Here is a 57,671-nt window from a genome sequence, read left to right on the forward strand (position 1 = left end):
TGCTGCCAATCTTGGCATCATGCTTTACAAAGCCATTGGTTGCAAACATCTCATCGGCCAGTTGCTCGGTCTTTGTTCCGGCGGCATCACCGTGCAGTATAATATCATCTACTTTGTTCTTTAAGCTGGTTGCAACAGGCTTAACGCGTAAAGATAGCTGATCTATCATGGTTCTGGAAATGTTGGTTAAGGTTTTATCAGCAGGCTTTACAGCTTTGAGCGCTTTAACCCCGTTATGGCTAAAGGCATTAACAGCGACCTTAATCAGCCTGACAGCTCCCTTATTGCTTTTTATCACGATGTAGCTAACCTTACCTGCTGCTTCGCTAAGTGATTTTGCCGCTACCTTCTCAACCGTGCGGAACCATTTACCGCCTACCGATACCCATCCCCAAACGGGTACCGCAGATGCGGCACTCAAAGCGGCATTTAACCTATCTCCTTCGATATAGTAAATTGCGCCATTGGCAAGATCTGCTGCTTCACCTACAACCGGGACAAGACCAACAATGTCAAGCGCAAAATGGCATTTTCCTTTAAGGGCATTCCATGTAGCTCTGGTTACAACCTTAAATTCGCTCCAGTCAGGGTGCGCCACCCTTAAATAAGATGCTTCAAGTTGAATTTCAAGGGCTGTATTAAGGCCCCATACCGGTGTAAAATTTGGGATCTCAAACTCTCCCAGGATATTGTCCACCTCTTCATTGTTAAAGGTGTAATAGTCCTCAACCTCTCCATAGGTTATGAACCGCCCGGTTTCGTCATGGAAAACCGTTTCACTGCGCATCGGTGTCATTTCTCCGGCAAAAGGATCATAGCTGTAATCGGGATCGTAAGGATTTGGCGGAATTATCGGAGGGATTGTCGGCGGTTGTGGATCGCAATCAGGTAATTGGTGTACCATGAGCTTAGCGCCCGTCGCGCCACTTTTTACCGCGCCTATTGTACCAATGGGCGGGTTGTTGCCGTTACAGGGATTGTAGTCTGATGGTGGTGTCGGGGTTGTTCCGCCTCCGCTACCACCTGAACCGCCACCGCCTGTTCCCGGGTCTATCGGTGGGTAACCATTGCCCGGAGGAAACGGAGGGATATATCCACCGCCACCGTTACCGCCGCCACCCGGATCGCCGGTTGTGCCACCTCCGGTATTTCCCGGATCGGTTGTGCCGCCACCAGTGCCGGGATTGGTAGTACCACCTCCGCCACCTGGAAAACCATAGCCGCTGTCATCGCCGTTATAGCCACCGTCGCCGCCGCCGCTACCGCAATAGGTTACATCGAAGTAAACAACAAAATAGCCGGCTCTTAACGAACCGTCCAAACGGCATCCCGGATCGCCCGGCCAGTGCCTGCCTGAAGAGCATGAATATGGGATGGCATACCAGTAGTCAATGGTATAACAGTCGTCAACATTTGCGTAAGAAATTTTGCCCTGGCCGTTACCTGCGCCCGAGGCCGAAGACGTTGGTAAATTAACCGGAACCGGATTGTTGCCTAAATTCAAAAAGGTAACGGCAATATTGCCGTCAAACTTTGACTGCTTCCCTGCCTTCCAGTCCGTGATCCATTTCTGCGAAGGTGTGTAGGTATTGATGAAAGCAACGGTCTTGTTGTTCAGCTTGTTTTTCTGGATGGTCAGGTTCTGAAAGGTTATTGCCCTCGGGCTGGACAGCTTTACAGGGAAAACATAGCTGGTGTAATTGTTCGTTTCAACAACATTGATACTATCGGTCTGGATATTAAAGCCAGCGTAGGTTTCCGGCATGTTGACGGACATCAGTTTGTCCTTGTTGGGCTTGTAGTCCTGAAAGGACGCGGCGAGCTTGCCCAGGCTTGCCACATCGACCTGTCTTTTAAAATCAGTCAGGTTAATGGTTTTCATCTGCGGCCCTTTTGAATAGGCCTGGTTCCGGCTGACCAGGTTCGGGTCAGAAAATTCATCACTCGTTTTAAAAAGATCTTTTTTGCAGGAAAGCACTGCAAGGGCAATAATTGCCAGGAGGGCTAAAAAGAAGCTGCCCCTTCTTAGCCCTAAAAGCGTAGTTTTAGTCATTGATGGTGTTGGTTTAACTTAGTTTTCTGTTAGTTTATTTTAGGTTAAAACTTTAAGTTATAAATTAACATAACGCCTTGCAAATAAATGTTTTGTGGTTTTTACCCAAAAAATTGTGGAATCTGCGAAATTTTAACAACTTGAGAGTTTTTTGACCTTTTTCAAACCCAAAAAATAAGTGAATATGAGCGTAATTAAGGCAGTTATGCTTTTTCAATAGAAAAAAAGCATAAGAACAGATGTTAGGTGCTCTGCTTAACCCCATCAAGTATCGCGGCTTCAAGTACATCTATATGGATGTCTTTTAAGGTAGTGAACTTGATGCAATAGCCGGTTACATTTGCCTTACCTATGGTTTTACCGTAAGTTTCTGGTAAGTACTTTTTATCTTCAAGGCCCATTATATAAACTGAAATCCCGGTTGTATTGCCGCTCATGCCAATTTGGTAAAAGGCTTTGGTTTTTCCGTTAGCATATTTTACGGTTTGAAGCCCGTAGCCTATCTGTGGATTAGAAACCGTTTTGCCCTGACCGTCTTTACCATCTAAAAACCAGAGTTTAGCTTTGGGCAATACATGCAATATGCGTTGATGCAAGGTTTCTATTTCGGCTCGTTTGGGTTCGGGCTGACTGTCTATATAAGCTTTGATCTGTTTTTTTATATTCAATTGCTTCTAATGGTCAAGTTTGTAAATAAATTCTTCTATTTCTGTTTGGCGTGCATTTGCAAAGCCTTTGTCTGAGCCAATCTTTACAAAACCGCATTTTTCCAGGACTTTTTGCGAGCCAAAATTGTCAAACGCGACCCGCCCAAATAGAGGTCTTGTGGTTTCAAGATCAAGAAATTTTTTAAGTGCGAGGGTCGCTATTCCCTGCCCCCAGAATTTCCTGTCCAGCCAATAAGTAATTTCCGTATCGCCCTCCATCACAAATTTTGCAATACTACCCACAATAGTATTGCCGAGCATAATGGTCTGGTTGTTTACAGTTGGGTCGCTCAATAATTTCGTGTATTTTGTTAAATATGCGGTTTTATCTGTCGGGTCTTTTGGCATAAACGCGGCTAAAAAACCTGCTTCTTTATCAAGCTGAAACTGAAACAAAGTGTCCAGGTCGGCAATTGCTGTTCTTCTCAGTTTTAGGTCAGATGTGTTGGTTATCATTATGTTTTGGTTACTGTTTTATTTTAAATATTCCGATACTAAAATTACAAAAAAATCAATGCGATTACTTTAGTCAGGGATTAACAATAAGTTAGAAAGCAAAAAAGCCAAAATAAGTTTTAACTTCTCCTATACCCTGTAAAAATCACACATAAACCGCTGAAATCATATCCATTAACATTCCAGATATTCCAATTACTACCATAAAGAAATTGAACCAATCCATCTTAAAAGCCAAATTCTCCAGATTGCGTAATAGCGCTACATAAACAAGGTATAAGGCTCATTTATTAGAAAACTTCTATTTTTAGTTTTCACCATGCGTATTTTGCATTGCACGCAATTTTAAAACACAAGAAAAGATTTAGCCATGTACTGCAAAAAAACATATAAACCATTGATTTTAATTCAATTAACATTCAAATAACTATAATTAAAACTATAAAGAAGTTGCGTATATTTGAGAGTTATAGGTAAGTTTAAGATGTACAGAACACTGACAGACAGAATGTCGACCGTCAGCTACAAAAAATGGTCAATGCCAGAAAACTAAAATTGAAACTAAAGAAAGAATGAAGAAGAACTATTTAATAACTATAATTATTGGTGTAATTGCTCTTGTAGCAATTTTAACCAACCCTAATCAAGACAGGCATAAAGAAGTTATTAAGATTAAACTAAGCTCTTATATGCAACAATCGATAAAGAAAAACCTGACTGAAACCGACGACAAATGGAAAAATGCAGGACAAGCACTTGGAATAATGTTAGGAGGAGCATTAGTTGACAGAATAATTGACAACCTTATTAGTACAGACAATTATGTTCTGTTTTCAACAACCAAAATAACTTGGGAAGGAAAAACAAAAGTTATTGGAATTGGCGCTTTTGGAAATGTATTCATAACAAATAAATTAGATGAAGCAATGAATGAAGGATTGCTTGAAAACAAATAAGAAAATAGATTTTCATTGAACTATTTTGCCAGCAATCTTATAAAAACCTACCTATAACAACAGGTTTAAGTTACGCCTCGGGCGAAGTACGAACACAAAAATTTGAAGCCATTTATTTAGATTAGTGTCGTGGGTAATTGGTTCAAATAATTAGGCTCAACTTAAACCTGCAAAACGTTAGCAGAAATTATATGAAAAGAACAGCAATAACAGCACTTTTATTGATTTCATTCAATACTATGCTATATGCTCAAAGCAAGATTAAAAAGTATTATAATTCTAATTTTGAAAATATAAGCGAAAAAGAATTTAATGATTTCTTATCAAAAGATAATTACCGTTATAACGGTTTTGAACTTGAAGACCAGGTTGCACATATATTATACCAACCTAAAACAAAAGGAAAACTATCTGTTGAAGAATTAGAAGAATTGAACAAGAGTTTAATAAAAAAAGGTACAGTTGATAATAACCTTACAATAATCATTTTTTATCCTGGAAAAGACAATTGCAATGGAATGGAAAGAATTTCTACATGGACTGTTTTTGACCATGATTATTTAAGAAAAATCAAGAAAGTAAATTCGACCAACAATTTCTGGATATATAAAAGTGATGAAAATTTAAAATATTATCATCCTAAAAAAGTTGACTGGAAAAAAGATGATGACCAAATAATAGAAAAATTATTTTTTAAAATGCATTATCCTTGTGCCAGTTCTGCGGTAATAGATAAAGATGGGAATTACATATTAAACTTAGGAGAATTTGGGAAGCAACAGATATGGGCAGATGTTAGAGAGCTCACAAAATAACTTCTACCAACAACAATTTCAGGTTCCGCCCAGGACAATGCAACTCTTCTTTTATAAATACATACGCAGCAAGCTTAAGCCAAGCCAGCATAGGTACTAAATTTGTACGGGGGCAATAAAAAAGAAATGGATTAACCCACCTTTATAATCTCCTTCCAGTCGGTAGTATAATTAGGGCTTAGGAAATCCCTGCGCAGGTTCCATTTAGGGTTATGCCCTTCAGAGCATAGGCGCAATGCCCCTGCCCCGTAATGGGTGTTCAACTTGTCCATAAGCGAGCTGATGCGGTTTAAACGGTCGCCATCATAGGCATTGAACAAACTAAATTGCACTTCTTCTTCGGGAATAAGTCCAAAAGCCGATACCTCTACTTTTTGGTAGCGATAGCCTTTAAGAAATATCTGCTCCAGACCCCATAAGGTATGTTTTACCAGTTCGGGCGTATTGTTGGCTGCTGTATGTACAGGAATGGTAATCTGTGGATAGACCTGTTTTTCCTTATCCGTAAAACGGTTGGTAAGCAAACGTACCGATAATACCGTGCAGCACAATTTTTCGCGACGGAGCTTCTGTGCCAACCGTGCCGTATAAGATGAGGTGGCTTCTTTCAGTTCTTCATAATCATCAGTTGTTCTGCCAAAGCCCCTGCTGGTGCTCAGTCCTTTCTTAGGGTCGCCTATCATTTTGATCGGTAAACAAGGTTGTCCCCATAGCTCGCGCCACAGGCGTACACCTACCACCGACATATTTTTCTGCACCCAGTTAATAGGTAACCCCCTGAAATCTTTTGCCGTATGTACCCCTATTTTTTTGAGCCGCTGGGCATGCTTGTAGCCTATGCCCCAAACCGCTTCAACAGGAAACGCTGAAAGTGCCTTTTCAATCTGTTCAGGCGTTTGCAACACCAGATGCCCCTGTGCTTTTTTGGCCAGTTTATTGGCTACCTTGGCCAGTACCTTGGTAGGCCCTACCCCTATGGATATGGGAATACCCGTGTTGTGGATCACGGTATTGCGCAAATGCTCTGCATACCTGTCGAGATGATCAAATCCTGTAAGACCTATAAAACATTCATCAATGCTGTAAACTTCCATATCGGGCGAAAACCTGGCAATATTGGTCATTACCCTTGCGCTTATATCTCCATAAAGTTCATAATGCGAACTGAAAACCGCTACCTTATGAGCCGTTAAAAAAGGTTTCCATTGAAAATAAGGAGCGGTCATAGGTATGCCGAGCTGCTTGGCCTCTTCGCTACGGGCAATTACGCAGCCATCGTTATTGCTCAAAACCACAATGGGCACATTCTTGTACTGTGGCCTGAAAAGCCGCTCGCAGCTTGCGTAAAAATTATTGCAATCAATTAATCCAACCATATCATCTGGTGGGCATGCAAACCCATGAAACGCTTCCAAAAATATCCAGCTGTCGGCCGCTTGTTTCAATACAATTTTCAAAGCTGTTACTCATGCAAAGGTAGTTCCGTCCGTTGCGCCTGCACAGCTTCCTGATCAGCCATTCGCCATCCAGGCAGCAAACAATAATGGATCCGTGCATTACGGGCAGAGATTTATCTACCACGGCAATGGCTCCTTTCAGGATATGGAAAAAGCTCATCAGGTCATTATCTACCTTAAAGTAAAAGGTATTGGTAGGATCGCCAACAATCATATTGGCAATATGCAACCTGCGCTGTATATAATCTTCTGCCGGACTTACAAAGCCTGATGTCCTGCCCGGATCATCTAAGGTATCCAGTACCTCGTTGCGCAAAGGGTCTATCGGTCTGATCATCACTAAAAAATCAAGCCTCAAATTTGCTAAAAATATTAGTAATTCAAAACAGTTTTTTGTGAAAAAGACTAAAATGTTAGGCTCCGTTTACATTTATTTTTTTAAGTTTTTATAATGCACATGCGGCACGTATGCGCCAGCATGGGAAAAACTGTATTTTTAGTATTTACCATCTAAATTTTGTATTGTACACAATAACAAAAACACAAGAAGAGATTTAGTCATGTGCCCCAAAACCAAATACAAACAATTGATATTCTTAACATTATCATTTCAGATATTCTAATTGCTACTATAAAGAAGTTCTGTATATTTGAGAGTTATGGCCAATAAGCAATGTGAAGTAACCACCAATAGTAAATCTACGGTTAGATGTGTAAAATTTATAACACAATTGGTTCGTTGACTATATTAAAGTCAGAATTAGAACGAAACAACATTTATGATTTTAAATCCCTGAAAGAAGCAATTGCTTTTCAGAAATCTTATCCTGCTTCTAGACAAAATCTAATTTTTCATCACGAAGACTTGATTAAGCAAGAAAAAGAGAACCTTGAGGTTGACTTGCCGATTTTAAAAACATCAATAGAAACAAAACGGGAACAATCACGTCAGTTATTTTTGAGTGAAATTGACAAGTTAAAATCTGAGCTTGAAATTTCAGAAAAGAGTATTCCAAAAAATATTTTTCAAACAGTAAAGAAAAGCTTAAAAAACTGGGACTATATTAGAAAAATTAAACATAAAGAGCTCTCTTTCGAAAGCGAAATAGAGTTTTCTGTTACCAATCTTCTTCAAGAATATCAAATTAAAAACAATCGTAATCAATTTATTAATTCAAAATTCAATGAAGCCGTAAAGAAAAGCGCATCTACCGAGCTGTTTCAACTTGAAAGAAAAAAAACAATTTTAGATGGGCTTAACAACTATATCTATGGTGCTTTAGGGGAGCAACAAGTGGTCAAGACACTCGAGAATCTAAGTGACGATTATTATCTAATTAATGATTTTGCAACATCGTTTTCTCCAGCAATTTATAATAGACAAGAAAACGACTACATAAAATCTGTACAGATTGACCATATACTTGTAGGTCCTTCAGGAATATTCATTATTGAAACAAAAAACTGGAGTGAGAAATCAATGGAAAGCTTAAACTTGCGCTCACCTGTTAAACAAATTAAAAGAACAAGTTTCGCATTATTTTACTTACTAAATAACACTAACAGTAATTATCAATTGCGCTTAGACAGTCATCATTGGGGAGACAAAAAAATATCAATCAGAAATTTAATTGTTTTGACCAATACAAGACCTAAAGAAGAATTTCAATATGTGAAAATCCTAACAATCAACGAACTTATTAATTACGTGAGTTATTTTAAACCAATATATTCGACTTCCGAGACAAAACAAATAGCTGAGACACTTTTATGGCTAAATAAGTAAGTAAAAGCTACCTTTAATTTGTGACTTTTTTGCACACTTATTTTTTTGCTTTTCTTTAGTTAAATTGAAGAAATTTTTAAAACCAGTTTATTATGAAAAGAATATTTTTACTTCTATTCGTGAGTGTTTCGCTTTTCACAGATGCTTCCGCTCAAAATGATAACACGCCTGAAAGGTTGGGCTATCTAGCAGGTTACGATCTTGGTAATTATGTGAAAAACACATTTGTAATTCCAAATGTACCCCCTAGAGCAACATTTCGTATGATTAGATTTAGCTCTAATCCAGAACCCGTTCTACAAACTGATGGAACCTATAAACAAATCCGAAAATTTATGATAGCTGATCCTGGAGATGTAACAACGATTATATATAACCAGGTGGTCGCTGCCTATGCTTACGAAAGTGGTCTTTATGATTACTATTATAATGCACTAATGGATGGATATTTTAACGCCATAAATGGTGATGAACAAATTTATTATCTATCAGCGATTACGGCATTCACACAAACTATACAAGGTATAAATCCTGTAAATGACCCACCGGGTGGTCCAGGTGTTATGCCAAACTAGTTATTATTTAAGTTCCTTGTTAAGGGCTTTTTTACCTTAGCACCATGTCAATGGATGAATTAGTAAGAATGGTTTAGAACAGCGCCGGCACCTGATATGCCAGTTTATCTCAACGCAGCTACAAAGGTTAGTAATTATCATTTTTTCTCAAACTCCCCCTCGCTGGCGCACGTATGCAAAACCATAGTGCTCAACAAAAAGTTGTAAAGCAACAAAGCCGAAGTTAGTTTTAACTTCGGCTTTGTACCGATCAGCAGGAGTACTTTGAAAATTTAAAACGTTTTTTATCTCTTATTGAACCCATAATTGAGGATTTGGAACGAAAAGGATTCATATTAAAAAGAGTATGAAAATTTTTCATTTTTTCATCAAAGGAGACCTTGACCAGATTATATTAGAACAAAAAAGTTGACAAATGTGAAAAATTGTAGTTTTAATTTTTAAATTATAGTAAGATGCTCCGTGGCTAAAATTTAAAAACTATTTAATGGTTACAAAAATTAATTTATTGTGGGGGATTTTACTACTGGCTGAGACTTACTATTCTGAATTTTCAATGCATTTAATTCTTCCTTAATCTCAATCAAGTAAAGAGTCAGCTCCTCAATTTTTTGAAGTAATTTTATATTCATTTCTCCCAATTCTAAGCCATTTCTTTTCATTTCATCGGCTGAAGCTATTTGCGGGAGGTGTTTGTTAGTTGAAATAAATGCTGCTACATCTGCAAGAGGAGTAAGTTTATAATCTTTTTGGAATACGAAATCTGCACCGGCAGCTATGCTTACTTTTACTTCTTGAGAGTGAATCTTACCAGCTACAGTAAGTTTTGAATCTGGTGTTGTTGTTCCTATACCTACGTTTCCATTCCCCGAATTATCAATTACAAATCTGACACTTCCATTTTGGGAGATAGAAAATCCTCCGTTATTCACATTTTTTATAAAAGGATTTATATCTATGTAGTTGCCCCCGGTAAATCCAGTACTAAGTCTAAATTGATTTAACCCTCCATCCGCTAGAAATATTTCCTGCTTGGCGCTTGGGGTTGTCGTTCCAATCCCCACATTCCCATTTGCATTAATAGTCATTTTCTTGGTGTCTGCGGTCCAAAAATTTAATACTGAACCATAATAATAATTATCGCTTGTTAAAATCTTGTGTCCACTCAATCCTAATTCAAACCCATTATTTTCAGCCCAATTAGCTTTCATATAAGCCCAATAAAGGTTTGAGCCGACGTTAGTTGATCTTATTTCTCCAGCTACATCAAGTGAGCTTTGGGGATTTGTTGTTCCTATACCAATATTCCCAATCTGTGGAAAAGGATATGTATTTTGTGCATATCCATAAACAGCAACCATTGTTGCCAGTGCAGTTGTAATAAGTTTTTTCATTGTGATACAAATTAAGTTTGTTATTCTTTCGTTGTTTTCAAGTTCTTCAATACGTTTATTCTGTTGGTTTAAAAAGTTATGTTGCTTTGCAATAAGTTTATCCAGCTCTATTGGCAATTTATTTCCAAATGCCCCGATATGTAATCAAGCAGAAATAACTGATTCAATATGCAAAAAAATGGTGTTTGAAAATAATGTTTTTCGAATCACTAAACCGAAAGAAGCTGTTCAACTTATCTATAACTTAGCAGCAAGTTAGAATGATTTAAAACAAAAAAAGGACGGTTGCCCGTCCCGAATTCTTAAAAGTACCCGGAAGCAGATTCGAACTGCCACGCCGTTGCCAGCGCCACCCCCTCAAGATGGTGCGTCTACCAATTTCGCCACCCGGGTATCTTAATGGTGCAAAGATATCATTTGATTTGAAAAAATTGGCTTGTTAAATTGTTTTTTCTATCAGTTTAGCTGTCATTTGAGGATAGTCCTTTAAATTCCTTAGGTAAATCTTGCTCTTCATCCTCTTAATATGCGCTTCAATCAATCTGGCTTGCTGGTAACCAAGATTTTCAATCGTATAGAAAACATCCCAATCGTTTGCTTTCGCCGTAAAACTATTCATAAAGTCCTTGTTCAAGTGCTGTTGCAATCGAAACGAAAATTCAGCACAACTCCCAATATAAAAACGGTCTAAGGTTTTTGAATATAGAATATAAACAGAGGCCATAATGAAAAATTAAAGAAAGCCGCGCCAGTGTCAACACCTCTCAAATAGTGTGTCCACCATCCCGATAGCTATCGGGATCGCCATCCGGGTATAATGCTGCAAATGTATAAATTAACGCTACAGCTCATAGCAAATTCCTGAATTATTTTAGGATTTTCCTTCCCTATTCATTGAGCAGATTAGCCCACAAGCATATTATAAAAACCATACAGCAACATCTATTAGCTGTGCTGTAGATGAAAGTACACATTAAGTTAGTTATGACGGATTTTAGACAGATTTAAAACGGACTTTAGTCGGACTTATGACAAATCTATCCGAGTAAAACCCGAATAACATCCCTATTAAATACAGCTTATTTGCTTTTTAATCAGTAAGTTGCTATCTTAATGTAGCTAAACACAAACATTATGGCGGTTATCAAAGACGGAATAAACGGCGGATTTACCGGAACAGTAGGTATAGTAAGCGGGTACTATCTGTATGGCAAATGGGTAATCAGAGCTAAGCGTACACCTTCTTTAAAGAACAAAATAGGCAGTGCCCGTCAAAATGCGTGCAGATCAAAATTTAGCCTTATGCAACAGTTTCTTAAGCCTATTGTGGGTTTTGTGCGGATAGGTTTTAATATGGAATCTAAGAAGCGGATGATGAGCGCCCACAACGTAGCCAAATCTTACAACATGTTAAATGCGCAACAGGCAAATGGCGAAATAGATTACGCTAAAGTATGTTTAACCTATGGAGTTTGCCGGGAGCAACGGGTGTGCGATTAAAGGTAGATGACGTGGGTGTACATTTTAGCTGGACAAACAATACAGCGGGCGACTATATGAGGGCGCATGATCAGGTGATGCTCATGGTTTATAATGTAGAAGATGGCATTGCCCACTATGAAACCAGTGGGGCCAAAAGATCAAGAGAACATGAAAGCATTAAGCTTTCTGAATCAGATCAGGGAAAAACTTTTCATGTTTGGATTGCTTTTATTGCCGAAGACAGACAGGCTATTGCCATGAGTACTTATTGTGGTAGTGTGTTTTTTTAAATCTGAATAGATTAGATTATTCTGATGATTAACGCTATATTTTGCTGTCAAAGAAAGGGTTTCGACAATCCCGATCGCTATCGGGACAGCCTGACACCGAATGCTTAAGCGAATTAATACATTTCGACAAGCTCAATGTGACAAGGATAGGTTCAATGTGACAGGGATAGGTTCAATGTAACAAGGACAAGCTTAACATTCAAAAGAAAGCCCATCATAGGCCAATCTAATGTTGGCAGGGAGTTCTTTTTCTATTGCCATATGCAAACCCATATTATGGCTGATGTGCGTAAGATAAGTCATTTCCGCCCCTATTTTTCGGGCCATGCTCACGGCCTCATCCAAGGTAAAATGAGAGATATGCGAATCTTTCTGCAAAGCATTTAGTACGACTATTTTAGAGCCTTTGATCTTCTCAATTTCTGCGTCTTCAATGGTTTTGGCATCGGTAATGTAAGTAAAGCCGCCTAACCTGAACCCCAGTACCGGGAGCTTGTAATGCATCACCTCTATGGGGATAACCTTATTTACACCCACATAAAAGGGGTCTTTATCTATGGTATGCAGGTTAATTTGTGGGATACCGGGATAAATCGTATCTGAAAAGATATAAGAGAATTCTCTTTTTAAAGCCTGTTGCACTCTTTGGGTAGCATAAACATCAATTACCTTTTTGCGCAGGTAGTTAAAAGGTCTGATATCGTCTAGCCCGGCTACATGATCTTTATGTTCATGCGTAAATAAAATCGCGTCCAGATCGTTAACTTTGGCTCTGAGCATCTGGTACCTAAAGTCTGGGCCGCTGTCAATAACCATACGTTTATCCTTAGTTTCAATCAGCGCAGATACTCTTAGCCTTTTGTCTAATTTATTTTCAGACCTGCATACCTCGCAATCGCATCCGATTACCGGAACGCCCTGTGATGTGCCTGTGCCTAAAAAAGTAACTTTCAAAATGCTATTCGTCTAAATGAACAATATAAAGGATTTAGCCAGATATTGCTTTTACTTGAAGTAAAAAACAATATTATAAAATAATGAGCAAATAAAAAACGGAAGCCTCAAAAGTGTTGGTTGTCAATCCCCAATAAATCAATCGTCACCCTCCAATCAAACGACCGTCACCCTGAATTCATTTCAGGGTCTCTCTGTAGAATACGACTAAATATTTTAGATTCTGAAACAAGTTCAGAATGACGGATATCAATACTCTTAAGGCTACCTCTTGCTTGTTTTAGCGTAGATCAACTACTTCAACGCCTTTGTATTTTTTGGTATCAAAGGTGAACATATCATTTGAGATGGGTTTGTTCAATTCAGAAGAGCTTACGTTATACGTGTAACGCACCCCGCTTTTCTCAAACATTTCTGCTTTTGCAATATCATTGCTTTTTTTAATGTACAATTTGATCTTAAAGATCTTGGCATCGTTCTTTTCCGGAGTTAGCTCAATGGTAGATAAATTACCCGATTTTGATTTGGTATCACCAGCATAGATGTACTTAAAGCCTTTTTCGTAAATGGTAAACAATTTAGAAGGGTTAATCGCATCGCTGCCTGGATCAACGTTAGATACCTGAACTTCATTAGATGATTTAATGTACGTCCACTGTGTCTTACCATCGCTCATGATCTGCTGATCGCCCAGATCTACCTTAAATTTATTGGTACCCGGTATGGCATACAGCACACCGTTTTTTACATCCATTACTTTACCATTTGCCGCATTCAATGTTAAAGAAAAATTAGCTTTTATTGATTTTAGTGAACGGTATTTCTGACTAACCTTGGTTAAAATGGCACTTGCTGCCGGATCTTTCTGTGCAAAAACATTTATACTTAAGCAACTGATAGCTATAAAAGTAAGAGCAGTTATTATTCTTTTCATGTTGTGTTTTTTCGTGTTAAAAATTACTTATTGTTAAGGTTATTCAAGAATTGTTCCAAAGCGTACAGATCGGGAATTAAAACTTCCCTTGCCTTACTTCCTTCAAAAGGGCCAACCACACCCGCAGCTTCTAACTGATCTATGATCCTGCCGGCACGGTTATAGCCTAATTTCATTTTACGTTGTATCAAAGAAGTTGAGCCTTGCTGGTGGTTCACAATGAGTTGCGCAGCTTCTTCAAACAACGGATCCCGATCATCAGGATCAAATTCTTTCATCGATCCTTCGCTACTTTCGTCTATGTATTCTGGTAACAAGTAGGCATCTGGGTAACCTCTCTGCTGACCTATAAATTCAGAAATACGGTCTACTTCAGGCGTGTCGACAAAAGCACATTGTAGCCTGATCAAGTCACTGCCACTGGCCAGCAGCATATCGCCTCTTCCTATTAACTGATCTGCACCACCTGTATCTAAAATGGTACGCGAATCAATCTTACTCAGCACTCTAAATGCTAACCTGGCAGGGAAATTGGCTTTAATTGTACCTGTAATTACGTTTACAGAAGGCCTTTGCGTAGCCAGTACCAAATGGATACCGATAGCACGTGCCAGCTGCGCTAAGCGTGCAATAGGGGTTTCAACCTCTTTGCCCGCGGTCATGATCAGATCGGCAAACTCATCTACCACCAAAACAATGTAAGGCAGAAAACGGTGTCCGTTATTAGGGTTGAGCTTGCGTTTAATAAATTTATCGTTGTACTCTCTTAAATTTCTTACCTGCGCATCTTTTAACAGATCATAACGCTGATCCATTTCTATACACAAAGAATTAAGCGTATTGATCACTTTCTTGGTATCGGTAATAATGGCGTCATCACCGCCCGGTAGTTTTGCCAAAAAGTGACGTTCTATTTTATTGAACAGGGTTAATTCTACCTTTTTAGGATCTACCAGTACAAATTTCAATTGCGAAGGGTGCTTTTTGTACAATAAAGAAACCAATATAGAGTTGATCCCTACCGATTTACCTTGCCCGGTTGCACCCGCTACCAGTAAATGGGGCATTTTAGCCAGATCGGCGATATATACCTCATTGCTAATGGTTTTACCTAAAGCGATAGGCAGATCCATGTTGTTCTGCTGAAATTTCTCTGTAGCCAGTACACTGCGCATGGCCACCATTTCGGGATGCGAATTGGGTACTTCTATACCAATGGTTCCCTTACCCGGCATAGGTGCTATGATACGGATACCCAAAGCTGCCAAACTTAATGCGATGTCATCTTCTAAATTTTTGATCTTAGAAATACGTACGCCCGGTGCGGGTATGATCTCATATAAAGTTACCGTAGGGCCAATGGTTGCCTTAATCTTATCAATTTCAATATTGTAATGGTTAAGGGTTTCTACAATCTTATTCTTATTGGCTTCCAGTTCGTCCGCATTTACAGATATCTTATTGGATCCGTAATTTTCTAACAAGTCTAAATGCGGGTATTTATAGTTGGATAAATCTAATGTAGGGTCATAATTTCCAAACTGTTCTACCAGTTCATTGGCTTTTACCTCTTCTTCTGTTTTTTCTACCGTAAACGCAGGTTCCGGATTAGGCTGTACCACTTCCATGTTCCCAACTTCTACCACCGGTTTAGAAGGAGCAGCTGGGGTTACATCTGGCGTTAAGATTACGTTAGCTGTCAAAGGTGCCGTCACTACAGGAGGTATATCTTCTGTTTCTTGTTTCTGATCAAAACGATTTGGTGTTAAAATAATGTTCTGATCTTGTTTTTGCTTATTTGCCGCATAACGATCGTTCAAGCTAAACTCAACAGGTTCAGACTTTTCTTCCTCAAATAAAGAAATATTTTCAGGTACTTCGGGTTCAAAACCAGGAGACAAAGGTTCTGGCTTAGGTGCTCTGTGCGGTAACTTAAAGTCTATGTTATAGGCAATAATGAGAATGGTAAGCCCTAAAAAAATCAGCAGGCCACCAACCCCTGCCTGCCCTATTTGAGCTGTAAGCAGCTGATTAGACCAGTAGCCAAACTCTCCTTCTAAAAAATGTGGGGTTTTGGCAAAAAAGGCATGTCCGAAACCAAAAGCCAGTGAAATAAACAGCAGGAAAAAAAAACTGTATCCTAATGTTTTTTCTACCGCGAAAATCTTTACTTTAAAAAGTAGTCTGTAGCCTATTACAAAAAAAACAAAAACAAATAAGAAAGAAGCTACTCCAAACCATTTATAAATAAATTGATGCGAGAGCAGAGCCCCTATTTTACCGAGCCAGTTTTGTACAACCGGATCATTGACACCACTGGTTTTTAATTCCTCCGCTGTTTTAAACAGATTACTCCACCCACCATTGGCATCAATTACATAGCTCTGATCTTCCTGCCAGGTAAATAAATAGGATGTAAAAGCAATTAAAAAGTATAAAGAAATAATGATAAAAAGCAGACCTATGATTTTTACAAACCTTCCATCGGCCAGATCAAAACGCGGTAGAATCTCTGCTCGTGTTTTATGTACCTTACCGGGTTTGCCTTTATCGCCATTTTTAGGTGATTCGGTATTTTGCTTAAAAGAATTGGCTCTAAATTGATTTCCTCTTAACGACATCGTAAAGATTAAAAATTAATAATCAACAAATATAAAAAAGATATGCTGGTTTGTTTATGCTGTTTTGCTAATTAACATGAGTTCATTTTAGAAACTGTTTAAATTTCAATCAAGCTTTTTACTTGCCGTTACCCTGACTTGGAGCAAAGCGGAAAGCTACGGAGTAAATTCATTTTACAAGTCTTTATTTATTTTCTTTAAGGTCTTGTAGCTACTTTGTGGTCAGGGTCTATGTTTACTTTCACGATAGCTCGGGCCTGTCCCCTCCGTTCTGCTAAAACCGGCATTGGCTGATGCGGATAGCAATAATTTGCTCATTTACCATCATCTTAGGCCTATATTTTATCACTACCTCACCTTAATTGGCTTACCTATTTTATACCAACAAATTAATAAAAAATGGATGAAAATAGTTTGTGTACCGCCTATTCAATGCGTTTGTTTTTTATTTTCACATTGATTTTGTTTTTAATATTCCTTTTTTATTTCGTTATTTTACTTTAGAACCAAAACCACGAACCAAGAAATGAGTACTTCTCCTCTGGAAAGCTTAATTGAAAACGGGCAAACCGAAGATATTATTGCGTTATTAAGCCAAACGCCAGAACTTGCAGTAAAAGAAACCTCTCATCATACCTCGCCCTTAATGCTGGCCTGCTATTACAAAAAAACGGATATAGCCTTAGTAATCGCAGAGTTTATGCCTAATTTAAGTTTGTTCGATGCCTGTGCCATTGGCAAGTTTGATGATGTTACGCTACTGGTATTTAAAAACCCTGAACTGATCAATGCTTATTCTGTAGATGGTTTTACCCCTCTGGGCCTGGCTTGCTATTTTGACCATGAAGAGATTGCAAAGTTCTTGTTGCTTAAAGGAGCAGAAGTAAACCTGGCCAGTAAAAATGGTTACCATGTTTTTCCCCTGCACTCGGCCGTAAACAACAACAATTATGGTTTAGCTACAGCCTTGTTAAATGCAGGTGCCTACCCCAATGTATGCCAGAAATTGGGCATTGCCCCTCTGCATTTTGCCGCGCAGCACGGTAATATTGAAATGATCATTGCCTTATTAGAAAAAGGGGCAGAAGTAACTTTACGTACCGACGATGGCAAGCTCCCTGCTGATCTGGCTGCCGAAAAAGGTTTTAAAGAGATTGCTGAGATTTTAAGGGATGATGATTAGTTGAGAGTCCGGAAGTCCGAAGTTAGGAGTCCAAAGACCGAAAAACGAACAACGAGTAACGAATAGCGAAAGACGAATAAACGACAAACGAACAACGACCAATCACCCCATACCCTGCACCCAATGGCCTTATTGGATTCCGCGGTAGCACATGGTAAAACTTTTGCACTACCCCATAAACCAGCACAAATAAGAAATCAATCAGCCCCAGAGCTAAGGCTTTGCGCAAAGGCAGGGCCTACTGATTTCGCCCTGAGAGTTTTGCCCCTGTGATGCAAGGAAGGCAATACAGCCTTGATTCTTTGGTACTTTCTCATCAAGGAGAAAGGACTAGCCCAACGGCAATGAGTGAAAAACATACTAATTATGAAGTTAGATGCTGAACAAATTTCAGCGTGACGTGTAAAGTCGGGAAGTTGGGAGTCAAAAGACCAAAGACCGAGGTCGGATGTCAGAAGTACGAAAGACGAACAGCGAGTAACGAATAGCGAAAGACGAAACCCCAACCTATTCCCAAATTTTTAACCTGATCCGTTTCATATAACGCCTAATATCTAACACAATGGCGGCCAGGATATAAAACAAAATAGGAAAACCAACTGCCAGAAACGAAGAGTAGATAAAAAAAAGACGCACTTTAGCCGTACTCATATTTAACTTTCCCGCTAAGTATTCAGATACGCCAAAACTCCTTTTCTCAAAAAAAGTAACGATACGTTGGAACATTTTAATGCTTTAGTATTTTAATTCCGATACCACAATTTAAGCATTTTTTTTCATTGCAGTAATTTTTTTTCAATTGCAGTATAGCTTGCGAGTGGTACGCGTTCTTAACGTTAACTTTCGCATTTGCGTATAATTTAACCACTGCATTTTTTTCGGCGCTTATGTTTTCGAGCAATTTTAAGGCCCGGGTCTGGTAATTCTGCAATTGCATGGCTTTGCCATAAGCAAACAAAAAAACACTTACGGTATTGATCAGCAAATTATGGATACTTTCTCGGCCCAATTGCAGTTCTGCCTTTGGAGTTGCTTTATTGAAATGATAATGCGTGTTCCAAAATGGATTTACGGGCAGATCTTCAAACAATCCGATCAGTTCGCCGTGATCTTTAGCGGCCAGTACCTTAGCAAACAAATGATTAGATTTAACCACCAGAGCAGCAAATTGCGCCAACCTCAAAGTTGGAAAATTTTGAGGGCGCATACGCATAAACTTCCATACAGAAGGCTCTATAGGATTTAATTGGTATTTCTGCTTTAAATAGGCATATTCCTTTTTTAAAGCGCTGGGATATTCTTCTTTAAACGGCTGCGCTAAAAATCCGGCTTGCCCAAACAAAAGGGCCTCAATCTGAAAAGGCTGATTTTTATGTTTGGCAAAAAGTTGTTGCGGCAAACTTTGTGCAAGCATCTCCATGGGCAGGGCGTTTATCTTAAAGCCAAAACTCTTGGCCAGAAACTGGTAAAAGGTCTCATCCCAGTTTCCTTTTAAGCTTTCCAGTTTATGAAATACTTCTCCTGATCTGGCAATTAAACGTTCAACTAAAGTTCTGGATAGAAAACCTTCTATCACAAAAGGATCAATATCACCTATCTGCGGCTGACAAGGGAAATCGTTCATGTTTTCCAGTAAAGCCGCGTACCTTAGCAATAAATCTGGTTCAATAAGTTGATGCAGTTCAAGCGTTGGGATCAGCGTACCATCTGTACGCTTTACGGGTTGATCATCAAAATAAACCACATGCAAGATTACATTGTCATATGCCTTATCTAAATGATGTTTATGTTCGTACCAATCTGAAGATCTGATGTGAATTTCTATATTGCCTGCCCAGGTGGTTTCGCCAACAATGAGCTTTGCGTTCATAAAATCGGGCCCGGCATTTTTATTGGGCAAACCACTTTGCAATACGCGCAAAGATTGTTCACAACAGGTTTGCAAGTTTTCGGCAGCATATAGCCTAAACTGCCATACAAAGTGCAAAAAATCTTCTGAGAGGTTCATGATTGAATTTAGCAAATTTTTCTCATTTCAAGAAGTTTGCTAAAAAACCAAATCAGTGGGTTGTTTTTAAAACTTCTCTTTTTTTATAGTTGACAATAAATACACCTAATATAATCAGCACCGTGGCAATCAGCAGATCAACCGTAATTTTTTCATCTAAGATCAGCCACCCCAAGAATATGGCGATAACTGTATTAAAGTAAGAAAGAATAGACACCTGTATAGCACTTACCCTCTTTAATGCGTAGTTGTAACAGAAATAACCTACTATAGAACCAAAAACACCTAAATAAGCAACCGCCACCATACTTGCCAGGCTCCATTGATGCGGTTCGATCTCTTTTGAAAAAACAAAAGCGAAAATCAATTGCACTATTGCCGAAAAAAGGAACTGATAGAACAGATCCAGATAAATATCCTGGCTTTTATGTGCATATTTTTTGGCATAAATGGTACCACAGGCCCAACCTAAAATAGCTAATGCAAGAAAAAATATGCCTATTTTATAGCTTGGCTCCAATAAGGCCGTAAAACCATCCCTAAAAATAAAAGTCACCCCGCTAAAACCTACGCCAACCCCTATGAAACCTTTTAAATTAGGTTTTTGCAAGCCTGCAAGAATGCTACCTAAAAACACCACAATTGGCGATAAGGCATTGAGCAGAGAAGTTAAACCGCTGGGTATGGTCTGTTCTGCTACCGTTGTAAGGCCATTGGCCATTACAATCATTAAACTGGACAGAATAACCTGTCGGCCTAAATGCCCCCATCCTATCCATTTCAACTTCCTTTTATACAATAAAATAGTAAGCAATATACCCGAAGCCATTAATTGGCGTAAACCTGCCACAAACCAGGGTGGTATGGTATGTACGGCTACACGTATGCCCAGATAGGTGGTACCCCACACTATGGCTACCGCAAAAAGCGCCGCAATCAGTTTCAGATCTTTAGCCTCGCTCATATCAGGTTTGCGCCTTTTAAGATCTGCTCCATTTCCTGCTGTAATTCTAAAGCCGCTGCACGGGCTTTCTCGGCAAAATCTTCACCATTACCTGCGTAGATAATGTTTCTGGCCGAATTTACCAATAAGCCGCAATGTTTGTTCAATCCGTATTGGCAAACAGCGCTTAAACTACCTCCTTGCGCCCCCACACCCGGAACCAATAAGAAATGATCCGGAGCCAGGCTGCGTATGTGTTTAAATTCATCGGCCTTGGTTGCACCAACCACGTACATCAATTGGTTAACATCAGCCCACTGTTGCGAACTCAAGATCACCTGCTCATACAGCTTTTTATCTCCAAGGTTTTTCACCTGAAAATCTTCACTGCCTTGGTTTGAAGTTAAAGCCAGTAAGATTACCCATTTATTTGGATGGTTTAAAAACGGAGAAACCGAATCTTTACCCATATAAGGCGCTACAGTAATAGAATCAAAGCTCATATCGGAACTTTCGCGATTAAAGAAAGCTTCTGCGTACATAGCCGATGTATTACCAATATCGCCCCTTTTTGCATCGGCAATGGTAAAAATATGCTCCGGAAAATGTTGCCAGGTTTTTACCAGCGTGTGCCATCCTTTTACGCCCCTACTTTCATAAAAAGCCGTGTTAGGTTTATAAGCAACACACAGATCATGCGTAGCGTCAATAATCTGCTTATTGAACTCAAATACCGGGTCTTCGTATTTCAATAAATGCTTGGGCAGTTTATCCATTACCGGATCAAGCCCTATACATAAAAACGATTTTTTTTGTTGTATCTGTTCAAAAAGCTGTGCTATGTTCATGTGTATCTGCTTTAAATTTTGTGCAAAGATGCCAATTTTACAGCGTTTTTTTGTATCTTTAATGTATCATTAAATTTAATTTTAAAATATTTTTTATTTTTTTCTTGCAGTTTTTGTTACAATTGCATAGAATTGTGCCATAATTCCTTAACGTTTATCTGAGTATCTACAGAAAAATCTTATCAAAACTGTTTCTTGAAATGTTTATAATTCATTTTTCGGTTGTATAATTTGATAAACCCTAAAAAAATTTCTCTACAAAATATAGATGTTTAATAAAACAGAACTATCAGAAAAACTTATCGCCGAGCTGCGTGAGTTAGCAAAGTTAAATGGTATTGAAAACGCGGGAGACTTGCGTAAAAATGAGCTCATAGAAGAGATCCTTAAAAAACAGGAATCTACCCCTGAACCAGCTCAAAACACCCCTGTTGCACCGGTTGCCACAGAAGATAAACCGGTTAAAAAAAGGGCAAGGATATCAAAAGATAACAAAGAAGCCAAAGAAGAGGCCGAACAAAAAACAGATATAAAAACCCAAAAGCCTACTCTTTTTGATGACGATCAGCTAAGCCATACCGAACCAGTTACCGAATTTGACCCGATTACACTTGCAATGGGCGAAAATCCTGAAAAACTGGAAAGCATAGCTGATAAACTAAATAAACCTAAAAGAGAGCGGATATCGGCTGATAAAAATATCATCAGGCAAAACAATGAAGAAATCATTATCCTTGATGAAAACGTGGTTAAAGAAAGTAAACCGCAGCATAGCGAAAAAAGAGAAGAAGCCAAACCTAACAAAGGCAATAACCCAAACCAGAATGGCAATGCCAGCAGCAATGCAGGTCATAAACATAACGAAAACAGTTATTCTAACCTAGATTTCGAGAATACCATTACCAATGAGGGGGTTTTAGAAATCATGCCCGATGGCTACGGTTTTCTTCGCTCGGCCGATTACAATTACCTATCTTCTCCAGATGATATTTATGTATCGCAATCACAGATCAAACTTTTTGGTTTAAAAACCGGTGATACGGTAAATGGCAGCATACGCCCGCCAAAAGAAGGTGAAAAATATTTTCCTCTGGTTAAAGTAATCAGCATTAACGGAAGAGTTCCTGCTGATGTTCGCGACCGCGTTCCTTTTGATTATCTTACTCCTCTTTTCCCTACAGAAAAGCTAAATCTATTTACTGATTTCACCAATTACTCAACACGTATCATGGACCTTTTTACCCCTATTGGTAAAGGACAGCGTGGTTTAATTGTTGCACAGCCCAAAACAGGTAAAACCAATTTACTGAAAGAGGTGGCTAACGCTATCGCAAAAAACCACCCTGAGGTTTACCTGATCATCCTTTTAATTGATGAACGACCTGAGGAGGTAACAGATATGGCCCGTAGTGTAAGAGCAGAAGTAATTTCTTCTACTTTTGATGAACCTGCAGAACGCCATGTAAAAATTGCCAATATTGTACTTGAAAAATCTAAACGCCTGGTTGAATGCGGACATGATGTAGTCATCTTGTTAGATTCAATTACCCGTTTGGCACGTGCTTATAATACAACCGCCCCGGCCTCTGGTAAGATCTTATCAGGCGGTGTTGATGCCAACGCGCTGCATAAACCTAAACGCTTTTTTGGTGCAGCCCGTAACATAGAAAAAGGTGGATCTTTAACCATACTCGCTACAGCTTTAACCGAAACCGGTTCTAAAATGGATGAGGTTATTTTTGAAGAGTTTAAAGGTACCGGTAATATGGAGCTCCAGCTGGACAGAAAACTTTCTAACAAACGCATATTCCCTGCTATTGATATCACGGCATCAAGTACACGTAGAGACGACCTGTTACTGGATAAGGAAACCCTGCAACGTACATGGGTACTGCGCAATCACCTGGCCGATATGAACAGCCAGGAAGCCATGGAACTTGTACAAGCTCAGATTAAAGGCACCAAAACCAACGAAGAGTTTTTAATGGGCATGAACGGTTAAAAATTTTATGACCGATGCACTTTTGTATCTCATAGAATTTAAAGCAAACAGCATAAATGAAAAAACATATTCCAAACGCCATCACCTGTGCAAACCTTTTTTCGGGATGCATAGGTGTGGTTTTTGCTTTTAATGGCGATTTTAAAACCGCCACTCTTTTTGTAATCCTATCAGGTATCTTTGATTTTTTTGACGGGTTAAGTGCCAGGGCATTAAACGTTAAAAGTATCATTGGCAAAGAACTGGATTCTTTGGCCGATATGGTAAGTTTTGGTTTTTTACCCGGCGTAATCATGTTCCAGCTGCTCAAACTCAGCGATGCGCCATATACCTATCTACCCTATCTGGGCTTTTTGATTACCGTATTTTCTGCCTTGCGTTTAGCTAAATTTAATATTGATGAAAGACAAACAGTAGATTTTATAGGTTTAAATACACCTATGAATACCTTATTCATCATATCGTTACCTTACGTAGCCGAGTTATTTCCGCAACTAATAGCCAACTGGCTTGTGTTAATCGCCATTACATTGATGTGCAGCTACCTGCTGGTAAGCGAAATCAGGATATTTTCTTTAAAATTTAATGGCTTAAGCTGGGCCGAAAATAAGATCAAGTTTATTTTCCTGATCCTATCAGCTGCTTTATTAATCACCTTGCGGTTTGCAGCTTTCCCGTTAATATTGATAATCTATATCGGTTTATCTTTTGTACACTTTAAGGGTAAAGCAATACAATAGAATTAAATACGCTGTTTTAACTGTTCTTTGGCCTTATCTACCTGATTAAACAATTGTTTCATCTCATCAAAAACCTGATTAGCCAAATTAGGTAAAGTATCAATTTCCTTTAATTCTTTAGCGTTACGCTCTATTAACTGCATGCAATCTCTAAGGTCTTCTCTGCCCACATAAAAAAAAGTAGGTTTAATTTTATGTGCAAAATTAGAAACAGCAGCCCAGTTCTGCGCATCAAGCGCACCCCTAAGTTCTGCCATATATTGTGGAATTTGCAGTTCTAATGTATCTAACATTTCTAACATGAAATCAGGGCTATCTCCTGAAAGTTCTTTCAGATAAGACAAATCCAGATCACTTTGACTTTTAGATAGATCGATCATACCGGTTTATTTCTTTTTTACTTCTAAGGAATCTGTAGATTGAGCTAATATAGTGCAAATGTTTGAATTTAAGACAGGATGCACAAAATTTTCTGCAATTTCATTCAGCGGCATCAGCACAAATTTACGCTTCTGCATTTCGGGATGTGGTATTTTAAGATCTATTTCGTTAATGATCTGATCCCCGTAAAATATAATGTCTATATCTATGCTGCGTTCGCCCCACTTCTCCTTTCTTACCCTTCCCAGTTCTTTTTCTATATTCAAGATCTGCTGTAATGTTTCAGCAGGTGATAATTTTGTGCCTACCAGCACTGCCTGATTATAAAAATCAGGCTGATCTTCCTTACCCCAGGCCTGCGTTTCGTAAATACCTGATATAGCTTTTACAGTACCTACACGTTCTTTAATGAGCTGTATGGCCTTATCTAAATTTTCTGCTTTGTTGCCTAAATTGGTTCCCAACAATAAATATACTTCGGTTGTAACTGCACGCATTCTTGTAGCTGTATATAAAAAAATATGTACCTTATAAAAAATTACTTTATCAGCCTGCTTAACTTAGCATAACACAAAGCATTTTATATCTTTACAAAATAAATATTTACAAAGCACATGAAAGAATTTTTCAAATATGTTTTCGCAACCGTAGTAGGGATTATCATCTCTTCGGTAGTTTTATTTGTGTTGTTTTTTGTTGTAATTGTAGGCTTTCTGGCCTCTTTAGGAACAGAAAAAGTAAAAACCGTAAAAGCCAATTCTGTACTGGTGCTTAATTTAGATCAACCTATTACAGAGCGAACCAAAGACAACAGCCTTTCGGGGCTTCCTTTTGTGGGCGATGGAGAACGCACCGTTGGCTTTGCCGATGTGATCAGAGCTTTGAAAAAAGCCAAAACCGATGACAATATTGACGCTGTTTATATTAATGTAAGCTCTCCTGATGCCGGCATGGCTTCTATGCTCGAAGTGAGAAACGCTATCATCGATTTTAAAAAAAGTGAAAAACCGGTTATCGCCTATAGCGAGATTTATACACAGGGCGCTTATTATTTGGCTTCGGTAGCCGATAAGGTGTATTTAAACCCACAGGGTTCTTTAGAATTTAAAGGCTTTAGCTCGCAGATTACTTTCATTAAAGGCACGTTAGAAAAATTAGGTATAGAAGCACAAATTATAAGAGTAGGTAATTACAAAAGTGCTGTTGAACCTCTTATTAACGATAAAATGAGCGATTACAACCGTCAACAGGTTACCGCTTATGTAAATGGTTTGTACCAGACTTATCTATCTGGCATAGCCGAAAGCAGAAAAATGAGTGTGGATAGCTTATTTGATATTGCCAATAATTACAAGATCAGGTTAGCGGATGATGCTTTAAAATATAAAATGGTAGATGCTTTGAAGTATAAAGATGAAGTTATAGCTGAATTAAAAAGCATAACGGGTAAAGGCAAAAAAGAAGATATTTCTACCATTTCAATTAATGATTACATCAGAAATCTAACTACTTCAAACATTACTTCTGATCAACGTATCGCCATCATATATGCCCATGGCGATATTGTAAGCGGAGAAGGGAATGCGGATCAGATTGGTTCAGAACGTATATCAAGGGCCATTAGAAAGGCCCGTTTAGACGATAAAGTAAAAGCCATTGTTCTGCGTGTAAATTCGGGGGGTGGCAGTGCTTTAGCTTCTGAAGTGATCTGGCGCGAGGTAGAGCTCAGCAAAAAAGTAAAACCGGTTATCGCATCATTTGGGGATGTTGCCGCATCTGGCGGATATTACATTGGTTGTGCTGCAGATAGCATTTTTGTGCAACCTAATACCTTAACCGGCTCTATTGGAGTTTTTGGTGTAATTCCTAACTTTCAAAATTTGTTGAACAATAAACTGGGAATTACTTTTGACGGTGTTAAGACCGGGCAATATGCCGACATCATGAGCACCAACAGACCAATGACCGCAGGCGAAAGGTTTATCATACAAAACGATGTTAACCATGTTTACGATACTTTTATTACCCGTGTAGCCAATGGCAGGAAGAAAACCAAAGCACAGGTTGACAGTATTGGCGGTGGCCATGTTTGGGTTGGAACCGATGCGGTAAGGATAGGTTTGGCCGATCGTTTAGCTGGTTTTAAAGAGGCTATTACCGCAGCCGCCAAAAAAGCTAAAATAAGTGATTATAGATTAGTTGAATATCCAGAAAAAACAGATCCATTAAAAGAGCTGATACAAAACGCTAAAGATAATGTAAGTGCTTATTACGCGAAAAAGGAATTTGGAGAAAACTATATCATTTACCAGCAAATGAAAAAAGCCGTACATATGAACGGTATTCAGGCTAAAATAGATTACGATATCAACATCAGATAGTTAAAAAACGATGAGTGTTTAAAAACATGACTGGAATAAAGGTTCAGTCATGTTTTTTCATTATTATTCAATTGATAACACATGGAAAACAAAGCCATAGCACGTACTCTACGGTTATTATCGCAATTAATGGAATTGCATGATGAAAATCCGTTTAAAGTTAAATCTGTAGCCAACGCTGCATTTAAAGTAGATAAACTGCCCTTTGCCATTGCCGGCAAAAGCGCAGCAGAAATTGAAAAGATTGATGGCATAGGTAAAAGTACGGCTGCCAAGATCATAGAACTATTAGAGGCGCAAACCATGCAGGAACTTGAAAACCTCTTGGCCCAAACCCCTGCTGGCATTGTTGAAATGTTAGGTATTAAAGGCATAGGCCCTAAAAAAATAAGCGTTATATGGCATGAGCTGGGCATAGAAAATATGGGCGAGCTTTATTATGCATGCAATGAGAACCGCCTTATAGAAGCCAAGGGCTTTGGTCTTAAAACCCAGGAAGAAATCAGGAAGATCATTGAGTTTAGAATGGCTGCCAACGGCAAATTCCTCTATGCGCAGGTTGAAAGCTATGCAGATCAGCTTTTTGAAAATATAGCTTTATGGCTAAAGGATATAGATCATGGTTCATTATTGGGTCTGGCAGGCGATTTTAGGCGCAAATGCGAAATTATTGAAAAACTTGAATTGATCATTGGCAGCGAGCATATCGAAACCATCTTTGATAACATAGCCAGTTTTGAAGCACTATCTTTTAATCCGGATCAAGACAAGTTTATTACCCAAACTGAAAGTGGCCTGCATATAGAACTAACCGTAGTTGAAAAACAGGATTTCTATCTGGAGTATTTTAAACTTACGGGAAATGAAAAACACGTTGCAGAAGTTTTAAAATTAGCTGGCGAAGCTAACTATACAAGCGAAACTGAAATCTACCAAAAAGCAGGCTTAGCCTTTGTAGAGCCCGAATTACGCGAAGGGCTTGATGAGGTTGAACTGGCTAAAGTTAACCAACTGCCTCAACTGATCAACTATGAGGATCTAAAAGGCAGTTTACACAACCACTCTACCTGGAGCGACGGTGTACACACCTTAGAAGAAATGGCTGTTTTCTGCAAAGAACAGCTTAACCTGCAATATTTAGGCATTTGCGATCACTCAAAATCGGCATTTTATGCCAACGGTTTAAATGAGCAACGGGTAATGGAACAACACCTACAAATTGATCAGCTTAACCAGAAATTAGCGCCATTTAAGATATTTAAAGGTATAGAAAGCGATATTTTATACGATGGTTCTTTAGATTACAGCGATGATATTTTAAAAACTTTTGATTTTGTAGTGGCATCTGTGCACAGTCAGTTAAAAATGGATGAACAAAAAGCTACACAACGATTGATCACCGCTATAGAAAATCCTTATACTACTATTTTAGGCCACCCTACCGGACGTTTATTGCTTAGCAGAAAAGGCTACGATGTAGATTTTAAAAAAGTTATAGATGCCTGTGCAGCAAATAATGTAGTGATAGAGATCAATGCCAATCCTTTACGCTTGGATTTAGACTGGCGTTGGCACCGTTATGCACTAGAAAAAGGCGTGCTGCTTTCTGTTAATCCAGATGCGCACCGTAAAGAAGGTTTCAATGACATGCATTTTGGTATTTATGTAGCCCGAAAAGGAGGCTTAACGGCTACAAAATGTTTAAATGCCTTTACACTTAAAGAAATCAGTGATTTCTTTCATAAAAAGCACCCTTAATCTATAAAATGTTTATCCTGCTTACCAAAATTTAAAATACCTTTGTTACATGATTAGTGAATTAGCCAATAAGGTTTTTAACCAGGCCATTACAGATTACCACCAATTTGACGAGATTGATCATCCTGTTGAAAACCCTTATACAAAAGACAGTTTAGAACACCTTTTTTATGCCAAAAACTGGATAGATACCGCACAGTGGCATATGGAAGATGTTGTGAGAAACCCTGATATAGAGCCCAGCGAAGGCCTGTACTGGAAAAGAAGGATTGATGCGCAAAATCAGTTGAGAACAGATATGGTAGAATATATAGACAGCTATTTTTTACATAAATACCAGCATATACAACCCTCACCCGATGCAACAGTAAATACAGAAAGTCCGGCCTGGGCATTAGACCGCTTATCTATATTGGCTTTAAAAATCTATCATATGCAGGAAGAAGTAAACAGACCTACCGCAGATGAAGCGCACAAAATTCAATGTCAATTAAAATTAGATGTGTTATTGGCACAGCGCACAGACCTATCTAATAGTATAAATGAGCTTTTAGCAGATATTGAAGCAGGAAAAAAATACATGAAGGTTTACAAGCAAATGAAAATGTACAATGACCCTACTTTAAACCCGGTGCTGTATAATAAAAATTCTTAAGTTTAACCGTATTGAACTAAACATGCCGACAAAAAAAATCATCGTTCTGCGTTTTTCGGCTATGGGCGATGTGGCCATGGTAGCTTCGGTATTGAAAGAACTGATTGAACAGAACGCGGATATCGAAATTGTGATGGTTAGCAGAAAAGCCTTTGCGCCTTTTTTCAGTACGATTGATCGCTTAAGTTTCCATACCATAGACCCTAAAGGTGAGCACAAAGGTTTTTGGGGTCTTTACAAGCTGTTTAAAGCGCTTAGACATTACCAACCTTATGCGGTAGCAGATTTACATGATAACATCAGAAGTCGTGTTATATCCGCTTTTTTCAGGTTATCGGGAACCATAATTAAACGGATAGATAAAGGCCGGGCAGAAAAGAAAGCTTTAACCCGGCAAAACCATAAACAATTGGTACAGTTAAAACCAACTGTAGAACGTTATGCCGATGTTTTTAGAGCATTGAATTTTAAGATCAGGCTAAGCCATCAATTACAAAACCGGCAAACACCTGTTCCTCCAAATGCCAAACATTGGTTTGATGTACCCGGCGTTAAGCGAATAGGTATTGCACCCTTTGCGCAACATATTTATAAGGTCTATCCTTTAACCCGGATGGAAGAAGTAATTGCAGCTTTAAGCAAACTTGGATATGAGATCTTTATTTTTGGAGGGGGAAAAAAAGAAGCAGAAACCGCTTTGCAATGGGAACATAAATTTGGGCGGGTGCACAATACCATCGGCTTATTTTCATTAACAGAAGAATTAAATCTGATTGCGCATTTAGATGTAATGCTGAGCATGGATTCTTCGGGTATGCACATGGCCTCGTTAATGGGTGTTCCTGTTGTGTCAATATGGGGCCCTACCCATCCTTATGCAGGCTTTTTAGGTTATGGGCAATCTATGGATGATTGTATTCAGATTGACCACCCAAACCGGCCAAATTCTATTTACGGAAACAAACCCTGTTTATGCGGTGTTGAAACATGTATGGATCTCATTGAACCAGAAGTTGTTATTCAGAAAATTAAAAGCAAATTAGAAAATGGCTAAACAACTTTTTATCATAAGACATGGCAAATCTGACTGGGGAAATCAGTACCTTAAGGATTTTGAGCGTCCGCTAAATGCAAGAGGGCATAAAAATGCACCTGAAATGGTACAAAGGCTGGTTTCTAAATCCATCATACCTCAATTGGTGGTTAGCAGCCCTGCTTTAAGAGCATTAACTACTGCTAAATATTTTGCCGCAGGTTGGAATATAGCTCCAGATCAATTGCGGACAAACTCTTCTGTTTACGAAGCTCATACAAAAACCTTATTAAAAATCATCAACGGATTTGACAATCAATATGACCGCATAGCCATATTTGGTCATAATCCGGGTTTTACAGATTTGCTTAATTATCTTACCGATATGCATATTGGCAATATTCCTACCTGTGGCGTGGCGGTTATTGAATTTCCTTTTGATGAGTGGGCATTGGTAAGCGGAGGAACAGGAAAACTCCTGCTATTTGATTATCCTAAAAATAATCAGGATTAGTATTTTCCCGAGTTTTGGAAAAACCTAAGTTCATAACCTTACAGTTAAAACTTAGATTCTTCGCTCCCTTTATATTTTTATAAAGTACACTCAGAAAACATTAACACTAAAACTTCAAGTGTTTAACGGTTAACCCGTTATTAATTAACTGCATTAAAGAGTCTATACCTATTCTCAGATGCGTTTCTACATAATTTGCCGTTACAGAAGTATCGCTTTCAGCAGTTTTTACACCTTCCGGTATCATGGGCTGGTCTGAAACCAAAAGCAAGGCACCTGTAGGAATTTTATTTGCAAATCCTGTAGTAAAAATAGTTGCTGTTTCCATATCTACAGCCATAGCGCGTAAGCTCTTTAAGTATTTTTTAAAGTCTTTATCGTGCTCCCACACTCTACGGTTGGTGGTGTAACATGTGCCTGTCCAGTAATCGCGAGAGTGGTCTCTGATGGTTGTTGAAATTGCTTTTTGCAAAGCGAAAGCTGGTAGAGCCGGAACCTCTGCTGGTAAATAATCGTTAGAAGTACCCTCGCCTCTTATGGCGGCAATCGGTAAGATCAGGTCTCCTATCTGGTTCTTTTTCTTTAATCCCCCGCATTTACCTAAAAACAATACTGCTTTTGGATGTATAGCGGTTAAAAGATCCATCATTGTTGCTGCCAACGGGCTTCCCATACCAAAATTGATAATGGTTATGCCATTAGCGGTAACGCTTTGCATAGGTTTGTCTAATCCGTAGATAGGTGCATTATCATGCCACTCAGAGAACAATGAAACGTATTTACTGAAATTGGTCAGCAAGATATAGCTACCAAATTCTTCGAGCGTTCTTCCTGTGTAACGGGGCAACCAGTTACGTACAATTTCCTCTTTAGATTTTAAACCTTTCTTTACCGGAGTTTCTACTTCATGTGTTGCTTTGTTGTCTTTGTTTTGTTTCTTTACGTCTTTTTCTTCGTTCATGTTTTTAATACTCCTTTCTTTTAAAGTTAATAAAATTGTTCAATACAAAAAATCCCGATCAAGGTCGGGATTTTCATTTATTTTATGCGGCTTTAAGCTTCTTGAAATCTGCTTTTTCAAATTTCTCTTTTGCATAAGCCAAGTTAATCTCCAGATCTTTAACATCGCCCTCTGATGGCACTTCAAACATGGCATCTAACATGATTGCCTCGCATATAGACCGCAAACCGCGGGCGCCAAGTTTATATTCCATCGCCTTATCTACAATAAAATCTAATACTTCTTCATCAAAGCTTAATTTCACGCCTTCGTAATCAAACAGTTTCACATACTGGCGTATCAATGAGTTTTTAGGTTCTGTAAGGATATTACGCAACGCCGTTTTATCCAAGGGGTTTAAGTGGGTTAACACCGGTACACGTCCGATCAGCTCAGGAATTAACCCAAAAGATTTCAGGTCCTGAGGGGTAATGTATTTGTACAGGTTTTTAAGATCCAGATCTTCATCGTCTTTTTTAACCTTATAACCTACGGCTGTTGTACGTAAACGGTTGGCAATTTTACGTTCTATACCATCAAAGGCGCCACCGCAGATAAATAAAATATTGTTGGTATTTACCGCGATCATTTTTTGATCGGGGTGCTTACGCCCCCCTTGTGGAGGTACATTTACAATGGTCCCTTCCAATATTTTAAGCAATGCCTGCTGCACACCTTCTCCACTTACATCTCTTGTAATAGAAGGATTATCTGATTTACGTGCAACTTTATCTACTTCATCTATGTAAACTATACCCCGCTCTGCCGATACTACATCATAATCTGCAGCTTGTAATAAACGGGTAAGAATACTTTCAACGTCCTCGCCAACATACCCGGCTTCTGTTAAAACCGTTGCATCTACAATACAGAATGGCACATGCAGAATTTTAGCTATGGTTTTAGCCAAAAGGGTTTTTCCCGTTCCGGTTTCACCCACCAGCATGATGTTGGATTTTTCTATCTCAATACCATCTTTATCTGCTTTTTGTCCCAACCTTTTAAAGTGATTGTAAACCGCAACCGAAAGCACTTTTTTTGCATCATCCTGCCCAATTACATATTGATCTAAATGAGCTTTGATTTCTGCGGGCTTTAACAACACCATTGGTGAGTCGTAACCTTTACCTTTTTTATTGCCTAACTCCTGCGCCAATAAAATACTGGCCTGACCTACGCATTTATCACATATAAAGGCATCTAAACCTTCTATCAGCATTAATGTCTCGTTCTTTGGGGTATTGCAAAAAGAGCAATGTGAATCTCTTCCCTGTCTGGCCATATAATTATTTTAATATATTAACGCTTTTATTCAGCATTCTTATTTGTTAGATCCTAAAACTTCATCTATCATGCCAAAAGTTTTGGCTTCTTCAGAAGTCATCCAGTAATCGCGGTCTGATGATTTCTCTACCCAGTCATAGCTTTGTCCGGAATGCTGAGCAATGATATCATACAATTCTTTTTTCAATTTCAGCATTTCACGTAGGTTAATTTCCATATCTGATGCTACGCCCTGCGCACCTCCAGATGGTTGGTGAATCATTACTCTTGAGTGCTGTAATGCCGCACGTTTACCTTTTGCACCTGCTACTAACAGCACCGCCCCCATTGAAGCGGCCATACCTGTACAGATGGTTGCCACATCAGGTGAAATATATTGCATCGTATCATAAATACCTAAGCCCGCATATACTGAACCACCGGGTGAATTGATATAAATCTGTATATCACGGTGCGCATCTACCGATTGCAGGAATAGCAATTGTGCCTGTATGATATTTGCATTCTGATCGTATACGGCATCTCCCAAGAAAATGATGCGATCCATCATTAAACGTGAGAAAACGTCCATCTGTGCAACATTTAACTGGCGTTCTTCTATGATATATGGGGTCATTGACTTAGGTGAATTATTGGTGGCACCAATAAACCTGTCAACGTTTAGTCCGTTAATGCGGTGATGCTTAACTGCATATTTTCTAAATTCGTCTTTGTTAATTTCCATGATTGTTCTCTTGGTTTAGCGTTTAGCGATAAGCGTTAGGTATATCTCAAAGCTAAATTATTTCAGTAAATATTTTCTAAGGTTCGTTAATTTTCGTGCCAATTTATCTAATTCTTCTATATAATGAATCAATACATTGTCAGAAATTATCTTTCTACGTTCTAACGCTACCAAAATATCTGTATTCTCAAACACTGATCGGTACGCTATGTTTAAGTAATGCGCAAATTCTCTGTTAGAATTTGAACCCGAACCTTCGGTTATATTATTGGATATGCTAAGAGCAGCCCCATTGAGCTGCTCTGCAAATCTATATTTTTTATTTTCTGACAAACGGTCAGCTATACCTAACAATTTGTCGGTTATTGCAATGGCTAATTGCCAAACTCAAGCAATTGGAAATTTAAATTGGCTCTTTATCAAAGATAGATAATCTGCCAATTTACAAATAGCACTTAATCTGTTAGGCAACGTTAATCGCCTAACGTCAACCATTTTACGCTAATTCTGTAAATTTGTTATAAGCAATTTCCTTTTCGTTTAAAGTAACCACAGATTTAATGTGATCAAAAACTTTAGAAGCTTTAACTTCTTCAAAAATTCTGTTCACATTCTCTTTTTCCTGTAAGAAATTGGTTGTGTATTGTGCCAACTGATCTTCAGGTAAAGCTTGTGGACTGTACATTCTAAACTGTGCATCCAAACGTTGTTTGGCAGTTTCAAAAACGTCTTTATATTCTATTTTAATATCGTTGTCTTTAACGATCTTGTTTTCGATCAAAGTCCATTTTAAGTTCTTAGCAAAGTCATTATAGCCTTCTGCTAATTCTGCATCAGATAATTTTTCGTTGGTAGCTTTTAACCATTTACGTAAAAACTCATCTGGTAACTGCATTTTTGTTTGCTCAGAATATTGTGTATAAATGTCGTTCTGCAATTTACGCTCAGCATCTTGTTTAAACATGGCCTCGATCTCTTCTTTGATCTTGGTCTTAAAGCCTTCTTCATCTGTTACTGCTCCGGCTCCAAACAATTTATCAAAAAACTCCTGGTTAAGGTCTGCTTCTTCTAAACGGTTAACATTTTTAACGGTAACTTTAAATTTAGATTTTACTGCTGCTGCCTGCTCATCGGTAATGTTTAATAATTTAGCAATTGCTGCTGTATCATTACCATAAGCTTTTTGTATATCCAACTCAATTACATCATCTTTTTTAGCACCGATTAAAGATTTTAAAATCTTTTTATCACTTACAAGGTCTGTACGAACAGAACCTGTACTTGTAATGCCTCCTTCTAATACAGAACCATCTTCTGCCAGTTCAGCTAAATCAGCATACAGCACATCTCCTTCTGCCGCTGCTTCAGGGTTGGTCATTTTACCATAGCTTTTGCGAATGTTTTTGATACGTTCTGCCAAAGTTTCTTCGTCTGCTGTAACGTTATATTGTGTAAATTTATCTTTTGAGGTAATATTGATATCTACCGCAGGCGCAAGCCCTATTTCGTAGGCAAATTCAAAAGTATCGTTACCATCCCAGTTAAAATCTTTTTCGTCTTCTACTTTTGGAAGCGGCTGGCCTAAAATCTCAACATTGTTATCTGTTAAATATTTACCGATGTTTTCATTTAACATGTTGTTGATCTCTTCAACAAGAATGCTTTTTCCGTACATTCTTTTAATGTGGCCTACCGGTACCATTCCTTTACGGAAACCTGGTAGGTTAGCTTTTTTTGCCTGCTCTTTTAAAGCTTTATCTACTCTTGGTGTGTAATCTTCAGGTGCGATAGCAATTTTTACTACTGCGTTTAAATCGTCAATTTTCTCCTGTGTGATGTTCATTTTATTCAATTAGAGTTGAGTATTGAGATATGAGATTTGAGGTGATAAAGTTAAGCCCAAACGCACATCGATATAAATTATTTAAAATGTCTTTTTAAAATAAAACCGTCCCGACATAAAATCGGGACGGTTTACCTTTTGTGCGGAAGAAGGGACTCGAACCCCCACGCCGTGAAGCGCCAGATCCTAAGTCTGGTGCGGCTACCAATTACGCCACTTCCGCAGTTAGGATTTATTTCGGATTGCAAAGATAGTGTTTTGCTTTAATTTCCAAAAATAAATTGAAATTATTTTCAAATATTTTAACCCTGGATTCTTTCTTTTTTGAGCTAAAATCTTCAAAGCGCTAATCCTTAACATCTTGCAAAAAATCAAAAAAGTACTGCACCGCTTTTACCAACCTGCTGCCATACCATGAAAACATCTCTCCATCTACCAACAACACTTTGGTTTGGGGTAATTGCGCTACAAGTTCATCAATATGTTGCTGTTTAAAAGGGTAAGGTTCTGAGGATAATAGAATCATTTTAGGAGCCATAATTTTAATATCTTCCATGCTTAACCCGGGATAACGCTGTTCTTCAACAATGTTTATAAGACCAATTTTAGTAAGTACATCATCAATGAAGGTATTTTTACCGGCAGCCATGTATGGTTTTTTCCATATCAGGTAAAGTGCGCTTAGAGAAATTGCATATTGAGCCGCTAAGCTTTGCAGATCGGCAAATCCGCTTTTAATAAGGTAGTTTAGATAAGAAGCCTCAGGCTGTCGGTTTACCAACTCTCCTATCTCGCTAATTGTAGTTAAGGCATCTTCAAGTGTACAGATATCACTCATCCATACCGGAAATTCCTGCATCAACCGCTCTATATCTTCTTTGGTATTTTCTTCTTTGTTGCCTATAATCAGGTCTGGTTTTAAAGCTCTAATTTCATTTATTTTAAGCTTTTTGGTCCCTCCTATTTTTGGTGTAGAAGCAAATTTTTCAATGGGATGGATACAAAACTTGGTAATCCCTACAACTTCATCATTCAATCCCAGATCAAATAAGAGTTCTGTTTGCGAAGGTACCAGCGAAACAATACGTTTAGGTGGATAATTAATGGTTATGGTATTGCCCAGCTGATCTGTAAAACTCTTTTGCATAATACAAAAATAGGTATTATGTAGCTTTTAGGTGCCCATTAATTACAACTCTTGTATTACTCGTTCTTAAACCAGTCTACAGCCTTCTGGATAACCATTTTCCAACCATCAACCTTTGGATTGTTCTGAAGGTTAAAAGAGTGGTCTGCATTTTCTATCTTTTCTAATTTTATTTCCCTTCCCTTAGATAAGAGAGTAGTATATGCGATAATTGCAGATTCAGGATATACATTTTTATCTGCCGTTCCCTGTATCAGTAAAATTTTGCCCTTAAAATCAGAAAGTTCATCAATTACCGAAGTCTTTAGCATACTTGACCATCTCAAATAGGTAAAGCCCCAAAATTTCTTTTCTGTGTTCAATGGATCGGCCAAGATAGCTTTCCATTTATTTTCTACATAACTTATCCGCTCTGCCGATGTTGGCATATTGTGCTCTTTGGTATTAAAAAATATACCCTCATCAGCAAATTTATAGAGGCTGTATAATTGCGAAGGCCCTTCTCCTGCCAAAATAGCTACATTTGAAATCTTATTATTCAGCATTTTTGCAACTCGTGCCGCAACCACCCCTCCTTCTGAATGCCCGGCAATAAGCACTTTATTTTTCAATATTTTTTGATGTTCAAGGGTATAATGAATAGCTGTTGCAATGTTGCTACTCCAGTTATCAAGTGAAAACTGCTGATCAAAAGCTGTTGATTCTCCTGTTTGCAAAAATTTTACGCCCGGTTTTTCTACAATCAGCACCCTGTATTTTTCCTGTGCCACATCAAACCAGGTCATGTGTCCGTAATCGGATCTAAACTGTCCATTTCTATTTTTAAAAAACAATGAATTCATTCCCGAGCCCTGAACAAAAACAATTAAGGGCAGTTCTTCTTTTGAAGAGGTTACCGAAAGATAAAACGTAATGGTATCATGCTCCTTTTTAAGCTCATATTTATCATAAGGCAGGTCTGGTAAAAATTTTACTTCTGCTTTTTGTCCAAAAGTAAAAAGCGATACAAATAGTAAAAATAGGGTTAAATTGATTTTCATTTAATCTTAAAACTTAATAGGCGAAACGTATTATTCATATTTGAGCATCTTAACCGGATCAGCTTTTACAGCTCTGATGCTTTGCATACTTACAATAGCGATAGCCAGTAAAACTGAAACCACATTTACACTCAAGAAAAGCATAAAAGGCATTTCGATACGGTAAACAAAGATCCTGAACCAATTATCCATATAGATATAAGCCAGTACATCGGCAATGATATTGGCTGCAAGAACAAGTTTTACCAGGTCTTTATTTAGCAATTTAAGTAAAGAACCTGTAGATGCACCTAATACTCTTCTTACGGCAATTTCTTTAAGCCTTATCTTTGCACTGTAAGCCGCAATGCTCAATAAACCGAACAGCGATACCAAAAGCGTTAAAGAACCGAATAAAAAGATCAGTCTGCCTGATATTTCATAGCTTAAATTCATTTTTGCCGCTACTTCATCTATAAAATTGATGTTTGGTTCATCTCCCGGTTCTATTTGTCGCCATGTTTTCTTGATATCTCCAATGGTTTCAGTTATGTTATGACCGTTTATTCTGATGAGGATATTCTGACGCCAGTGAAATTTAAAATCGCTGGCCATGTAAATAGTAGGATTAATTTTACTTTCGAAACCATATACCTGTATATCTTTTACTACGCCTATTACATTAAACTGCTTAAGTTCATCATTTACATAAATTCCAAGCTGCTGGTCCAGGCGAGAAGACAGGCCCAATTTATTAAAAAGCGTTTGGTTAATGATTACACTATTGAGGGTATCTGTACTCATTTTCTGAACGGAAAAATCTCTCCCTGCTACGATTTTTCCTTTTACAACTGATAAATAGTTAGGATCTGTGTATTTGGCATCCACTTTCTGTTTAATGCCCTTAAATTCAATATCATCTTCAAAACCCGAATCGTTGATCGGCATATCAACAGACCTTGAAACGTCTTCAACCCCCTTAATGGTTAACAATCTTTGCTTTATGCTTTCAAACTCATTGGGATTAAGGTTTCTATGTTTAAAGTCTGCAATCCCCAGATTTACCAAGAGTTTGGGCTCTATACCCAAATCCTTATTTTTCATGTACTGCAATTGGGCATAAACCACTAAAAAACTAATGGCCAGAGATGCGGCAATAGCAAACTGTGAAACGATCAATACTTTTCTGAAAGCACCAATTTTTCTGGATGTGCTAAGATTGCCTTTAAGCACTTTAACCGGTGCATAGCCTGATAAAATAAGTGCGGGATATAAACCAGCTATAATAATTACCCCTGCCAACAGCAATAAAGACTGCTGTAATACTCTTAAAGTATTGTAACCGTCAAAAAATTTAAGGTTATCATTAATCATAAGGTTTACAGATGGCATAAAGAGCTCTACCAGCATCAGTGCAATTAAAAATGCGCCTATACACTGAACGGCTGTTTCTAAAAGGAACTGTTTGGTAAGGTCTGCCCTGAAACATCCCAAGACCTTTTTAACACCCACTTCTTTGGCCCTGCTCTGGGCTAAAACCAGAGCCATATTGGTATAGTTTACACAAGAAATAAAAATCAAAAAGCCTGCTAAGGTTGCCAGTATATAAATGCTTTTTTGCTTTGGATTGTCTGAAGAATAATAAGAAGTTAAATTGATATCGGGTACGGGCTCTATAATTACTTTATAACTGGTAATGCCCTCTTCCTTTTTTAAGATTTCTTTCGCTTTTTCTACACTTGGATTAAACGAGGCGCTGCTATTTTTACTTGCCAATCTGGCACTTTCTATAAGATATTGGTTGTTTATCTTTTCGAATAACTGTTTAGGATCTGAATCTTTATTTAAAGTAAAGAGTACAGAGAATGAGGTGCTCAACAGCTGATCGCCGTATATTTTTTCATCTAGCTTTGTAATGACATCAAATTTAAAAACCGATGGCTGTTTCTGGTCATCCCATACTGCTTTAACCACCAAATTTTCATCTTTAAAGTTAAATCCTCCTTTTCTTACCAATGTTTTTCCTATGGGATCTTCATTGCCAAAATACTTTTTGGCGCAACTTAAACTAATGGCAATGGCATTAGGAAAAGCATTAAATGCGGTTATACTTCCTTTTACAGGTGTAAGGGGATAAACTTTCAGAAAATTACTATCTACTGTTACGGTCACTGATCTTTCGGCAGGTTTTGAAACATCTTCTGTTCCGTATAAATATCGTCTGCTTTCTAAATGGCCTACAGATACGTTTTCTACCTCATGAAACTGTTCATTAAGCATTTTAGCAAACAGTCTCTTAATTTTTGGCCCTTTGCTTTCAGCTCCATTCTGAATTTCTTCTCTGCCTACCCTGTAAGTACGGTATAGTTTTTTATTCCATTTATCATAACCCGTTTCTCTGTTTACGTAGGTTAAAATCATCATGAAGCCTGCCAGTCCTAATGATAAGCCAAATATATTTATAGCTGTATAAGCCTTATTTTTCCAGAGATTACGTAACGCTATTTTTAAATTTAATTTAAACATACTATAGATGGGTTTAATTAAGTATTGATTTATTTCAACAGGCTCAATGTAACATGAATTATGGCTGCTTCCTGTTATTCATATTTTAAGGCATTAACCGGATTATTAACTGCTGCTTTACGTGCTTGCATGCTGGTGGTTAATATGGCTACCAATACAGATGATAAGGTGGCGATGATAAAAGGCCATATAGGCATATCGATACGGTAAGCAAATCCTGTTAGCCATTGTCGCGTTAAGATATAAGCTACAGGCCAACTGATTATATTAGCGGTTATAACCAAAATAAGAAAGGAGCGGTTTAGCATATTGATAAGTTGCAAATCTGAAGCACCCAGTATTTTGCGGATGGCAATTTCTTTGGTACGCCTTTGTGCCATAAATGCAGATAACGCAAATAAACCCAGTAATGAAAGCGCAACTGATATGACGCTGAACAATAACATGATCTGCATAATACGCTCGCCACTTTGCAACTCTTTTTTAAATGCATCTTCAAGACTGGTGTATTGCATCGGAAAATTAGGATACAATTTGCTCCATTCTTTCTCTATAGCCTGTATTACAGCTTTATGCTGCGAAGTATTGAACTTAACCAAAAGGTTATTTGTGCTTGATGTGCCCCCTAACTGGGTTACTTTATAAACAGTTGGCAACACAGCTTTATCAAAGCTCTCGTTATTGTAATCTTTAATTACACCTACAATCTGAAAAGTATTCTCAGACTTATCTTCTCCGCTCTTATAAAATTTACCTACCACATCATTACCCATCAATTTTGCAGCAGTTTCATTTAAAACCGCAGTATTTACTGTGTCCTGTTTGTATTGGTATCCAAAAATTCTTCCTTTCAGAACTTCTACACCCAATGCAGGTAAGGTTTCCATACTTACCGTAACCGTATTTAAGTTGTATTCTTGGTTGTTATATTTTATCTGATGTGGTACATTAAAGGTATTACCCATAACCTGTGTAGTTGTGCCCACATATTCTACACCAGGTATGTGCTTGATCCTTTCAACAAAGTTATCTTCATAATTGGTTGCAATATTGATCAGTTTGCTGCGATCGAAACCTAAATCTTTATTGGCAATATATTTATTTTGAAGGTGTATAACTCCTATACCAATTATGAATGTAACTGCAATTACAAATTGCAGGATTACCAGCGCATTTCTTAATGCGATACCTTTAAAACTGGTTTCATAATTGCCTTTAAGTACTTTTACAGGATTAAAGCCAGAAATAATCCAGGCTGGATAAAAACCTGCCAAAAGCGTAATGAGCAAGAACAGTCCAAACAATTGGAGCAGCAAAGTACCTAAATGATTATTGTACCAGAAAGACAGATTGATATCAAACTGACTATTAAAAGATGGTAAAAGTATCTCTACAAGAACTACCGCAATAAGTGTGGCGGCGAAACTCTGTATAGCCGCTTCATTTAAAAACTGACGAACAAGCTGTTGCTTATAAACTCCTAATACTTTTTTAACCCCTACTTCTTTAGCTCTCTGAACAGATTGAGCTGTTGAAAGATTTACAAAGTTGATGATAGAAATGAGCAATAAAAACAGAGATACCGCGATAAGTGGTTTAATTTTTTCGAGCCAGGTAGAATTAACAGTAGGATTAATATGTACCTCTGTCATAGGAACCGCTTTTAGCCCAGGCTTGTAACCGTTTTTATAAAAATCTTCGAATTTAATTTCACGCTTTGCAAAATTAGCTTTCTTAAATGCGATATAAGTACTTAACAGTGTCTTGTTTAAATTAGTGGTATCTAGCTTTTGGCTTGCCAGTGCATAAACCTGACAGTAATTGGTAGATTGTGGCTGATCAGGATCTATTTCTCTCCTTCCTGTATGTGTCATCACATTAAAGGCAATTGTTTCAGGAGTTTCGGTGTCTTTTACAACTCCGGTAATCGTCATCGGTTTTGCTTCATCTCCTCTCCAAGCCAGCACACTGATCTGCTTACCTAAAACCTGATCTGTACCGAATAGTTTTTTAGCAAAACTTTGTTTTAAAACTGCTGTAAATGGCTTATTTAGTGCTGTTTTCTCATCTCCATATAAAAACTCATAAGGAAAAACTTTAAAGAACAACGAATCGGCATTTTTGATGTTGCTTACAAGAATAGGCTCTTTATTTTCTATTTTAATAGAATAAGAATTGCCCCAGCCGTTATCAATTTTTGTAACAGCCGAGAACTGGGGTATTTTTTCTTTGAGCAGATTACCTATCCTCGAATCGGTTATATGCTGCCATCTGGGTTTATTATCTGGCGTAAAGAAATCATGCCTTTCTCTTATCTGGTAAACCTGCTTAAGCTGTGGATCCCAAGTATCGTAACTTTTTTCATTATTGATAAAAAGAAGCAATAAAATAAATGCAGTTAAGCCTAAAGCCAAACCGCCGATATTAATGGCTGTATAGCTTTTATTTTTCCATAGATTGCGTAGGGCTATTTTCAGGTTTATCTTAAACATATGCTTGTTGGTTATTGGTTAACAGATAAATTATTTAATGTTTGCTTATCACGTCAATTATCCCATTTTCAAATCTTCTTTAATCACTCCGTCTTCAATAGTTATGATTCTGTTTCCATATCCCGCGTTCTTCTCAGAATGTGTAACCTGTACTATTGTTATACCGTCTTCTCTATTCAGTTTTTTAAAGAGTTCCATAATCTCTTCTGCTTGCACAGACTGCAAATTTCCCGTAGGTTCATCTGCCAGTATAATAGCCGGTTGTGCTGCCAAAGCTCTGGCTATACCTACTAATTGCTGTTGTCCGCCCGAAAGCTGATTAGGGAACAAATCTTTTTTAGCCACGATATTAAATCTATCTAAAAGGTCTGCTATACGGCTTTTACGTTCTCCGCTGCTCACGTTTTTATAAAGCAGTGGCGCTTCAATATTTTCATATACCGTCATCTCATCAATAAGATGATAAGCCTGAAAAACAAAGCCTATATGGTTACGGTATAATTCTATTTTTTTACGCTCGCCCAAATGGGTTACATCTTCTTCATTGAAGAAATAACTGCCATATGTGGGTTCTTCCAGCATGCCCATAATATTTAGCAAAGTAGATTTTCCTGCTCCGGATGGCCCCATAATGGATACAAACTCTCCTTTATTGATCTGGGTGGTAACGTGTCGCAAAACATAGTTTTTAACTCCCTTGTTAGCGTAATATTTTTCTATATTTTCAAGCTTTATCATCTTTATTATTCGTTTTTTGTGGTTTGTCTTTCGTTGGCCGTTTTTCGTTGATTGTTATTTACTTTTTATTTTCACGATCAGCTATTCATATTTAAGCGCATCAATGGCATTGGCCTTAGCTGCCCTTAATGATCGTATAGATACTGTAACCAAAGTAATGGTTAAAGAAATGCACATAGCAATAACAAAAGGCCATATACCCAAATTGATACGATAAGTAAAGCCATTGAGCCATTTCGAAACAAATACATAAGCCAGAGGCCAGGCCACCAGATTGGCTATGAAAACCATAAGCAGGAACGAGCCGTTTAGCATTTTAACCAGTTCAAATGTAGATGCTCCCAATACTCTCCTAATAGCTACTTCTTTGGTTCGTTGCGCAGCCACAAAAGAAATTAGCCCGAACAAGCCGATGAATGAAATAAAAATAATTACACCCGCAAACACTTTAAATAGCGTACCCATAATTTTTTCACTCTCATAGTAACTGTTGATCTCGTCATCCATAAATGAAGAACTGTACACATATTCAGGAAATACATTGTTCCATATCTTCTGGATATTGGCCATGCCTTGCATAATCTGTTTACTATCAAGCTTAACAGCCATGGTATAATAGCTGTTTTTATAGGTACTGATGGCTATTGGCGAAATACCATCGCGCAGGCTATTATTGTTAAAGTCTTTTACCACACCCACAATTTGCCCTGATCTGCCACCAATCTTCAGTTTTTTACCAATAGCTTCCTGCGGATTAGGTACATTTAACCGTTTCAATAAAGTTTGGTTCACCACATATTCTTTAATGGTATCACTTTTACTGAAGGCTCTTCCAGCCACAAAATCAAGCCCAAATGTTTTAAAGTAATTCTCATCACCAACTTTGGTGTTTATCTGAAAATCGGCATCTTTTGAACTGTTATATGAAAAATTGCTCTCGTTATTGTTAGATGATGAGGGCGCAGACATGCACAAAGTCAGGTTTTTCACTCCTGGTACCTGCATAATGCGTGATTTTAATACGTCAAATCTTATTCTGCTGATACTATCGTTAGGAATATCTACCAATGCAATAGCCGAAGGGTTAAAGCCTATGGGCCTTTCCCTGATGTATTTCATCTGGTTAATAATAAACAAGGTACCAATAATAAGCACTACAGTAATTGTAAACTGTACTACCACAAGTACCTTTCTCAGTCCTAAACCACCCGTATTGGCTTTTACCTTGTTTTTAATAGCTAAAGCCGGACTAAAACCCGACATCACTAATGCAGGATAAAAACCAGACAAACATGCTACTACAACTGTTAAGGCTACCATAAACAAAAAGATAGACGGATATTTAAAGATATTGAAAGACATATCGATGTTGAACAGATTCCGCATACCTGGCAAGGCAGCTTCTGTTAACACACAGGCAAATAACAAAGCGATAAGGGTTACAGCAAAAGTTTCTGTAAGGAATTGCACGATCAATTGTTTGCGCATACTTCCCATTACTTTTCTTACACCTATTTCTTTTGAACGACTGATCGATTGAGCCGTAGCCAGATTGATAAAGTTGATACAAGCTGTAAGCATGAGAAACGCTCCTATTACCATTAAGCCATATATTTCTTTCATAGGCATGATATTACCTGCAAAATTTCCATATTCAGGATCGTAATGGATCTGGCTTAAAGACTGAAAATGATGTCCCTCTTTACCCGGGCCCTTATCTGTATAATATTTATTTACAAATTGAGCCATTGGGGCACTAAGGCTACTGATATCTGTGTCTTTTTTCAACAAAACATAGCATTCTGAAGACGAAGAGCAAGAGCTCCATCTATCCATGTTTTTGTTTTTATAGTTTTTATAGGAAAGGATAATTCTTATAGGAAAAGAACTGCTTTTAGGCAGATCGTCAATTACACCAATTACCCTGTAGTTTTCGTTGTTCTGATAATTAAATGATTTGCCAACCGCGTTTTTCCAGTCACCAAAAAACCGGGTAGCTGTTTCTTTAGTTAGGATGGTTGTATTTGGATTTTTCAGTTCATCTGCTTGTCCGGCTAACCACTTGAAATCGAAGATATCAAAAAACTCAGGCTCTATGTAAAATGTACGTTCCTGTGTTTTTAATTTTTCATTGCCTTTAACATCATTAATTTTAACGATCCCGAAAGCTTGTTGTATGGCCGATACTTTTTCAAGCTGTGCTGAAAAATCATTACGCAAAGCAGGCGTTAAAGGTAAAGGTACACCTTGTGAAGCAAAGGTATTTCCATCGGCATAATTCCATGTAGAAACCACGCGATAAATCCGGTCTTCATTTTTGTAGCCTTTATCATAGCTCATCTGGTAATTGATAAACATAAAAATGAGGATACAACAGGCCATTCCTATAGAAAGGCCCAGAATATTAATGATGGTGTAGGTCTTATTTTTCCAAAGATTGCGTAAGGCTATTTTTAAGTTCAGTTTAAACATCTTTTTATGGGTTAACTGGGTTATTAGTTTGCTGGTCATTTTTCGTTCGCCTAGTTCGTTGGTTATCTTTCGAACTCTCGACTTTTAACTTTAGACTTTACATCTTTATCTATTCATATTTCAAGGCGTCTATAGGATTTGATTTGGCCACTTTTACCGACTGAATACTTACCGTAAGAATGGCAATGGTTAAGCTCAGCAAAATGGCTACTAAAAACGGTAAGGCTGATATGCCTACTTTAAATTCATAATTAGAAAGCCATCTGTTCACAATAATATAAGCCAGCGGAAAAGCGATAAGATTGGCAATGCCTACCAGCTTAATAAAATCTTTGTTAAGTAGGGTTAAAATATCAGTTGTGTTTGCGCCTAAAACCTTGCGTATGCTAATTTCTCTTTTACGTTGTTCTGCTATGAAAAAGGCTAAACCCAATAATCCCAAGCATGAAATAAATATGGCAAAGCCTCCAAACCAGTTTGCTAAAGTTCCGAGTTGCTTTTCATTTTGAAATTTTAATTGAAAGCCTTCATCTACAAAATGTCTGTCAACTGGAAAATCAGGATTAATGTTTTTTACAATTTTATCTACACGCGCAACTGAGTTGCCGATGCTAAGATCAGGGTTCAATCTTATAATAATCTGGTTAGCCTCATTAGGACGATAATACATTAGCATGGGCTTTACATGCTGGTATGGTGATTCCATTACAAAATCTTTCATTATGCCTGTAATAGTTAACCTCATTCCTCCCCAATTAATTATTGTTCCTAATGGATTTGCTAATTTCATTGCTTTAACAGCAGCTTCATTAACCATAATGCTTAAAGAATCCTGATTAGGTTTAAATACCCTACCGGCAAGCAATTGTGAACCTACGGTTTCAATAAAATCCAGCCCTACTGCCCTGTTATTGAAAAGCACTTTTTCATTAGGGTTTTTTCCAGGCCAGGAAACACCAAAGGTATTTCCTCCTTCATCATTAAGGCTAGTTCCAAAAGTGCTCACAGATGTTGCTGCTCCAGCGCTGATCAATCGCTCTTTCAAATTTTCGAACTTGCTTCGTTCTTTTAGAGTGCCCTGTACGGGAATTTCGATTAATCCCGTACGGTTAAAGCCAATTGGTTTATTTTTGATGTAATTGAGTTGCTGATAGATTACTATGGTACAAATAATGAGACATGCGGCAAAAGTAAACTGAAAAACTACCAGTATCTTTCTTACTGAGAGCGATGAGTTGCCTGCTATATTAAAGCCTTTAAGTACTTTAACCGGTTCAAAGGAAGATAAGTAAAAGGCCGGATAACTTCCTGCTATTAAACCTGTGCCCAAAATTAATCCAATAAGTGTAGCCCAAAATTTCCATTCTCCATAATTGATAACTAATTGCAGACCAAACAGGTTGTTAAAATAAGGCAAGCTGATTTCTATTAAAATAAAAGCTACTGCCATACCCATAAAGGCAAGCAGCAATGATTCTAACATGAACTGACTAATCAGCATTGTACGTGAAGAACCTATAGCTTTACGCACTCCTACTTCTTTACTTCTTTTTTCTGATCTTGCAGTAGAAAGGTTCATAAAGTTTACACAGGCTATCAACAGAATGCAAAATGCAAGTACAAAAAATAGTTTGATCTGGTCTATTTTTCCACCTACAGGTTTTCCGTTCTCAAACCTATCATACAAATGCCATTTTGTTAGGGGATGCAGTAAAGCCGTATTTATATTTTCTGGTTTTTCATCTATATGTTTAAAATAAATACTTTTAATTTTTGCATTTGCTTCACTAAAAAATGAATTGTCTTGCAGCTGTACTAAAGTAAGACAATGGTTATTTCCCCAATTATTATTTTTTGCCCAGGGATTTTGCTTTAAATACATATCCCAGGTAAGTAAATAATCAAAACGTATGCTGCTATTAAGAGGCACATCCGCTATAATACCTGTAACTTTAAGCACTTCTTCATTATTGAGTTTTACGCTTTTATTAACAGGGTCTTCATTGCCGAATAAGTTTTTAGCCAGGCTCTCTGTTAAGATAACTGCATTAACGCCTGCCAGAGCCTGATTTGGATCTCCTTTAAGAAAATGGTAATCCATGATTTTGAGAAACGCTTTATCTGCAAATACAGCCTGCTTCTTAAATTGTTGCTGCCCGTAACTAATCAACTGTTTTTCAGGGTAACTAGAATGTGAGGCAATTTTCACGCCCGCAATAGTCTCCTCTACTTCTTTTGCCATTACGCCTGGTGTCCATGCCCAGCTAAAAGTTTCTGAATTAGTTTTAAAATTGTTGTAAACCACATAAGTTTTATCGCTGTTAGGCGAATGTTTATCAAAACTCCATTCATAAGCCACATAAAGCAGCAACAGCGTACAGCTTGCCAAACCTATGGCCAAGCCACCCACATTAATCATGGTATAGCTTTTATTTTTCCAAAGATTACGTAAGGCTATTTTTAAGTTTAGTTTAAACATCTTTTACGGGTTAATTGGTTATTCTTAATTGTACCGGATAAAATATCGATCAACAGGATCGTATCTTAAATTCATTACTATTTATTATTCAGTACATCTTTTACAAATTCTACCCATTTGTATTTAGGTATAGATCCATCTATATAAAAATCGGGCTGTATGCCTATTTCATCTATCGGGAAATCAGGTATTCTTTTGCTTCTGCTTAACGCATAACCTAGTTCAAATTCTTTGCATGGTGAGGGTACAAAATACATGTTTGAGATATCGAGCACACCGTGGGTTGTGGTACCAAAAAGTTTTACTTTTTTACTTTGTTTGGCCGCCAACAAAAATTGCTCGTCTGTACTTCCATTATTTTTATTGATAATTATACCTACGTTTTTAGGGTATTCGTGTACAGTATCCAATCTTTCTTCTGAAACGGGATACTTATTTAACGACATAAAGGTTCCTAAGTGTTTTTCAAGTGTATCGTATGCTTTTTTCGCCCATTTCTTATCATCTTCATCAAAACCATATTCTGGTTTACTGATAAAATCGAGCATACGTTGGTTATTCAATTTTGTAGAATAATATTCTACACCTACTGTTCTTATGGGGTTGGTATAAATAAAAGGAATAATTTCTCCAAAACTCGAATCGCTACCACCTGTACCGTAACGGATATCCAGTATCAGATTTTCTGTTTTTAAGATGGTAGCTCTATGCAAGTTCAGCACACTGTCTATATCTTTTTTACTGCTTACGTTAAAAGATGGGATTCTGATATAGATGGTCTTATCATCCAGTTTCTCCATAAAAGGTTTTCTGGCCTCTATTATTCTCGAATAGGCTTTAATGTCCTTATCTTCTTCTAACTTGGGATATACTCTTTTTAAGGCTGTATTTCCCAGTTGCAATGTATTCTTGCCAAAGGGTTCAACCTTATCTGATTCTACCGCACTATGATCACGCATATAAAAAGTAGAGTAAAGCTTATTGTTCTTATGGGTAATTTTAAGTTTAATCTGATCTTTTTTCCATGTATCAGCACCTGATTCGATGATAAACCCGATATAATCATTCTTTACTTTCTTGATTCCTATTTTGTAAGGCTCAGTAACCCATATGCCTTCCAGGTCCTGTTCTTTTTTATTGGCTAAATATTTTTCAAATTCAGGGAGATTAACTTTCAACGTTTCCCAATTATCATAGTTTACCGAGTTGGTTGCAACTGCTGCCTGGTTGGTATTATTTGAATTTTGGTTTGTTAGCCTGATGGCAATGTGCCCTGAACGGAAGAACTCTAACCATTCATAAAGTATAGGTGCACATTCGTTCAGCGTTTTAGCTGTTTTGATCTTCTCTAAAATTCTTTTGTTATGATCTTCGTATGCCTGTTTGCCTTTAACACTTAAGGCATACTGAAACCCGGCATCATTCTCTTCAAATGTTTTCTTTACCCAGTTGAAATTTTCTTCACAGTTACAGCTTTGTGCATAACTGTTAAAAATTCCCAACCCCAGCATCATTAAGACAAGTACTAAAAATTTAAATTTCATTGGTTTCGTTTTATGGTAATATGTGTTATCTATTCGCTTCGTAGGTTATCTTTTAGCTTTGGACTTTCTTTAAACTTCCGTCTTCAGACTTCACATCTTTATCTATTCATATTTCAAGGCATCAACAGGTTTGGCTTTCACACTTTTTGAAGCTTGTATACTTACTGTAAGCAAAGACAGGCCAATGGTTATCAAAGCGCTCAGCACAAATGGCATTACCGGCATATCTACCCTGTAAGCAAAAGTTTCAAGCCATTTTTTGGTTAATAAATAAGCTAAGGGCCAGCCCAATAAATTGGCTGTAAGTACAATGACAAAGAATGAACTGTTTAACAGTTTTAAAATCTGTAAATCGGTAGCACCTAAAACTTTACGTACTGCAATTTCTTTATTGCGTGCGTTGGTTACATATTTAGCAAAAGCAAACAAACCCAATACAGCTATAAATATGGTAAGCATGGCTGCTACAAAAAATATGGCCTGTAGCTGTTCTTGTTTTTTAAACAGACGACCATACAATTCATCTAAAAATTGATAACGGAAATGATCTCCATCTAACTTGTTAATAGACGACCATTGTCTTTTTAAGCTTTCTAATACAGTAGACATCTGCTGTGCTTCAATCTTGATCAAAATTTCAAGTTTAGCATTACCGCAAGGATTGTTCAAACTATAAATAGTAGGTTCTACTGCATTTTCAAATCCTTCTGATTTAAAATCTTTGATTACGCCCACAATCTTATAATCTATACTGCAGCCTCTTATAGTTTTACCAATCGGATTTACCAAACCATATTTAGCAACGGCACTTTCGTTAAGAATAGCTGAGTTTACAGTATCTGATTTAAATGCCCTGTTAAAAAACCTGCCCTCCTTTAACGAAATACCTAAAGTTTCAAAGTAATCAAAATCAACATCCATGAAACCCAGTGTTTCTTTCTTACCTTCGGCTGTATAACCATTCTTGCCCAACTTTGAACCATCCGGAATGGCATTTGCAACAGTTACCGATTTTACACCCGGTATTTGCATGATTTTTTCGCGAACGGGTTCGAAAACCTTAGGATCTGTGAAAAATGCCATGTTTTTTACAGCTACTACTTGCTCGGCTTTAAATCCTACATCTTGCGTGCGCATGTATTTAAGCTGCGAATTGATAATGAACAGTCCTATAATAAAGATAACCGCTACTGCAAACTGGAATACCAATAAGCTGTTTTTAAGCCAGTAACTCTGTCTGCTGGTTTGAAAGTTACCTTTTAATACCAGAGCTGGTCTAAAGCCCGAGAGAACCAAAGCTGGATAGATACCGGCAATAAGAGTAATACCAATAATTATAGCGGGTAATTGCCAGAAAATAGCGGTATTGTTATGCCATATATTAAGATTGATCTCAAATAAGCTGTTAAATGCCGGCAGGATCAGCTCGGCCAATATAAGGGCCACCCCTCCGGCCACAATACATTGTATCAGTATTTCTGTAATGAACTGGAATACCAGCTGGTAACGGAAAACGCCCATTACTTTTTTTACACCTACTTCTTTAGCTCTTTTAGCTGCCTGTGCAATACTTAGGTTGGTAAAATTGATACAGGCTATAACCAGCATCAATAACCCTAATACCGATATGGCCAACACTACTTTATAGTTTGTATCTGTACCCGCAGTAGGTCTTAAATGCAAGTTTCTTAAAGGATCAAGAAAAACATTAACGCTATTGATCTCTTTCCAATCTAGTTCGCCAAAAGCCTTTGCCGTATTGGCACGATACATTTTTTCTATTTTTTTTGTCAGTAAAGCAACATCTGTCCCAGGTTTTACCTGTATATAAGTGAAATAATTGTTGTAACCATAATTTTCGCCTTTGCCCAGTTCTTTAACAACTGTGAGCACATCAAAATCTATATTAGAATGTGCATCCGTTTGGATAACATCACTTATTTTTCCGATGTGTCCTGCAGATTTGCTTCCGAACGAAACCATTTCAGGTTTATCATCTTTTTTACCAGGAAACAAAGTTTCCATATAAGGTTTACTGAGGTAAAAAATAAATTCATCGCCAGCCGGTTGCGTAAGACCACGTTCAGGTTTTATATTCAGGATCTTAGCTGCTTCATACTCTATAAAAATGTGTTTCTTTGCAAATACAGTATTGGCATCTTTATTTATCGCAAATTCAAAGAAATTATGCTTAATGGTTCCGGCCGCTTCAACTTCCGGAAAATTTGCTTTGATCTCTTTGCTTAACGACGGCGGAGTAAAATTTGTCTGGAAAGCAGATGATTTACGTCCAACTAAATAAATCTGATTATAATGAGGATTGTCCTTATCGAAGGTAGTTTCATAAGTAACATAGATCATCAGGATTAAGAAAGCCGCCATCGCAATGGCAAGGCCACCAATATTTATAGCGGTAATACTCTTATTTCTCCACAGATTACGTAATGCTATTTTTAAATTGAGTTTAAACATGATGTACTTATTAATGAGTTGTTTTTAATTCGTTATTTGTTGTTCGTTCCTCGTCTTACACTTTCAGCTTTAGCTATACATCTTTACCTATTCGTATTTCAAGGCATCTACTGGGTTTGATTTGGCCACTTTTACTGACTGTATGCTTACCGTAAGTATAGCCACGAGAATAGAAAGGCTGATGGCGATCAGGAAAGGAACAACCGATAAACTAACATGGTACTCAAAACCGATAAGCCACTTATTGATAATGATATAGGCCAGTGGAAAAGCTACCGCATTGGCAATAATTACCAGAACAATAAACTCCTTATTTAACAGAGTAAGGATGTTGCCTGTGCTTGCTCCCAATACTTTGCGAATGCTGATTTCCTTTTTACGTTGCGTAGCCATATACAGGGCTAAACCCAACAATCCTAAACAAGAGATAAATATGGCCAGTCCGCCAAACCAATTGGCTAAGGTTCCCAATAGTTTCTCATCGTTCAACTTGCTTTCAAATTTCTCACTCACAAACTTGATCTCGGCAGGATAAGCCGGATTAACCTCTTTAACAATAGCTTTTATTTTTTCTACCGAATTTGTGGCATTATTTTCAGGGTTAAGTCTTACAATAACGGTATTTACAGAGTTTGGATTTTGCAATACAAACAGCGGCATAGGTTTTTTATACGGACTGCCCATTACATAATCACTCAACACACCTACAATCTTAAATTTGTCATCGCCCCAGGATACCATTTGTCCAACCGGATTTTCCATGCCCATGGCTTTAACCAAGGCCTCATTTACCATAACACTTGCCGTATCTTTAAATTCTTTGGCAAAGTCTCTGCCTTGTAAAATACTCATACCTGTAGTTTTGGTAAAATCTAAATTGGTAAACCTGTAATTTATCAGCACAACATCCTTTTCATTTTTGCCAGGCCAGCTAAAACCGTAAGTATTGTTACCTGATCCGGTTAAAGAGGTACTGTATTCTGTAAAATCTGTTACCGCTCCTGATTTGATGAGCAGGTCTTTTAAAATCTGACGTTTGCTTTCGTTGACCAACTCTCCTTCTGCTCTTATTTCCAACAGATTTACGCTATTATAACCTATGGGCTTGTTCTTGATATAGGTTAACTGTTGGTAAATTACCACCGTACAGATAATTAAGCAGGCAGAGAAAGCGAACTGAAAAACCACTAAAAACTTACGTACAGAAAGTGATGCTCCACCACCTATTTTAAAGCCTTTAAGTACCTTAACCGGTTCAAAGGAAGATAAGTAAAATGCAGGATAGCTTCCTGAAACTATTCCTGTAATCAATGCCAAACCTATAAAAACTACCCAGAAATACGCATCGGTATAATCGATCTTAAGTGTAATACCCAGCAGGTTATTAAAATAAGGCAAACTGATTTCTATTAGTACAAAAGCTACCAATGTGCTAAAGAGTGCAATTAGAATAGACTCTAACATAAACTGGCTGATGAGATTGGTTCTGGTAGAGCCTATAGCCTTACGCACACCTACTTCTCTTGCTCTTTTCTCTGATTTGGCCGTAGATAAATTCATAAAATTGATACAGGCAATCAACAAGATGCTAAATGCCAAAATCAGGAATATCCTTAGATTATCAATTTTACCACCAACAGAAACACCGTTTTCAAACTTGCTGTACAGATGCCATTTTTCTAAAGGGAACATCATGGCTTCATTGTTTGTATCGGGGTTATTTGCCTTTATCATTCCTTTTAAATGACTATTAGCTGTATTGAAAAACTTATTATCTTTTAACTGGATAAACAGCATACAGAAATTATTACCCCATCCACTGTTTTTTGCCCACGGATTTATTTTTTCATACAGGGCCCATGAAGTAATCATGTCTCCATTGATTGAAGAGTTTTTAGGTAAATCCTCAATAACTGCTTCAACTTTAAGAGGTTCTTTGTTATCGTACTTGATCACTTTACCAATAGGATCTTCTGTATTGAAAAGAATTTTAGCAAGCGTTTCTGTAAGGATTACTCCATCTGGATTTTTTAATAATCCTGTTGGATTGCCTTTAAGAATTTTATAATCAAAAATCTTTAGAAAGTCTGGATCGGCAGAAATAACTTGTTTTTTAATATTGTTATTTTCATATGAAATCAACGTTTCTTCAGGATATGAAGCACGGGTAACCGCAGCTACGCCATTAACTTTTTCTCTTACCTCTTTTTCCATTACTCCTGAAACGGCCACAAAACTAAAAGTTTGTGTAGGCGTTTTTTGGTTGTTATAGACTACGTAGGTTTTATCATAATTGGTAAATTGTTTGTCATAGCTCCATTCATAAGCTACATAGAGCAGCAATATCATACAACTGGCTAAACCAATGGCCAAGCCGCCAATATTAATCAGTGAGAAACCTTTATTTTTCCAAAGGTTACGTAAAGCTATTTTTAAATTCAGTTTAAACATATGTGTGTTTGTTAATACTGTTAACCTATATCAATCAAAACTTAGATTGATTTTCATTATTCATATTTTAAAGCATCAACCGGATTAGCTTTGGCCGATCTAAATGCCTGAAAACTAATGGTAATCAATGCTAAAGACAAAGTTCCAGCTGCGGCAAGCGGTACAATCCACCAACTGATTTCTGTATGAAACTCAAACTGGTTTAACCATTTGTTCATGGCATAATAACTTAATGGCACCGCTATAACTACAGCAACCAAAATCATTTTCACAAATGAAACAGATAAAATTTGCATTAGGTTAGCTACTGATGCACCCAGTACTTTACGCACACCAAACTCTTTGGTACGTTGTTCTGCGCTATAAGCTACCAGCCCAAATAAACCTAAACAGGAAACGAAGATGGCCAGTCCGCCAAAAAGATTAGCTAAAATGCCCAAGGTTTTCTCGGCATTGTATTTTTCTGCATATACATTGTTGAGGAAATTGATCTCAACCGGATAGGCAGGGTTTAGGGATTTTGTAATCTGACTAATGGTATTGATATTATTAGCTACAGTATGTGCTTCATTTAAACGCATGGTAATCGTGCCCGCACGTTTTGTATTCAAGAAAACTACCATAGGGTTATTGGCTTTATAAGGCGAATCCCATACGTAATCATCAAAAACTCCTATAATATTAAGTTTATTGCCAAAAACGGTAACCGTTTTACCCAGAGGGTCTTTGTAACCAAAGGTTTTTACAGCCGAAGCACTTACCAGAACACCCAGCGAATCTGAAGCAAATTGTTCTGAAAAATCTCTGCCTTCTAACAGTTTAATGCCATTGGTTTTCAGAAAATCATAAGAAGTTGCTACCTGATTAAACATTACCCTATTTTCGGGCTGTGTCATTCCCTCCCATTTGATATCCAGAAAATTAGCCCCATGATGCGAAAGACTTACCGACGACTGAAACATAGAAGTAACCGCCCCAGATTTTAGCAGTTCATTTTTTAAGATATCATATTTGGTTTTAAGCTCTCCTTCTTGAGGCATTTCTACCAAAGCGTTAATATTAAAACCTACTGGCCTATTTTTTACATATTGTATTTGACGGTAAATAACTAACGTTGAGATGATCAGAATGATGGCAAAACAAAACTGACCTACTACCAAAACCTGTCTCAAATTAATATCAGCCCAACCACGTCCGTTAATTTTACGTTTCAGGTTCTGAATAGGATTAAAGGCCGATAAATAAAAAGCCGGATAGCTTCCTGCTATTAAACCGGTTATAAACACAATGCTTAAAACACCTACCCAGTTTAAAGCATTAAAATAATGCATGCTTAACTTAATGTTCAATAAGCTATTAAAAGTTGGCAAACTAACCTCTAACAATACAATTGCTATAATTACCGCAACAAAAGCCATCAGTATAGACTCGGTTAAGAATTGCATAATTAGTGAAGCTCGGTTTGCACCTATTGTTTTCTTAATTCCTACTTCTTTTGCCCTTTTTTCTGATTTGGCTGTTGCCATGTTCATAAAATTGATACAGGCAATTAACAAAATACCAAAAGCAAGCCCCATAAACAACCTAATTTGTTCAATAGCCCCACCAATACTTTTTCCGTTTTCAAATTTGCTGTATAAATGCAGCTTGCTTAAAGGAAATAAGGATTGTGATTGAAAGCTATCTTTGGTATTTTTTCTAATAACTTCTTTAATTTTTTGGTTAACCAGTTCAGCATCAGCACCTGGTTTTAATCTTACCAAGGTAACATAGCTATAGCTTTCCCAATTGAGCGTCTGTGCCATTGGATCTCGAGTACCCAGCAATGACCAGGGCATAAGGTAATCAAACTTATTTGAGCTGTTATCGGGTTGATCTTTAATTACTGCTGTAACATTTAAATCCAATTTATCCTGAAAACGAACAGTTTTATTCAGTACGTCTGTTGTGCCAAATAATATTTTAGCTGTACTTTCAGTAAGCACTACTGAGTTAATGCCCTTTAATGCAGTTTCAGGGTTACCTTGAATAAATGTATAATCATACATCTTAAAGATATCAGGTTCAGCAAATTTTGAATTACGTTTAAAGGAATTGGTTCCATTTGCTATTAGATTCTTCTTACCATAATCCATGCGGCTCATATACTCAATTTCAGGTATATCCTGTTTAATGGCCGGACCAAAGGCACTTACAGAACCTTCAAAAGTACCTGCTATTTTCCCGTCATCGCCGGGTATATTGGTCATTGTGGTATAAACATCTATTGAATTTTTGGCCTGCTTGTCAAAATTCCACTCATAGCTTACATATAGCAGCAACATTAAGCAGGCTGCCAAACCTATGGCCAAGCCGATAATGTTAATGAAAGAAGCAGTTTTGTTCTTCCATAGGTTACGCAAAGCGATTTTGAGGTTTAGTTTGAACATATTTAAGCAAATAAGAGTTTGTGTGTTTGGTTTATTGTGTGCTTAAAAAATTATATCAATTCTTCTGTTTTGCCTTTATTTAGTTTTTCAGAAATTACATGCCCATCTTTCAGGTTAATGATCCT

General features: G+C 37.6%; 45 protein-coding genes, 2 tRNA genes and 2 pseudogenes (1 of these 49 running past the window's edge). 14 read left to right on the plus strand and 35 right to left on the minus strand.

Annotated features, from left to right (window positions below; all coding sequences use genetic code 11):
* From ACLHG9_RS00005 to ACLHG9_RS00015, 3 genes and pseudogenes are all read right to left on the minus strand, one after another.
* Nucleotides 1-1,765: pseudogene (locus ACLHG9_RS00005) on the minus strand (hypothetical protein); the annotation flags it as partial.
* Between the two features lie 530 nt (nt 1,766-2,295).
* A complete protein-coding gene (locus ACLHG9_RS00010; RefSeq protein WP_410219562.1) occupies nt 2,296-2,721 on the minus strand; it encodes a hypothetical protein in 426 nt (141 codons plus the stop codon).
* Between the two features lie 6 nt (nt 2,722-2,727).
* A complete protein-coding gene (locus ACLHG9_RS00015) occupies nt 2,728-3,216 on the minus strand; it encodes a GNAT family N-acetyltransferase (RefSeq protein ID WP_410219563.1) in 489 nt (162 codons plus the stop codon).
* A 572-nt stretch (nt 3,217-3,788) separates the two neighbouring features.
* On the opposite strand from ACLHG9_RS00015, the gene ACLHG9_RS00020 reads away from it, so the two are divergent.
* Together ACLHG9_RS00020 and ACLHG9_RS00025 are read left to right on the plus strand one after the other, a co-directional pair.
* On the plus strand, nt 3,789-4,172 hold the full coding sequence (locus ACLHG9_RS00020; protein ID WP_410219564.1) for a DUF4359 domain-containing protein: 384 nt from the start codon (nt 3,789-3,791) through the stop codon (nt 4,170-4,172).
* 191 nt (nt 4,173-4,363) lie between these two features.
* Complete coding sequence (locus ACLHG9_RS00025; RefSeq protein ID WP_410219565.1) at nt 4,364-4,987, plus strand: hypothetical protein; 624 nt, start codon at nt 4,364-4,366, stop codon at nt 4,985-4,987.
* A gap of 131 nt (nt 4,988-5,118) precedes the next feature.
* Here the strand turns inward: ACLHG9_RS00025 and ACLHG9_RS00030 are convergent, their stop codons facing one another.
* Both ACLHG9_RS00030 and ACLHG9_RS00035 read right to left on the minus strand, forming a co-directional pair.
* Nucleotides 5,119-6,363 (minus strand): Y-family DNA polymerase, encoded by a 1,245-nt coding sequence (locus tag ACLHG9_RS00030; protein WP_410219566.1) that lies wholly within the window; start codon nt 6,361-6,363, stop codon nt 5,119-5,121.
* 1 nt (nt 6,364) lies between these two features.
* Entirely contained in the window at nt 6,365-6,781 is a 417-nt protein-coding gene (locus ACLHG9_RS00035) for a LexA family protein (protein WP_410219567.1), read from the minus strand.
* A 402-nt stretch (nt 6,782-7,183) separates the two neighbouring features.
* Between ACLHG9_RS00035 and ACLHG9_RS00040 the strand changes: the two genes are divergently transcribed.
* Nucleotides 7,184-8,230 (plus strand): nuclease-related domain-containing protein, encoded by a 1,047-nt coding sequence (locus tag ACLHG9_RS00040; protein ID WP_410219568.1) that lies wholly within the window; start codon nt 7,184-7,186, stop codon nt 8,228-8,230.
* 92 nt (nt 8,231-8,322) lie between these two features.
* The gene (locus ACLHG9_RS00045; RefSeq protein WP_410219569.1) at nt 8,323-8,805 is read left to right on the plus strand and encodes a hypothetical protein; all 483 of its coding nucleotides are present in this window, start codon (nt 8,323-8,325) and stop codon (nt 8,803-8,805) included.
* 500 nt (nt 8,806-9,305) lie between these two features.
* Here the strand turns inward: ACLHG9_RS00045 and ACLHG9_RS00050 are convergent, their stop codons facing one another.
* From ACLHG9_RS00050 to ACLHG9_RS00060, 3 genes are all read right to left on the minus strand, one after another.
* Nucleotides 9,306-10,316 carry a hypothetical protein gene (locus ACLHG9_RS00050; protein WP_410219570.1) on the minus strand — a complete coding sequence of 337 codons (1,011 nt, stop codon included), beginning with the start codon at nt 10,314-10,316 and terminating at the stop codon, nt 9,306-9,308.
* Between the two features lie 192 nt (nt 10,317-10,508).
* Nucleotides 10,509-10,592, minus strand: a tRNA-Leu gene (locus tag ACLHG9_RS00055).
* 46 nt (nt 10,593-10,638) lie between these two features.
* Nucleotides 10,639-10,923 (minus strand): GIY-YIG nuclease family protein, encoded by a 285-nt coding sequence (locus ACLHG9_RS00060; RefSeq protein ID WP_410219571.1) that lies wholly within the window; start codon nt 10,921-10,923, stop codon nt 10,639-10,641.
* 410 nt (nt 10,924-11,333) lie between these two features.
* On the opposite strand from ACLHG9_RS00060, the gene ACLHG9_RS00065 reads away from it, so the two are divergent.
* Both ACLHG9_RS00065 and ACLHG9_RS00070 read left to right on the plus strand, forming a co-directional pair.
* Nucleotides 11,334-11,699 (plus strand): DUF6266 family protein, encoded by a 366-nt coding sequence (locus ACLHG9_RS00065; protein ID WP_410219572.1) that lies wholly within the window; start codon nt 11,334-11,336, stop codon nt 11,697-11,699.
* The gene (locus tag ACLHG9_RS00070; RefSeq protein ID WP_410219573.1) at nt 11,654-11,971 is read left to right on the plus strand and encodes a DUF6266 family protein; all 318 of its coding nucleotides are present in this window, start codon (nt 11,654-11,656) and stop codon (nt 11,969-11,971) included. The genes ACLHG9_RS00065 and ACLHG9_RS00070 overlap by 46 nt, the downstream gene beginning before the upstream one ends.
* A gap of 192 nt (nt 11,972-12,163) precedes the next feature.
* On the opposite strand, the gene ACLHG9_RS00075 is transcribed toward ACLHG9_RS00070, so the two are convergent.
* The 3 genes from ACLHG9_RS00075 to ACLHG9_RS00085 all read right to left on the minus strand — a co-directional run bounded on the left by ACLHG9_RS00075 (nt 12,164) and on the right by ACLHG9_RS00085 (nt 16,480).
* On the minus strand, nt 12,164-12,925 hold the full coding sequence (locus tag ACLHG9_RS00075; protein ID WP_410219574.1) for an MBL fold metallo-hydrolase: 762 nt from the start codon (nt 12,923-12,925) through the stop codon (nt 12,164-12,166).
* 280 nt (nt 12,926-13,205) lie between these two features.
* Nucleotides 13,206-13,859 (minus strand): LolA family protein, encoded by a 654-nt coding sequence (locus ACLHG9_RS00080; RefSeq protein ID WP_410219575.1) that lies wholly within the window; start codon nt 13,857-13,859, stop codon nt 13,206-13,208.
* Nucleotides 13,860-13,882: 23 nt separating this feature from the next.
* Entirely contained in the window at nt 13,883-16,480 is a 2,598-nt protein-coding gene (locus ACLHG9_RS00085; protein WP_410219576.1) for a DNA translocase FtsK 4TM domain-containing protein, read from the minus strand.
* Nucleotides 16,481-17,006: 526 nt separating this feature from the next.
* On the opposite strand from ACLHG9_RS00085, the gene ACLHG9_RS00090 reads away from it, so the two are divergent.
* A complete protein-coding gene (locus ACLHG9_RS00090) occupies nt 17,007-17,663 on the plus strand; it encodes an ankyrin repeat domain-containing protein (protein WP_410219577.1) in 657 nt (218 codons plus the stop codon).
* A 507-nt stretch (nt 17,664-18,170) separates the two neighbouring features.
* Here ACLHG9_RS00090 and ACLHG9_RS00095 read toward each other — a convergent pair.
* Genes ACLHG9_RS00095 through pyrF form a run of 4 tightly spaced genes read right to left on the minus strand, consistent with a single transcriptional unit; the run spans nt 18,171 to nt 21,462 of the window.
* Nucleotides 18,171-18,389, minus strand: a complete 219-nt coding sequence (locus ACLHG9_RS00095; RefSeq protein ID WP_410219578.1) for a PspC domain-containing protein — start codon at nt 18,387-18,389, stop codon at nt 18,171-18,173.
* Between the two features lies 1 nt (nt 18,390).
* On the minus strand, nt 18,391-19,671 hold the full coding sequence (locus ACLHG9_RS00100; RefSeq protein ID WP_410219579.1) for a DUF2851 family protein: 1,281 nt from the start codon (nt 19,669-19,671) through the stop codon (nt 18,391-18,393).
* A gap of 52 nt (nt 19,672-19,723) precedes the next feature.
* A complete protein-coding gene (locus tag ACLHG9_RS00105) occupies nt 19,724-20,635 on the minus strand; it encodes a DMT family transporter (protein ID WP_410219580.1) in 912 nt (303 codons plus the stop codon).
* Nucleotides 20,632-21,462, minus strand: a complete 831-nt coding sequence (gene pyrF, locus ACLHG9_RS00110) for an orotidine-5'-phosphate decarboxylase (RefSeq protein ID WP_410219581.1) — start codon at nt 21,460-21,462, stop codon at nt 20,632-20,634. The genes ACLHG9_RS00105 and pyrF overlap by 4 nt, the downstream gene beginning before the upstream one ends.
* 268 nt (nt 21,463-21,730) lie before the next feature.
* Between pyrF and rho the strand changes: the two genes are divergently transcribed.
* Nucleotides 21,731-23,464, plus strand: a complete 1,734-nt coding sequence (gene rho, locus ACLHG9_RS00115; protein WP_410219582.1) for a transcription termination factor Rho — start codon at nt 21,731-21,733, stop codon at nt 23,462-23,464.
* A 56-nt stretch (nt 23,465-23,520) separates the two neighbouring features.
* A complete protein-coding gene (locus tag ACLHG9_RS00120; protein ID WP_410219583.1) occupies nt 23,521-24,204 on the plus strand; it encodes a CDP-alcohol phosphatidyltransferase family protein in 684 nt (227 codons plus the stop codon).
* A 2-nt stretch (nt 24,205-24,206) separates the two neighbouring features.
* Here the strand turns inward: ACLHG9_RS00120 and ACLHG9_RS00125 are convergent, their stop codons facing one another.
* Nucleotides 24,207-24,584, minus strand: a complete 378-nt coding sequence (locus tag ACLHG9_RS00125; RefSeq protein ID WP_410219584.1) for an Hpt domain-containing protein — start codon at nt 24,582-24,584, stop codon at nt 24,207-24,209.
* 6 nt (nt 24,585-24,590) lie between these two features.
* The gene (gene folK, locus ACLHG9_RS00130; RefSeq protein ID WP_410219585.1) at nt 24,591-25,082 is read right to left on the minus strand and encodes a 2-amino-4-hydroxy-6-hydroxymethyldihydropteridine diphosphokinase; all 492 of its coding nucleotides are present in this window, start codon (nt 25,080-25,082) and stop codon (nt 24,591-24,593) included.
* Nucleotides 25,083-25,199: 117 nt separating this feature from the next.
* Here folK and sppA point away from each other — a divergent pair, with 117 nt between their 5' ends.
* From sppA to ACLHG9_RS00155, 5 genes are all read left to right on the plus strand, one after another.
* Entirely contained in the window at nt 25,200-26,966 is a 1,767-nt protein-coding gene (gene sppA, locus ACLHG9_RS00135; protein ID WP_410219586.1) for a signal peptide peptidase SppA, read from the plus strand.
* An 81-nt stretch (nt 26,967-27,047) separates the two neighbouring features.
* Nucleotides 27,048-28,724: a helix-hairpin-helix domain-containing protein gene (locus tag ACLHG9_RS00140; RefSeq protein WP_410219587.1), complete on the plus strand. Its 1,677-nt coding sequence runs from the start codon at nt 27,048-27,050 to the stop codon at nt 28,722-28,724.
* Between the two features lie 49 nt (nt 28,725-28,773).
* Complete coding sequence (locus ACLHG9_RS00145; RefSeq protein WP_410219588.1) at nt 28,774-29,379, plus strand: DUF4254 domain-containing protein; 606 nt, start codon at nt 28,774-28,776, stop codon at nt 29,377-29,379.
* Nucleotides 29,380-29,401: 22 nt separating this feature from the next.
* Nucleotides 29,402-30,433, plus strand: a complete 1,032-nt coding sequence (locus tag ACLHG9_RS00150) for a glycosyltransferase family 9 protein (protein ID WP_410219589.1) — start codon at nt 29,402-29,404, stop codon at nt 30,431-30,433.
* Nucleotides 30,426-30,926 (plus strand): SixA phosphatase family protein, encoded by a 501-nt coding sequence (locus tag ACLHG9_RS00155; protein WP_410219590.1) that lies wholly within the window; start codon nt 30,426-30,428, stop codon nt 30,924-30,926. The genes ACLHG9_RS00150 and ACLHG9_RS00155 overlap by 8 nt, the downstream gene beginning before the upstream one ends.
* A 106-nt stretch (nt 30,927-31,032) precedes the next feature.
* Here ACLHG9_RS00155 and ACLHG9_RS00160 read toward each other — a convergent pair whose 3' ends face one another.
* The 18 genes and pseudogenes from ACLHG9_RS00160 to ACLHG9_RS00245 all read right to left on the minus strand — a co-directional run.
* Nucleotides 31,033-31,887 carry an AMP nucleosidase gene (locus ACLHG9_RS00160; protein ID WP_410219591.1) on the minus strand — a complete coding sequence of 285 codons (855 nt, stop codon included), beginning with the start codon at nt 31,885-31,887 and terminating at the stop codon, nt 31,033-31,035.
* 82 nt (nt 31,888-31,969) lie between these two features.
* Nucleotides 31,970-33,208: an ATP-dependent Clp protease ATP-binding subunit ClpX gene (gene clpX, locus ACLHG9_RS00165; RefSeq protein WP_410219592.1), complete on the minus strand. Its 1,239-nt coding sequence runs from the start codon at nt 33,206-33,208 to the stop codon at nt 31,970-31,972.
* A gap of 39 nt (nt 33,209-33,247) precedes the next feature.
* Nucleotides 33,248-33,934 carry an ATP-dependent Clp endopeptidase proteolytic subunit ClpP gene (gene clpP / locus ACLHG9_RS00170; RefSeq protein WP_410219593.1) on the minus strand — a complete coding sequence of 229 codons (687 nt, stop codon included), beginning with the start codon at nt 33,932-33,934 and terminating at the stop codon, nt 33,248-33,250.
* 57 nt (nt 33,935-33,991) lie between these two features.
* Nucleotides 33,992-34,309: pseudogene (locus ACLHG9_RS00175) on the minus strand (four helix bundle protein); the annotation flags it as partial.
* A gap of 121 nt (nt 34,310-34,430) precedes the next feature.
* Nucleotides 34,431-35,777, minus strand: a complete 1,347-nt coding sequence (gene tig / locus ACLHG9_RS00180) for a trigger factor (protein WP_410219594.1) — start codon at nt 35,775-35,777, stop codon at nt 34,431-34,433.
* A 141-nt stretch (nt 35,778-35,918) separates the two neighbouring features.
* A tRNA-Leu gene (locus tag ACLHG9_RS00185) sits at nt 35,919-36,000 on the minus strand.
* 123 nt (nt 36,001-36,123) lie between these two features.
* The gene (locus tag ACLHG9_RS00190; protein ID WP_410219595.1) at nt 36,124-36,924 is read right to left on the minus strand and encodes an ABC transporter substrate-binding protein; all 801 of its coding nucleotides are present in this window, start codon (nt 36,922-36,924) and stop codon (nt 36,124-36,126) included.
* A 56-nt stretch (nt 36,925-36,980) separates the two neighbouring features.
* Nucleotides 36,981-37,964, minus strand: a complete 984-nt coding sequence (locus ACLHG9_RS00195; RefSeq protein WP_410219596.1) for an alpha/beta hydrolase family protein — start codon at nt 37,962-37,964, stop codon at nt 36,981-36,983.
* Between the two features lie 30 nt (nt 37,965-37,994).
* Nucleotides 37,995-40,469: an ABC transporter permease gene (locus tag ACLHG9_RS00200; protein ID WP_410219597.1), complete on the minus strand. Its 2,475-nt coding sequence runs from the start codon at nt 40,467-40,469 to the stop codon at nt 37,995-37,997.
* A 74-nt stretch (nt 40,470-40,543) separates the two neighbouring features.
* Nucleotides 40,544-42,961 carry an FtsX-like permease family protein gene (locus tag ACLHG9_RS00205; protein WP_410219598.1) on the minus strand — a complete coding sequence of 806 codons (2,418 nt, stop codon included), beginning with the start codon at nt 42,959-42,961 and terminating at the stop codon, nt 40,544-40,546.
* 57 nt (nt 42,962-43,018) lie between these two features.
* Nucleotides 43,019-43,699 carry an ABC transporter ATP-binding protein gene (locus ACLHG9_RS00210; RefSeq protein WP_410219599.1) on the minus strand — a complete coding sequence of 227 codons (681 nt, stop codon included), beginning with the start codon at nt 43,697-43,699 and terminating at the stop codon, nt 43,019-43,021.
* Nucleotides 43,700-43,780: 81 nt separating this feature from the next.
* Complete coding sequence (locus tag ACLHG9_RS00215; RefSeq protein WP_410219600.1) at nt 43,781-46,171, minus strand: ABC transporter permease; 2,391 nt, start codon at nt 46,169-46,171, stop codon at nt 43,781-43,783.
* Nucleotides 46,172-46,280: 109 nt separating this feature from the next.
* Nucleotides 46,281-48,650, minus strand: coding sequence for an FtsX-like permease family protein (locus ACLHG9_RS00220; protein WP_410219601.1), 2,370 nt, complete (start codon nt 48,648-48,650; stop codon nt 46,281-46,283).
* A 77-nt stretch (nt 48,651-48,727) separates the two neighbouring features.
* Nucleotides 48,728-50,194 (minus strand): S41 family peptidase, encoded by a 1,467-nt coding sequence (locus ACLHG9_RS00225; RefSeq protein WP_410219602.1) that lies wholly within the window; start codon nt 50,192-50,194, stop codon nt 48,728-48,730.
* A 102-nt stretch (nt 50,195-50,296) separates the two neighbouring features.
* Nucleotides 50,297-52,666 carry an FtsX-like permease family protein gene (locus tag ACLHG9_RS00230; protein WP_410219603.1) on the minus strand — a complete coding sequence of 790 codons (2,370 nt, stop codon included), beginning with the start codon at nt 52,664-52,666 and terminating at the stop codon, nt 50,297-50,299.
* Between the two features lie 87 nt (nt 52,667-52,753).
* On the minus strand, nt 52,754-55,117 hold the full coding sequence (locus ACLHG9_RS00235) for an ABC transporter permease (RefSeq protein WP_410219604.1): 2,364 nt from the start codon (nt 55,115-55,117) through the stop codon (nt 52,754-52,756).
* A gap of 56 nt (nt 55,118-55,173) precedes the next feature.
* On the minus strand, nt 55,174-57,546 hold the full coding sequence (locus tag ACLHG9_RS00240; protein ID WP_410219605.1) for an ABC transporter permease: 2,373 nt from the start codon (nt 57,544-57,546) through the stop codon (nt 55,174-55,176).
* A gap of 50 nt (nt 57,547-57,596) precedes the next feature.
* On the minus strand, nt 57,597-57,671 hold the 3' portion of the coding sequence (locus tag ACLHG9_RS00245; protein WP_410219606.1) for an ABC transporter ATP-binding protein. The gene runs 624 nt beyond the window's last position; 75 of the gene's 699 nt are visible here — the last part of the coding sequence; the start codon falls outside the window, past its right edge; its stop codon occupies nt 57,597-57,599.

This window comes from Pedobacter sp. (genome assembly GCF_046462515.1).
Lineage (GTDB): Bacteria > Bacteroidota > Bacteroidia > Sphingobacteriales > Sphingobacteriaceae > Pedobacter.

Bases quoted from the DNA above. Each gene is read 5' to 3' on its own strand.
- ACLHG9_RS00015 (WP_410219563.1), bottom strand. From the start codon at position 3,216: ATGATAACCAACACATCTGACCTAAAACTGAGAAGAACAGCAATTGCC.
- ACLHG9_RS00020 (WP_410219564.1), top strand. From the start codon at position 3,789: ATGAAGAAGAACTATTTAATAACTATAATTATTGGTGTAATTGCTCTT.
- ACLHG9_RS00025 (WP_410219565.1), top strand. From the start codon at position 4,364: ATGAAAAGAACAGCAATAACAGCACTTTTATTGATTTCATTCAATACT.
- ACLHG9_RS00030 (WP_410219566.1), bottom strand. From the start codon at position 6,363: ATGGTTGGATTAATTGATTGCAATAATTTTTACGCAAGCTGCGAGCGG.
- ACLHG9_RS00035 (WP_410219567.1), bottom strand. From the start codon at position 6,781: ATGATCAGACCGATAGACCCTTTGCGCAACGAGGTACTGGATACCTTA.
- ACLHG9_RS00045 (WP_410219569.1), top strand. From the start codon at position 8,323: ATGAAAAGAATATTTTTACTTCTATTCGTGAGTGTTTCGCTTTTCACA.
- ACLHG9_RS00060 (WP_410219571.1), bottom strand. From the start codon at position 10,923: ATGGCCTCTGTTTATATTCTATATTCAAAAACCTTAGACCGTTTTTAT.
- ACLHG9_RS00065 (WP_410219572.1), top strand. From the start codon at position 11,334: ATGGCGGTTATCAAAGACGGAATAAACGGCGGATTTACCGGAACAGTA.
- ACLHG9_RS00070 (WP_410219573.1), top strand. From the start codon at position 11,654: ATGTTTAACCTATGGAGTTTGCCGGGAGCAACGGGTGTGCGATTAAAG.
- ACLHG9_RS00080 (WP_410219575.1), bottom strand. From the start codon at position 13,859: ATGAAAAGAATAATAACTGCTCTTACTTTTATAGCTATCAGTTGCTTA.
- ACLHG9_RS00085 (WP_410219576.1), bottom strand. From the start codon at position 16,480: ATGTCGTTAAGAGGAAATCAATTTAGAGCCAATTCTTTTAAGCAAAAT.
- ACLHG9_RS00090 (WP_410219577.1), top strand. From the start codon at position 17,007: ATGAGTACTTCTCCTCTGGAAAGCTTAATTGAAAACGGGCAAACCGAA.
- ACLHG9_RS00095 (WP_410219578.1), bottom strand. From the start codon at position 18,389: ATGTTCCAACGTATCGTTACTTTTTTTGAGAAAAGGAGTTTTGGCGTA.
- ACLHG9_RS00100 (WP_410219579.1), bottom strand. From the start codon at position 19,671: ATGAACCTCTCAGAAGATTTTTTGCACTTTGTATGGCAGTTTAGGCTA.
- ACLHG9_RS00105 (WP_410219580.1), bottom strand. From the start codon at position 20,635: ATGAGCGAGGCTAAAGATCTGAAACTGATTGCGGCGCTTTTTGCGGTA.
- pyrF (WP_410219581.1), bottom strand. From the start codon at position 21,462: ATGAACATAGCACAGCTTTTTGAACAGATACAACAAAAAAAATCGTTT.
- rho (WP_410219582.1), top strand. From the start codon at position 21,731: ATGTTTAATAAAACAGAACTATCAGAAAAACTTATCGCCGAGCTGCGT.
- ACLHG9_RS00120 (WP_410219583.1), top strand. From the start codon at position 23,521: ATGAAAAAACATATTCCAAACGCCATCACCTGTGCAAACCTTTTTTCG.
- ACLHG9_RS00125 (WP_410219584.1), bottom strand. From the start codon at position 24,584: ATGATCGATCTATCTAAAAGTCAAAGTGATCTGGATTTGTCTTATCTG.
- folK (WP_410219585.1), bottom strand. From the start codon at position 25,082: ATGCGTGCAGTTACAACCGAAGTATATTTATTGTTGGGAACCAATTTA.
- sppA (WP_410219586.1), top strand. From the start codon at position 25,200: ATGAAAGAATTTTTCAAATATGTTTTCGCAACCGTAGTAGGGATTATC.
- ACLHG9_RS00140 (WP_410219587.1), top strand. From the start codon at position 27,048: ATGGAAAACAAAGCCATAGCACGTACTCTACGGTTATTATCGCAATTA.
- ACLHG9_RS00145 (WP_410219588.1), top strand. From the start codon at position 28,774: ATGATTAGTGAATTAGCCAATAAGGTTTTTAACCAGGCCATTACAGAT.
- ACLHG9_RS00150 (WP_410219589.1), top strand. From the start codon at position 29,402: ATGCCGACAAAAAAAATCATCGTTCTGCGTTTTTCGGCTATGGGCGAT.
- ACLHG9_RS00155 (WP_410219590.1), top strand. From the start codon at position 30,426: ATGGCTAAACAACTTTTTATCATAAGACATGGCAAATCTGACTGGGGA.
- ACLHG9_RS00160 (WP_410219591.1), bottom strand. From the start codon at position 31,887: ATGAACGAAGAAAAAGACGTAAAGAAACAAAACAAAGACAACAAAGCA.
- clpX (WP_410219592.1), bottom strand. From the start codon at position 33,208: ATGGCCAGACAGGGAAGAGATTCACATTGCTCTTTTTGCAATACCCCA.
- clpP (WP_410219593.1), bottom strand. From the start codon at position 33,934: ATGGAAATTAACAAAGACGAATTTAGAAAATATGCAGTTAAGCATCAC.
- tig (WP_410219594.1), bottom strand. From the start codon at position 35,777: ATGAACATCACACAGGAGAAAATTGACGATTTAAACGCAGTAGTAAAA.
- ACLHG9_RS00190 (WP_410219595.1), bottom strand. From the start codon at position 36,924: ATGCAAAAGAGTTTTACAGATCAGCTGGGCAATACCATAACCATTAAT.
- ACLHG9_RS00195 (WP_410219596.1), bottom strand. From the start codon at position 37,964: ATGAAAATCAATTTAACCCTATTTTTACTATTTGTATCGCTTTTTACT.
- ACLHG9_RS00200 (WP_410219597.1), bottom strand. From the start codon at position 40,469: ATGTTTAAATTAAATTTAAAAATAGCGTTACGTAATCTCTGGAAAAAT.
- ACLHG9_RS00205 (WP_410219598.1), bottom strand. From the start codon at position 42,961: ATGTTTAAGATAAACCTGAAAATAGCCCTACGCAATCTATGGAAAAAT.
- ACLHG9_RS00210 (WP_410219599.1), bottom strand. From the start codon at position 43,699: ATGATAAAGCTTGAAAATATAGAAAAATATTACGCTAACAAGGGAGTT.
- ACLHG9_RS00215 (WP_410219600.1), bottom strand. From the start codon at position 46,171: ATGTTTAAACTGAACTTAAAAATAGCCTTACGCAATCTTTGGAAAAAT.
- ACLHG9_RS00220 (WP_410219601.1), bottom strand. From the start codon at position 48,650: ATGTTTAAACTAAACTTAAAAATAGCCTTACGTAATCTTTGGAAAAAT.
- ACLHG9_RS00225 (WP_410219602.1), bottom strand. From the start codon at position 50,194: ATGAAATTTAAATTTTTAGTACTTGTCTTAATGATGCTGGGGTTGGGA.
- ACLHG9_RS00230 (WP_410219603.1), bottom strand. From the start codon at position 52,666: ATGTTTAAACTCAATTTAAAAATAGCATTACGTAATCTGTGGAGAAAT.
- ACLHG9_RS00235 (WP_410219604.1), bottom strand. From the start codon at position 55,117: ATGTTTAAACTGAATTTAAAAATAGCTTTACGTAACCTTTGGAAAAAT.
- ACLHG9_RS00240 (WP_410219605.1), bottom strand. From the start codon at position 57,546: ATGTTCAAACTAAACCTCAAAATCGCTTTGCGTAACCTATGGAAGAAC.